Source organism: Nocardia sp. NPDC050175 (genome assembly GCF_044459885.1).
Lineage (GTDB): Bacteria > Actinomycetota > Actinomycetes > Mycobacteriales > Mycobacteriaceae > Nocardia.
Genome location: NZ_JBITJI010000004.1, coordinates 1 through 57671 on the forward strand (window position 1 = coordinate 1; position 57671 = coordinate 57671).

Below are 57671 nucleotides of genomic sequence, written 5' to 3' on the forward strand. Positions count from 1 at the left end.
GCCGAGATCGTCCGATTATGCGGACACCTACCGCTAGCGATCGTGCTACTCGCCGGCCGGCTCGCCCACCACCCCGCCTGGACCCTCACCGGCCTCGCCGAGGAATTCCGCACCGCCCAAGACCGACTCGGCGAACTCGACGCCGGACAACGCGCGGTACGAGCCGCATTCACCGCCTCCTACGACAATCTGCCACCCAGCAGACAACAAGTATTCCGCACACTGGGACTGCACCCCGGCACCGACTTCGACGTCTATGCCGTCGCCGCACTGAACGACATCCCGCTCACCGAAGCCCGCACCGAACTCGACGCCCTCTACACCGACAACCTCATCCAGGAGACCACGCTCGGTCGATATTGCATGCACGACCTGGTACGCGAATACATCCGCGCCCTCACCTCGGCAGCGTCATCCGGCAACGCCGAAGCGGTAGAGCGGTTACTGGACTACTACAGGCGCACCGCGGCGGCGGCGGACCGATGGCTGACGCGCAGGCCACGCCCCGACGACGACTGCTTCGTCGTGGCAGGTGCCGTCGTCCAGGAATTCAGCGACGAGAGGCACGCACTGGCGTGGATGCGTACCGAACGAGCCAACCTGCTCGCCTGCGTCGAGTACACAGCCGACCACGATCCTGCGCGGATGATCGAGCTGACCAAGGTGCTGGCGGCATTGCTCGAGCGCGACGGGCCGTGGTCATCGGCCGTGCGGCTGCATCAGCGCGCCGCCGCGGCCGCGGACCGCCTCGGCAACCGCCTCGGCCAGGCCAACGCCCTCATCAATCTCGGCATCGTGCAATGCCATACCGGGAAACGACCCATCGACCTGTTCCGACAAGCCCTCGCCCGGTACCGGGCGATCGGCCACCCCATGGGCGAAGCCGACACCCTGGCCAACCTCGGCGGCTTATACCGATACATCGGTGACTATGGGCAGGCCGTCGAGCTGCTCCAGCAGGCCTTGACCTTGTATCGGGCGACCGGCCATCCCCTAGGCGAAGCCGACGCCCAGGCCAAACTCGGCCGCGTACTCCGCGACACCGGCGACTACGGGCAGGCCGCAGCCATACTCCAGCAAGCCTTGATCCTGTACCGCGAGAACGGCTTCCGCCTCGGCGAAGCCGGCACACTCGGCATCCTGGGCGCCGTACACCGCGAGACCGGAAACTATGACCAGGCCACCGACTTGCTGCTGCGCGGTGCGGCGCTGTCCCGAGAACTCGGCAATCGCGACGGCGAAGCCCTGGCCCTCGGCAACCTCGGCCTCGTGCGCCGCCACATCGGAGATCACGAGCAGGCCGCCGCCCACATCCAGCACGCATTGACCATTTTCCGGGAAATCGGCCACCGCCGCGGCGAAGCCACCAACCTCAACAACCTCGCGACGGTTTACCACGAAACCGGCAACCACGAGCAGGCCGCAAGCCTGTCCCGACAGGCCCTGACCTTGTTCCAAGAGACCGGCTTCCGCCTCGGCGAGGCCGAGGCACTCGCCAACACCGCGAAGGCACTGTTGGCATCCGGCAAACCCGGCGAGGCGTTGCCGATGTTCACCGCCGCGTCGACCGTAGCCAACAGCATCGACAGCCGAATTACGCAAGCCCGTGCCTCAGAAGGCCTCGCCCGCTGCCAAGCCGCCCTCGGCGACACCAACACCGCCGTCACCCACCTGCGGCACGCCATCGACCTCTACCGCCACCTGGGCGCCTCCGAAACCGATACCGCGACAACCTATCTCGCAGCACTCGAAGCCCTACCGCCCGAGATCGACTCCCCACACTGAATCAGCAGGTCGAACCCCCACAGATCGAAATTCCGGTCCGGAGAACACCGGACGGAAGCAGCCCGTCGAACATGGGGTCCGAGGCCATTATCGTGTGTTGCTGTGGGTGGCGAGCGAACGGAGACCGGCCGGGGCGGAGGTGCTGGCGAAGACTCCTCGCCGCGAGCGCTCTTTGTGACCAGGTTCGCGGAACTCTGGGCCGCGGCAGGCAATCCCACACTGCAGCGAGTCGCGGCCGCCACCGAGGAACGGCTGAAGGCCGCCCGCACACCGGCGCAGAACCAGCGCTCATCGATGCAGCGCATCAGCGATTGGCGCAGCGGGCGCAACGTGCCCTCCCGGTTCGAATCGCTGGATCCAGTACTGGTGACACTGATTTCGCTGGCCCGGCAAGAATCTGGTCCTGTCCCCTCCATCTTGTCGAACCGGTCGGCTTGGAAGCGTTTGTGGAAGGCGGCGAGCACGCAGCCGGTACGTCCCACGGTGCTGACCTCACTGCGACGCGATATCCCAACCTTGGTCGGCCGCGACCTCGAGTTGAAACGGATCCTGGATGGATACCAGCCGGGTCGGCTGGTATCCATCCACACCGTCGATGGCATGCCCGGTGTCGGGAAAACCGCACTTGTCACCCGCGCAGCACATCTGTTGGCAGACCGGTTTCCCGACGGGAGATTCTTCGTCGAACTGAACTCGCACACCCCCGGACAGGTGCCCGCGGATCCTGCCGATGTGCTGGCCACCCTGCTCACCGGACTCGGCATCGCACCGAGCCACATCCCCGACGCACTCGAAGCACGACGCGACCTGTGGCGCGACCGCATCTCCAGCAAACGGGTGCTATTGATCCTCGACGACGCCCGCGACCACAACCAGATCGAACCGTTGCTGCCCACCGGTCCGGAATGCCTGACCTTGATCACCAGCCGCCGCAGGCTCATCGCCCTCGACAGCGCCCTCCCGCTGGCACTGGACACCCTCGATCCCGACAGCGCCGTCGACCTGTTCTGCCAACTGGCACAACGCAACCCGCACGGCGACGACATCGCCGCCGTCGCCGAGATCGTCCGATTGTGCGGGTACCTACCGCTGGCGATCGTGCTGCTGGCCGGTCGGCTCGCCCATCATCCGGTGTGGACTCTCCCCGGGTTGGCCGAGGAGTTCCGCGTCGCCCGAGATCGGCTCGGTGAACTCGATGCCGGACAGCGCGCGGTTCGTGCTGCGTTCACCGCCACCTATGACAATCTGCCATCCGGCAGACAACAACTGTTCTGCACACTGGGACTGCACCCGGGCCCCGACTTCGACGTCTATGCCGTTGCCGCGCTGAATGACGTACCGCTCACCGAAGCCCGAACCGAACTCGACGCTCTATATACCGACAACCTCGTCGAGGAGACCACACCCGGCCGGTACCGCTTGCACGACCTCGTACGCGAATACGCGCGCGCCCTCGCCGCCGCGCCCGGCAACGAGGCGCTACCGCGGCTGCTGGACTATTACCAGCGCACCGCCACAGCGGCGGACCGACGGCTGACGCGCAGGCCACGCCCCGCCGACGGCAGCAACACCGCCACCATGACCGGAGCTCTGGTGCGGGAATTCGACGACGAGGTGCACGCGCTCGCATGGATGCGTACCGAGCGAGCCAATCTGCTCGTCTTCGTCGAATACACCGCCGAACACGATCCGGCGCGGATGGTCGAGCTGACCGAGACGCTGGCGGCAATGCTGGAGCGCGACGGGCCGTGGTCATCGGCGGAGGGACTGCACCAGCGCGCCGCCGAGGCCGCGCGCTATCTCGGCAACCGCCTCGGCCATGCCAACGCCCTCACCAATCTCGGCATCGTGCAGTGCCATACCGGGAAACAACCCGCCGATCTGTTCCGGCAAGCCCTCGCCATCTACCGGGAGACCGGCTACCCCGTAGGCGAAGCCGACACCCTGGCCAACCTCGGCGGCTTACACCGAGACGCCGGTGACTATGCGCAGGCAGTCGACCTGTACCGGCAGGCTCTCACCCTGTACCAGGAAACCGGCAACCCGATAGGCGAGGCCAACACCCTGTTCAGACTCGGCAGCGCACTCCGAGACACCGGCAACTATGGGCAGGCCGCTGCCCCGATCCAGCAAGCCTTGATCCTGTACCGCGAGAACGGCTTCCGGCTCGGCGAAGCCGGCGCGCTCAGCATGCTCGGCATCGTGCACCGCGAGAACGGGGACTATGGACAGGCCACCGACTTGCTGCTGCGTGGTGTGGCGCTGTTCCGGGAAATCGGCAATCGCGACGGCGAAGCCCTCGCCCTCGGCAACCTCGGCCTCGTGAGCCGCCACATCGGGGACCACGAGCAGGCCGCCAACCACATCCGGCACGCATTGGCCCTGTTCCGGCAAATCGGCCACCGCCTCGGCGAAGCCACCAATCTCAACAGCCTCGCGACGGTACACCGGGAAACGGGCAACCACGAGCAGGCCGCAAGCCTGTCCCGACAGGCCCTGACCTTGTTCCGGGAGACCGGCTACCGCCTCGGCGAAGCCGAGGCACTCGCGAACCTCGGCGCGGTCTGTCTGGAAACCGGCGATCCCGAGCGCGCCGCCGACCTCTCCCAACAGGCGCTGGACCTGTTTCGGGAGATCGGCCACCGTGCGAAGGAAGCCGAGACATTCACCAACACTGCGAAGGCCCTGTTGGCGTCCGGCAACCGAGCGAAGCGTTGATGCTTGGTGGCGTGCATCGTTCGAACGAGCACGCCACCAAGCGGGGCACCAAGCGTCGCTCATAGCCAGCGTTGATCGTCGATCTTGATGGCGAGTTCCAGCAATGCCCATCCGGTGGTGAGATACCCGCCGCAAGAGCATCAGGACCGGCGTACGAAGGAGGGGGTCCGGGGGCGAAGCCCGCCGGGCGGGGCGTGGGGGCCGCGCCCCCACAAAACAGACGGAGCGACCAGGTGAGCGCGCTCCGCGAACAGGGCTCACCATAAGTGGAGTGGGGCGGGTGGGGCTCGAACCCACGACCAATGGATTATGAGTCCACGGCTCTGACCGACTGAGCTACCGCCCCTCTTCTGCGGGTGAACCGCAGGCGTGGGGGATGCTACCGGCTGGGGTGGGGCTTGCACCAGTTGGACCCGGGGTGGCGGTTAGGGTTGGGCGTCCGGCAACCGATCTGGAGGGTCGACCATGTCGAGTGTGTTCGCGAATGTGCTGAAGGTGCATCAGTGGGTGTACGAGAACAGCGGCGGGTTGGTGGGGCATCGGGTGTTGTTCGGCAATCCGACGTTGCTGCTGCGGACGGTGGGGCGCAAGACGGGGCAGGCGCGCACGTCGGCGCTGACGTATGGGGAGGATGGGGCGGACTACTTGGTGACGGCGTCCAATGGTGGGTCGCCGCGGCCGCCGGGGTGGCTGGCGAATGTGAAAGCCAAGCCGGAGTGTGAGATTCAGATCGGGCGGCGCACGATTGCGGTGGTCGCGCGGCCGACTTATCCGGAGGATGCGGACTATGCCCGCCGGTTCGCGATCGTCGATAAGATCAACAAGGGGCGTTACAGCGCCTATCAGAAGATGACCGAGCGGCCCATCCCCGTGGTGGTGCTGACGCCGGTCGGCTGAGCCGGGTCAGTCCCGCTCGTCGTAGTCGTCGCGGTCATCCCAGTGGCCGTCGTAGTCGTCAGGATCGTCCCTGTCCCAACGTCTCTCGTCGGCCGGGGGTCTGCTGGCGATTTGCACGACAAGGATGACGAGGGCGAGCACTACGAGAACCACACCAACAACGATCAGAGTCTCCACCCAGGGCACCCTAGCGCCGAGCCAGGGTGCCCGCTAGGTGCTCGACCGAACGGTCTCAGACGGTAGAACCCACGGTCAGCAGGGTGCGGCCGACCGCGGTCCTGGATTCGATGGCGGCGTGCGCACTTTCGGCGTCGTCGAGCGGAAAGGTTTGGCCGATCACCACTTCCAGCCGCCCGGCTGCGGCCTCGGCGAGGGAGCGCTCGGCCAGCGCGGGCCAATCCGTGCTGGCGTCGGTGATATCGAACAGCGCGTAGACGGTGATACCGCGCGCCGACGCCGCTGCGGTGTCCAACGCGGCGAATTCTCCTGCGGAGGCGCCATATCCGAAGAACCGGCTGCTATCCGCCGCAGCGTCGAGCGCGGCCACACCCAACGCGCCGCCCGCACCGTCCAGCACTACGTTGACGCCCGCGCCACCGGTCGCCGCTCGGGCCTTGTCCGACCAGCCGGGTTCGGAGTAGTCCACCACGGCGTCGGCACCCAGCCGCTGGGCGAGTTCCAGCTTCGTACGTCCCCGGGCCGCAGCGACGACGTGCGCGCCGGCCGCACGGGCGAGCTGAATCAGCAAGGTGCCCAAGCCACCACCGGCCGCGGTGATCAGCACCCACTCCCCCGCTTGAATCGCGGCCCGATCGAACACCGCAAAAGCCATCCGGCCATCGTGCGCCAGCGCCACGGCCTGCGACAGGCTCAACTCCTCGGGCACGGCAGTGAGCGATTCGACCTTGGCCAAGGCCTTTTCGGCGTAACCACCGATCGGCTGACCACCACCGACCTTGCTTGCCGCCGTCGATGTGGTGACGCGCCTACCGACCCAGGACGAATCGACACCGGCACCCACCGCGCTGATCACTCCGGCGACGGCACCACCCGGCACGTACGGCGTCGCCAACTTGAAATACTCACCGCCCCAGCCGCTGCGCAGGCGAGTGTCCAGGAACATCACATCCGCGGCGGCCACCTCCACCACGACCTCGCCCGCCCCGGCGACCGGCTCCGGCACCTCACGCACCGAAAGCACCTCGGGTCCACCGAATTCCATTGCCTGCACAGCCCGCATGACCATCCTCCATCGCTGCCCTGTTTCGTCTGACAGAGACCAGCATGGAACCTGAACTGTTATTGAGGTCAAGTCGATTATGCTGTGCGCGTAAGGCAACCGTCAGGAACTGCCGCCGCCACAGCTGCTGCTACTACTCCCACCGCCACAGCTGGAACTGCTGCCGCCCCCGCAACTACTACTGCTACTGCCGCCGCTGCAACTGCTGCTGCTGCTCCCACCACCGCAGCTACTGCCACCGCTGTCATGGTGACCACCACCGTGATGATGGTGGTGCCCGCCGCCCCTCCCCGAATCCCCACTGCTCGACGAACCGGAGTCCGTACCGGCGTACCCGGCGGCACCGGCCGCCCAATACGGCTCCGAGCTGTCGTAACCGCCGCCGTATAGACGTCGCGGATCGCCGCCGCGCCGACCCCCGTTGGGTGGAATCCGCCCGTTGCGCCGAAACAGCCTGACGAGCACGCCGATGATGATGAACGGCGTAGAGATGATCAGCAGCAACCCCACCATGCCGATCAGAAAATAGAACACGTCACCCATCCAGGAACCGTAACGGCCCGCCACGCCTGCGTACAGTGAACTGTGCCGTCTTTCAGCTTCCGCAGATCCCGGCCGCGCGCCATCGACCTCGCGACGGTCAACTTCACCGTCGCCGCCTTGGAGCTGCCCGAGGCCGTTTACAAGACCTCCCCGTGGCAACCGCGCGAGCTCGTGGAAATCGGCCTGCGCCAATGGTTGCGCTGCTGCGGCGCGGCCATGCGTGACGGACAGGTCATCGGCATGCCCTCACACGCCGTAGACGAGGCCTGGCACGGGTTCATTCTCTGCACCGAGCGCTACGCCGAGTTTTGCGCCACCGCCTACGGCCGCTTCCTCCACCATTTCCCGGAAGGTGCTGGGCCGCCGAAGGATTCGCACGGTTCGATGGGCGAGCAGCTAGGCCGCACCGTAGTGGCCTGGGCACTGGTCGCCGAGCCAGACGAGTCCTGCCTGCTGTGGGACCTGGACCGCCGGGTCGGCGTCGAACACCCGTGGGGCGTCGACGCCGAGCGCGTCGCGGCCATCGAGGCCGACCTGCGCACCCGGTCGGACTAGGTGAGCTTCACCCGCGCCGCGACGAACCGCCCGACCGCAGGTGCGAGCCTGCTGAAGTGGTACTGCAACCGCGCCTCCGGTGTCACCGGCACGATGCTGCGGTCCTTCTCCACGGCCCGCACGATCTGCTCGGCCACCTTCTCCGGCCCGTAGCTGCGCTTGCGGTAGAGGTTGTCGTAGCGCTGCTGCTTGGCCTTCTCCTCCTCGGCACTGACACCCGAGAACCGGGTGGTGGCAACGATATTGGTGTGCACGATGCCGGGGCAGATGGTGTGCACCGAGATCCCGCGACCGGCCAGTTCCGCGCGCAGGCAGTCGGAGAACATGAACACCGCCGACTTGCTGGTGGAGTACGCGCTGAACCCCTGCTGCGGACTGTAGGCCGCCATGCTGGACAGGTTGACGATGTGCCCGCCCAGACCGCGCTCGGCCATCGCGGATCCGAAGGCCCGGCAGCCGTTCAGCACGCCGCCCAGGTTGATCCGCATGACCCGGTCGAATTCCGCCGCCGAGGTGTCGAAGAACCCACCGGCCTGGCCGATTCCGGCGTTGTTGATCAGAATGTCCGGCACGCCATGGGTTTCCAGCACGATCTCGGCGTGCGCCGTGACCGCGTCCGCGTCGGATACATCGAGCTGATACGGATGCGCCACCCCGTGTTCGGCGGCGATCAGCTCGGCGGTCTCCTTGGCCGAGTCGAGATCGATGTCGGAGAGCACGATTTCGGCGCCACGCCGCGCGAGGGCCAGCGCCGTCTCGCGACCGATGCCGCTGCCGCCGCCGGTGATCACCACCAGCTGGTCCTCGAACCGCCTTGCGCTGCGGCCGACTTCGGCCCGTCGCAGCCCACGCGGCGCGGTCCCGCCGTTGATCGTGTCGATCAGTTCGGTGGTCGCGGTGGCCAGTAATTCGGGATGGGAGAACGGCATCCAGTGCCCTGCGGGCACATCGCGACGCCACAGCCGCTGCACCCACTTGCGCTCGTCGTCGTATCCGGCGGGCCGGACCGCGACGTCGCGACCCGCGACGATCAACTGCACCGGCACCTCGGTGTGCCGATCCCGCGGTGAAAGCAAGCGCTGCACGATGTTCGCCCGGTAGATCAGCAGGCCGTCGACCATGTCCTGCTGGAAGGTCGGGCCGAGCGTGACATTCGCGGGCGGTGTCTCGTTCATGATCGAGACGACCCGTTGCCACCGCCGCTCGGTGCCGAGCAGGCCGAACACCGCGCGCGGCAGCCCCGGCGTCATGAAGAAGAACGTGTAGGCCGAGGACAGCGTCTGCGTCAACGGCTGCCAGATGTTGCGCGGCGTCGGCCGGGACAGCCTGTCGCGCATCCAGTTCGCGATGTGGTCCAGGTTCGGCCCCGATACCGAGGTGAACGACGCGACCTGCGCGGCCGCCCTCGGCTCGCACACCGCCTCCCACACCTGCACCGAACCCCAGTCGTGCGCGAGCACATGCACCGGCCGGTCCGGGCTGACCGCGTCGACGACGGCGAAGAAGTCGCCGGCCAGCGCGTCGAGCCGGAAGTCCTCGGTGCGCCGGGTCCTGGTCGAGCGCCCGTGCCCGCGGGTGTCGTAGCTGACGACGTGGAAGCGCTGCGCGAGCAGCGGCACCACCGCGTCCCAGAGGTGATGGGTGTCGGGCCAGCCATGTACCAGCACCACGGTTTCCGCGGTCGGATCGCCGTATTCGTAGACGGCGAGCTCGAATTCGCCGTTGCGCACCGTCCGCTCGGCGGCCACCAACTCGGTTGGTTCGATGGTCGTCATCGGTTTCTCCTTGCTGACCAGAGGTCGTGGTTACAGATCGAGCACCAGTCGCCCACCGGGCGAACGGGATACGCAGACGAGCATCTCGCCCGCCTCGTGTTCGGCTGCGGTGAGCACGGTTTCGCGATGCTCGGGTTCGCCGGAGAGCACTCGCACCTTGCAGGTGCGGCAGAAGCCCTGACGGCACGAGTAGGGACGGTCCGGTCGCGCCGCCAGGATAGTGTCGAGCGCGGAACGATCCGCCGCCACCTCGACCACCTCACCGGTAGACGCGAATTGGATCTCGAACGGCACGCCGTTCACGATCGGCGGCGGCGAGAACCGCTCGGAATGCAGTTCCACCCCGGGCATTTCGCGCACCGCGGCGGCGACGGCGGTGGTCATCGGCACCGGACCGCAGCAGTAGACGGCGGTGTCAGCCGTAACCCCTGGCAACAGTGCGGCCGCGTCGGGCAGGCCGTGCTCGTCGTCGGTGCGCACGGTGACCCGGTCGCCGAATCCGGCGATCTCGTCGAGGAATGGAATGGTGTCGCGGTTACGCCCGGTGTACACCATCGACCACTCGATACCGAGCCGCCGCGCCAACCTGGCCATCGGCAGGATCGGCGTGATCCCGATGCCACCCGCGATGAAATGCAAACGGGCAGCGGGTGATCCGTGGCCCGGCACGGCGAACGGGAAGGCATTGCGCGGCCCGCGCACGGTGATCGGCGCGCCGATCGGCAGCGCGTCATGCACCTCCACCGAACCACCGAGCCCGTCCGGAATGCGCCGCACCGCAACCCGATAGGCGCGGGTGTCGGCCGGATCACCGCACAGCGAGTACTGCCGCAGCCGTCCCGACGGCAGCTCGAGATCGAGATGCGCGCCCGGCCGCCACGGCGGCAGTTCCCGCCGATCCGGTGCCTCGAGTCGCAGGCTCACCACGTCCTGATCGTGCGCCTCGATCCGCCGCTCGGTCACCACCAGTGCCAGCCGATGGTCGTCCACCCGCGGCGCGAGATCGCGCCGGTTGATCATGGTGGTCCATTTCAACCGCGCCGAGGCGACCGCGTCGAGCACGCGCACCGCGCGGTCCTGATCACGCTTGCCGAACAGATCCGCGGGCAGTTGCTCCGGGACAGGGCGTAGGTTCACGACGCAATCGCTTGCGCGGCAGGCGACTTCGCGAGGTATGCCACCGCCTGCGCGGTCGACCCGACCGACTCGGGGTCGTAGCCGGGCTTGAGGGTCGACAGCGCACTCCACAGCAGCGATGGCACGCCGGGCAGCGCACCGCGCCACATGGCCCCGAACACGCGCTTGATCAGCCGCGGGTAGCCGAGGTCGGGCAGCGCGGGGTCCTGGTGCACCATGAATTTGGTGCCGCGCACCACCAGGGTGATGAAGATCGGGAAGGTCAGCGTCATGATCGCCACGCGCCGCACATAACCGACACCGAAGTAGACGGACACGTCGTGGGCAACATGCCGATGCTCGACTTCCTCGGCCCCGTGCCAACGGAACAGATCCGCGATCCGCGGGTCGGCGTCGAACTTCTCCAAGTCCGCGTTGAGCACCCAGTCGCCGAGGTAGGCGAAGAAATGCTCGAGGCAGGCGATGAAGGCCAGCCGCTCGACCAGCGTCTGACGCTGCGCGACACCCTCGTTGTCCCTGGGGCCCAGCGTCTTCCGGAACAGATATTCGGCCTGCCGCAGATAGGGGTCCGGGTCGATCCCGTGCGCGGCGAGCACCTCGGTGAGTACCTTGTCGTGCGTCTCGGCGTGCATGGACTCCTGGCCGATGAAGCCGAGCATCGCCTCACGCAGCTTGTCGTCCTTCACGAACGGCAGCGCCTCGGTGTAGGTGGCACAGAACATGCGCTCGCCCTCGGGCAGCAGCAGGTTCAGCGAGTTGATCAGGTGCGAGGCGATCGGCTCCGACGCCATCCAGTGCAGCGGAGTATCAGCCCACTGGAACTGCACGTTGCGTGCGTGCAACGCCACCTCGCCCGGATCTATGTCCGGTCGTCGCTCACCTCTACGAAGTAGCTTCATCGGTACTCCTCTCACGACTGCGTCGTCGCGCGCCTTCCTGCATGGCCGTAGCAATCATCATACACATACATGCAACTCTGAGTTACATAAAGATCCACAACGGCTCAACCAGGCATTTCGGCCCACATTCGGACACAGACCGCCGTCTCCACAGCCACCCTCAATGCCGTTAGCCCACTTGACAATAGGACGCTCCACTGTGACCCACTCCGCTCCCGTTCACCCAATAACTAGAACTCGTTCTAGTAGGCTTTCGCTATGGAGCGACTAACCGGATTGGATGCCAGCTTTCTCTACTTGGAAACCGGGACCCAGCACCTGCACGTGTGTGCGCTGCTGATCCTCGACCCCAGTTCAGCGGACTATTCTTTCGAGAAATTCAAGGCCGAACTAGGCAGGCGGCTACCCCTGATTCCCCAAATGCGCCGCCGCGTCTACGAGGTGCCGTTCAATCTCGATCACCCGGTCTGGGTGGAGGATCAGAACTTCGACCTGGACTATCACATTCGGCGCATCGGCATCGCGGCCCCGGCGGGCCGCCGCGAGCTGGCCGAACTGGTCGGCGATATCGCCAGCCGTCCGATGGACCGCGACCGCCCGCTCTGGGAGATGTCGGTGGTGGAGGGCCTCGACGACGGCAAGGTCGCGGTGATCTGCAAATACCACCACGCCGCGGTGGACGGCATCACCGGCACGAACATGATGATGCACCTGTGCGATCTGGAACCGCATGCGGCCAAGACCCCGCCCGCCGCGGACTGGCGGCCGGAAGCGCGCCCGAACGATTGGCAATTGCTGGCCAAGGCGGTGGTCAAGTTCCCGACCAAGGCCGGCATCGTCGGCATGGTGCCGAAAACCCTCGGCCTGGTGGCCGGTTTCGCGAACCGGCGGCGTAATGACAAGGCAGGCATGGCATTGCCGTTCTCCGCACCGCGCACCCTGTTCAACCTGGCCATCACCCCGCATCGCGCGGTCGCGTTCACCGAGACCGAACTCGGCGCCATCAAGGAGATCAAGTCCGCGTTCGGCGTGAAGATCAACGACGTGGTGCTGACCGTCGTCGCCGGGGTGCTGCGGACTTACCTGGAGAAGCACGACGAGCTGCCGGATCGCTCGCTGGTCGCCTCGGTGCCGGTCTCCGTGCACGAATCGTCGCGGCACACCGCGGGCATCAACAAGGTGTCCACGCTGTTCGCCCGGCTCGGCACCGATGTCGAGGATCCGGTGCAACGCCTGCTGCAGGTGGCCGAGGACAACCGCGGCGCCAAGGCGGAACACGATCTCATCGGCGCCGACTTCCTGCAGGATTGGTCGAAGTATGCCCCGCCGAACACCTTTCAGCTCGCAGCCCGGGTGTACTCGTCGCTGAAGCTGGCCGAGCGGCATCCGGTGGTGCACAACCTGGTGGTGTCGAATGTGCCCGGCCCGCCGATGCCGCTGTACTTTCTCGGTGTTCGGGTGGACGGGATGTATCCGTTCGGTCCGGTCTTCCACGGCGCGGGACTCACGGTGACCGTGATTTCGAACAATGACGACCTGGACTTCGGCTTCATCGCCTGCAAGGAACTGGTGCCCGACATCTCCGCGCTCGCCGACGCAGTCCCCGGCGTAGTCGACGAATTACTTTCCGCCGCCAGAAAATTAGGGTGATCCGCAGTTAAGCCCTGTTCGCCACTGCCGCCGAACAGGACTCACAATCTCGCGGCGACCGCCGCACAGGCTTCGAGCAACGCGGGCACGAAGAGATCGGCCTCCAGTACGCAGGCCGCATGCCCGCCCTTGATCAGATGAATGCTCGCCCCGGGGATCATGGTCGCCATCTCCAATTGCCGGTAGACCGGAATGGCCCGATCCTGCGTCGTAATGACCACGGCGGTCGGCATTTTCAGGCTCGACAACCAGTCCGTCGCATCGAACCGGCCGACCTCGCCGATCACCTGGGTGATCGCCCACCCGCTGGTACTGCGCAGTTCGGTGAGCGCCCACCGATCCAATCGTCCCGGCGCCCAGGCGATTTCCGGCAGCTCCGGCAGCCGTCCGGCGAATTCCTCGATGCGCCGGAAGGAATACGGCCCGACCGCCTCGGCGAATGCCCCGAATGCCCGATGGAAGGCACGCTCGCGCCACTTTTCCTGGAACCGATACGGCGTGGAGCACAGCACAAGTCCGCTCACTCGATCCGGATGCCGGTGCGCTGCTGCCAGACTCACCACTCCACCCAACGAGTATCCCGCGCACACGGCCTGTTCCACGCCGAGCGCATCGAGCACGGCGACGACGTCGTCGGCGCAGTCGTCCACGGAGAAGCGCTCGGAGCGGATCCCCCGTCCGTGCCAGCGCTGGTCGAACAGGATCACCCGGTACCGCTCGGCCAGCGGCGCCAGCGCCGGAAACCAGTTCAGGTAGGCGGTACATCCGGTGCCGTGCAACAGGACCAGCGCGGGCGCGCCCGCTGGTCCGGCGATGTCGACCACATAGGTGCGACCCCGCCTGGGCAACTCGACCAGCCGCCCGCCGGGCAACTCGGCGATGTCCGGCACCCGCCTGGCGAAGCGACGTAGCGCCGCCGAGGATGGTGAGTTCGTCATCGTGCGCCTCCCGCGAATCGCGGACAGAATTAGAACGTGTTCTACACGATGATGCCATAGCGCGCCGCATCACGACGGCCGGACGGCCGAGCGAAGGCCTATGCCAGCGCGCGGACGATCGATTCGGCGATGCAGGCAGGCTTGTCGGAACCCTCCCCCTCGATAACCGTCGCGATCACGACCTGCAGCCCCCCGGGCACCTCGTCGACGCTGACGATCGTGGCCCGGCCGCGAATGCGGGAGCCGGCGGGCACCGGCGACGGAAACCGAACCTTGTTGAGGCCGTAATTGATCCGCGCGCTCGCGTCGGCGATGTCGAATACCTCCCGCATGATCGCCGGGAGCAGCGACAGCGTCAGGTATCCGTGCGCGATGGTCGTACCGTAAGGCCCGTCGGCCGCGCGTTGCGGATCGATGTGGATCCACTGCCGATCCTCGGTGGCCTCGGCGAACGCGGTGATGCGGTCCTGACCGATCTCGATCCAGCCGCTCACGCCGAGGTCGGTACCCGCGGCCTTCCGCAGCGATGCCATGGTGAAAATGGTGGGCTCACTCATACAAGAAACCCTAAATCGAGCGGCCTACCGGGGCGAGAGCATTCGGCCGATACCCGATCACCAAAAGCGCGCACCTACTGTCTGAGACAATATATGCTAAGGGCGCTCGCGGCGCGGAATCAGAAACCGCCTCCCGCGCCGCGGGCGTGCCTTCCCGAAGCCACTGGCCTGCAACGACATTCCCCCGGCAGCAGCGCCCATGTGGCACCATCGGACGCGAGGCCAACATCAAATTCGGCACATTTCTGTAACGTGTTCCAGTACGTTGGCGTGGACAAACGAAAGACGGAGGTGCCTCGATGGGGCGGTTGACCGGCAAGGTGGCGTTGATCAGCGGCGGGGCCCGCGGCATGGGCGCGGCACACGCCAAGGCCATGGTGGCCGAGGACGCCCGCGTGGTGCTCGGTGACGTGCTCGACGAGGAAGGCGCCGCGGTCGCCAAGGAATTGGGCGACGCCGCCGCCTACGTGCACCTCGACGTGCGCGAGCCCGCCGAATGGCAGGGCGCGGTCGCCGAGGCGGTGCAGCGGTTCGGCTCGCTCAACGTGCTGGTGAACAATGCGGGCATCGCGAACGGCAACCTGCTCGTCGACTTCGAACTGGCCGAATGGCAGCGGATCATCGACATCAACCTCACCGGCACGTTTCTCGGCATGCAGGCCGCCACCCCGGCGATGATCGAGGCGGGCGGCGGCTCGATCATCAACATCTCCTCCGTCGAAGGCCTGCGCGGCAGCCCCGGCCTGCACGGCTACGTCGCGAGCAAATTCGCGGTCCGCGGCCTGACCAAGTCGACGGCACTCGAGTTGGCGCAGCACAAGATTCGGGTCAACTCGGTCCACCCCGGCCTGATCAGCACGCCGATGACCGAAGGCATTCCGGCGGACTTCCTGCAGATCCCGCTGGGCCGGGCCGCCGAGTCGTCCGAGGTCGCCGCGCTGATCACCTTCCTGGCCAGCGACGAATCCTCGTATTCGACCGGCGCCGAATTCGTCATCGACGGCGGCCTCACGGTCGGCATTCCGCACAAGACCTTCGAATAGCCGCTAGGCGCTGACCTCAGTCGCCGTAGTGATGCGGCAGGTCGCGGGTCAGCACGAGCGCGAGTACCGGCAATGCCATCAACGCGAGACAGGCGATCACGTTGATCCATTTGTAGGCCACGACGACCGCGGCGAACTCACGCAGAATCGCGGAGGGCAGGTAGTAGAAGGCGGTCCGCGCACCGGTCACCTCGGCGTCCAGGTCGAGGCGCCGGGCCAGGATCGCCGTGCGCAGGATATGGAAGTTGCTCGTCACCAACACCATTCGAGTGGATTCACCGCGCTCGCCCAGTAACCGCTTGGTGTAGAGCAGGTTTTCCCGGGTGGTCGTCGAACGGTCCTCCAGCACAACGCTGTCCGCGGGCACACCCTGGTCGACGAGGTAGCCCGCCATCGCCGCGGCCTCCGACACGGCTTCGTCGGAACCCTTACCGCCGCTGGTGATCAGCAGTGGCCTGCGCCCCGCCGCGAGCTCGGCGCGATACACCTCGATGGCCCGGTCCAGGCGGCTGGCCAGCAGCGGCGGCACCCGCGCGCCGACCAGACCCGAGCCGTGCACGACGATCGCGTCCATGCCCGGCCGATAAGGCAGCGATCCGTAGAACAACGAATACAGCAGGAAGCTGGCGAACAAGAATCCGGCGTAGCTCACCGCCATGGTCACCGACGCCAAAATCACGACGGACCAGATATCGCCGGTGAAAATTGCCACCGCGAGCAACACATAGGGCACCAGCAGCGCGACCCCGAGTCCGAGCGGAAGCAGATTCGCGATCCGCAGTCCTTCCCGGCGAATCATCTGCACACCGTTGACCATCAGCAACCCGGCGAGCACCAGCACGAGCAGCGGCGAAAGCAGCACGAGCAGGCCCGCCAGCACCACCGGCAGATCACCCTGCGCGCCCGACCCGATCACCCATACACCGGTGAAAGCCAGTCCGAGCAGCAGAAACACGCCGTTGCTCAGCCGCCGCCGATCCTGACGGAACCTCAGCAGGAACACACCGAGCAGGACAAGGCCGACAACGAGCAGCATCACCGAACCACCGTAACCGGCGCGACGGCAACCACGCGGCGATGCCGCGCCGCCCCGCCGCGGATCGCCGGGCCCGCACGGCGCGGCTCCCTCTGGCCATTCCCTTTTTCCCATATCGTGTCGCTCGTCCGAACACCGGCCGGGCGATTATTCACGGCCAATTTTCGGATTATTCGACTTTCCACATGCCCAACAATCCCCGTGAATGTCGTGATGAATGGGAGTCGCTCATCGCCATGCTTCGACACATCCGCCCCGCGCTCGCCGTTGTCGCCCTGCTGATATCGGTCGCACACGTGGCCGTCGTGCCGGGTACCGCTGCGGCACAACCGATCTATCCCACGCCGGACCCCGACCCCTTCTACGCGCAACCGCCCGACCTCGATCGGGCGAAACCCGGTGACGTGCTCGCCGTTCGGCCGATGCCCGGGCTGATCGGATTTCCCGGAACCACGGTCACCATGATCAAGTTCCGATCCACCAATTCGGCGGGCAATCCGATCGCCGCCACCACCACCGTGCTGACCCCGCACGACCATGCCCCCGGCGGCCCGCTGCTGTCCTATCAGCACATCATCAACGGCCTCGGCACCCAGTGCGCCGTCTCGCGGGTGCTGTACACCGGCGACCCGAATCTCGCTGTCCGCGAGGCACCCGCGCTCAACACGGTGCTGCTGCGCGGCTGGTCGGTGGCGCTGCCCGATCATCTCGGACCGACCAGCGCCTACGGGGCGGCCAAGCTGGGCGGCATGATCACCCTCGATGGCATTCGCGCGGCCCGCCAGGTCGCGCAGCTCGGCGTCGCGAAGAGCCCGGTCGCGATGTTCGGCTACTCCGGCGGCGGCATGGCAACGGGGTGGGCGGCCGCGCTGGCACCCACCTACGCACCGGAACTCGACATCGTCGGCGCGGCCGAGGGTGGTGTCCCGATGAACCTGGTGAAGATGACCGAGGGACTCGGCTACTCCAGGCATCCGGCGTTCGGGCTCGCGCTGGCGGCGGCCATCGGGCTCGAGCGGGAGTATCCGACGCGGCTGCCGATCAGCGACAGCCTCAACGATTTCGGCCGGGCGACCCGCGATCAGATCGCCAACGGCTGCACCAACGAGATCCTGGCGGCCGGTGCCGGGCACAACGTGCTGGACGTGGCCAGCTCCACCTCGCTCGCCGACGATCCGAGCGCACGCTCGGTACTGGAGGAAAACAGCCTGGAGCTCTTCGACGGCGTGCCGAAAATGCCGATCTACCAATGGCGTTCGCAGGAGGACGCGCTGATTCCGGTGGCCTCGATCGACAACACCGTGCGGCGGTACTGCGCGGCCGGGGTGCGCGTGCAATCCGAGTTGTTCCCGAGCCCGGACCACCTGACCACCGCGGTGCTCGGCGCACCTGCCGCGATGTCCTGGATCGACGAACGGTTCCGCGGCGTACCGGCACCGACCGACTGCTGATCGCCACCGGGGCGCCCACCATCGGGTTGCGGGACACCACCGCGCCCCGATGGTGGGACCTAAGGTGGAGGCATGGTCACGATCATCGGCGGTGGAATCGCGGGTACCTTGCTGGCCGGCGCGCTCGCGCGGGACAACCGGCCGGTCACGGTCTATGAGAGTCAACCGGTCGTCGGCGCGGGACACTTTCTGGCACTGGACGATCGGGCGCATGCCGCGTTGTCCCGGCTGGGCGTCGGGATCGATCGGCTGCACGCGGCGTCGCATCCGCTGACCGAGCTGCGCGCTGCCGACCATTCGGGCGTAATACGCAGCGATTCCCGTACGGAGCGCAGGCTGTACCTGCGCGCCGAGCTCATGCGGGCACTGACCGAATTCGCCACCGGCACAACGGCCGAGCTGCACTACGCCACCCCGATCACCGACCTGAACAGCACCGAGGGGACGCTCTTCAGCGGCGACAACCCGGTACCGGCCGACGACGTGATCATCGCCGCCGACGGCATCGACTCCCTCGCCCGGTGTCGCCTCGAACCCGAGCGCACCGCCGAATACTCCGGTCAGATCATCATTTACGGCATCACCGATCGGCCGATCCAGCCGGACACCGACCCGTCCGTGCTGCACTTCCACCGCCAACTCGACGACAACGGCAGACCGGCCAGCACCTACGGCCACTTCTGGAACTCCGAGATCTCGGTGTGGTTCACCCGTCTCACGCGCGGCCCACTTGCCATGCCGGACATCGGATCTCAGCCCCTCGATGGGTGGGCAAAGCCAATTCTCGCCGGTGCCACCGCGATCCCTGAACTCGTCGAGACCATGCTGGCCGCCACCACCACCGTGCACGTCTCCAACGCGCGCACCGTGCCGCTCGCCGACGCGCGCCCGCCGCAGACTCCGGTAATCCTGTGCGGCGACGCCGATCACGCGATCACCCCGGCCGCGGTGTCGGCGCCCGCGACGCCATCGAGGACGCGGCGGCCCTCGCCGCGGCCCTCACCTCCGGCGGCTCACCGGCCGCCGCGATGGCCGAGCGACGACGCCAGATCCTCGCCGAGCGAGAGCAGGCGGCCCAAATGTTCCGCAGCGCAACATAAATCGGCGGCGCGGGGACGAATGATCGTCCCCGCGCCGCCGCAAGCTCTGGCGACTAGGATTCCTTGCCGCTCTCGTAAGCACTCTGGCGAGCCTCGTTCAGGGTGGCCTCGGCGCGTGCCTTCTCCGCCTCGGCCTCCTTCTTGGCTGCCTCACGCTCGGATTCGGCCTTGTCCTGCTGGGCGCGGCCCTCGCTCTTCAGGCCTTCGTTCCCGGTGACAATGCCCGCGGCTTCCTTGGCCTTGCCCTTGACGTCTTCGACGACGCCCTCGACGGCCTCGCGCGGTCCGCTGTGGTCCTTGGTCATGAAGAACTCCTCCAACTCGGGTCTGGTCGGTCATTCGCCGCATACCCGGGTCCCCCGACCCCAATCAGCACCGGACGCAATGCGGGCTGTGTCTCCCGTCACGCCGCCGGTGCAGCCAACCCCGTTCTCGCCGAACAACACTCGATACCGCACCGTGGCAACATTCGAGTTTTCCGCTGACCGAGCTCGGATTTCACTTGTCCACGGGCCTGGAACAGTGAAAACCAACAGGTTTCGACGTCACATCGAGGGACCCGCGAGCAACAAGCCAAGACCCAACAGCGTCATCACCACGGCGATAGCGGAATCCAGCACGCGCCAGGCGACGGGACGGGCGAACAGCGGGCCGAGTCGCCGGGCACCGTAACCGAGCGCGGTAAACCAGACGATGCTGCCGAGCATCGCGCCCGCGCCGAGGAACCAGCGGTCGGGGGTGGCGTAGGTGCTGGCGAGGGAGCCGAGCAGGACCAGGGTGTCCAGGTAGACGTGCGGATTCAGCCAGGTAAGCGCCAGCGTGGTGGCGACGGTGGCCCCGAGCGCGACCGTCGTGCCCGCTGACCCGACGATCAACGCGGTCGATGCGAGAGCCCGGCGGGCCGCGAGCACGGCGTAGCCGAGCAGGAACGCAGCACCCGCGTACCGCACCACCGTGACCACGACGGGCGCCGATTGGACGACAACCCCGAATCCCCCGACGCCCGCGGCGATCAGCACGATGTCCGACAGCGCGCACACCGCCACCACCGCGAAGACGTGCTGTCCGCGCACCCCCTGGCGCAGCACGTACGCGTTCTGCGCGCCGATGGCGACAATCAGCGAGAGCCCGAAACCGAGACCGGACAGGGCCGCCAGGGCGGCCGAAGACACTTCCATGCCCATCGACGCTAAGCACGGCATTATCTCAAGGCAAACTAAAGTTTCTGCACTACCATTACGATTCCTTAACATGGATCTCCAGCTGGATCAGCTTCGCGCATTGAATGCGGCGATCACCGAGGGCACCTTCGATGCCGCCGCGAAGAGCTTGCGGATCACCCCGTCCGCGATCAGCCAACGCATCAAAGCGCTGGAGGACGCGGCCGGTCGCGTCTTGGTGCAGCGCACAAAACCGGTGTGCGCCACCGAATCCGGGCTCGCGGTGCTGCGGCTGGCCCGGCAGATCGAGCTGCTCGCCGGTGACACCGCCACCGAACTCGGCGAGGCGCATCGCCCGGCTCGACTGCCCATCGCGGTCAACGCCGATTCACTGGAAACCTGGGTGCTGCCCGCGCTGGCCGCGGCACCGCCGGGCGTCTGCTTCGATATTCACCGCGAGGACGAGGAACACACCACCCGGCTGCTGCGCGACGGCACGGTGATGGCGGCGATCACCGCCACGTCCACCCCGGTGCAGGGCTGCAAAGTCGAACGACTCGGCGCGATGCGCTACCGCCCGATGGCCGAACCGCGCTTCGCGCGCACCTGGTTCGGCGACGGCGCCACCGCCAAGTCTTATGCCGCGGCACCGGTGGTTCTATTCGACCGCAAAGACGATCTGCAAGACCGTCACCTGCGCCGCCGCAGTAGGCAACCGCTGGATCCGCCACGGCATTATGTCCCTTCTTCCGCCGGTTTCCTCGCGGCGGTTCGGCTCGGATTGGGCTGGGGCATGCTGCCGGACCTGCAAATACGCAATTTCCGAAGTGCCGAGCTGGTGGCCATCGACGGCGCGGCATTCATCGATGTCCCGCTGTACTGGCAGCAATGGCGGCTCGACTCACCGGCATTGAGCGCCGTCGCCTCGGCGATAGCCGCGACGGCGGCAGAATCGCTGCGCTGAGTCCGGAATCGGATGGTTGTGCACTTGATCGTGCGGCACAGTCCTTTTCTCCTCGCCGAGTTCGATAAGATACGGTATTAGTATTTCGAGCAATTACTCGTGACTACACGAAGGACGCATCCCATGGCCAAGAAAGTCACCGTCACCCTGGTCGACGACTACGACGGCAAGTCGAAAGCGAATGAAACAGTTCAATTTTCGATCGATGGCGTGGCCTACGAGATCGATCTGTCCACCAAGAACGCGGGCAAGCTGCGGGTGACGCTCGAGCCGTGGGCGGAAAAGGCGCGCAAGACGGGTCGGGCCAAGCGGAAAGGCACCGGCAAAGCGACTTCCGCGACCGATCGCGAGCAAACAGCCGCGATCCGCGAATGGGCAAGGAAGCACGGGCACAACGTATCGACCCGTGGCCGGATCCCCGCCGACATTGTCGCGGCATATAACAACGCGAACTAGCCGTACCACGGGATTCGTGTCCCGGCCGGACACATCGCCAGTTCACGGCCCTCGCCGCGGACTTCGGGCGGGCGATGTCGCGCGGCGGGTGGTGGCGAGCTCGTCGGTAGAATTTCGGGTTCGACCGCCGGAGTTCGGCAGGCGGTGACTCGGATAGGACGGGGATGTGTGGCGATGCGCGTGCGGAAGCTGACCGCTCGGTCGGCAATTCTGAGTGCGTTGCTCGGCGCGCATCCGGCGGAGGCGCCGGTCAGCTGGATCGTTTCGGTGGCCGAGGAACTCGGCCTGCAGCAATCGGCCGTGCGGGTCGCGCTCACCCGGATGGTGGCCATGGGTGATCTGGAACGCGCGAATGGCGTGTATCGGCTCTCGGATCGGCTGATCGAGCGACAGCGCAGACAGGACGCCGCGGTGAGCCCCGTGGTGAAAACCTGGGACGGCGCATGGTTTTTGGCGGTGGTGACGACCGTCGGCGACGATGCGCCCGCCCGGACCGCTTTCCGCGACACGATGCGCGCCCGCAAACTCGGCGAATTACGTGAGGGTGTGTGGACCCGGCCCGCGAACATCGAGATCGTTCTCGGGCCGGAGGCAAGTCGGCGAGTTTCGGTGTTCACCGCGGTGCCGCAGGATGCGCCGGTCGCGATGGCGGAAACCCTTTTCGCACCACAACTTTGGGCTCGCGACGCGCAACGGCTGCTGCACGAGTTCGCGAGTTCGTCGTCGTTGCGGGCGCGGTTCGAGGTGGCGGCAGCGGCGGTGCGGCATATTCTCGATGACCCGCTGCTACCCGATCCGCTGCTGCCCGCCGACTGGCCAGGGTCAGCGCTGCGCGCCGAATACGCGGCGTTCCGAACCGAATTCATGGCATTCGCGGAGCAGCTGCTCGTCACATCGGATGTGTAAGGCCATCCGAAGAAGTGTGCCGGTCGGTTTCTCCTAGCCCGTCTTGGGCGTGGCGCGTTGAATGATCGCGGCCGTATCGATACCTGTCGGTAGGGTGCCGAAAACGTCGCCGTGTTCACCGCCGAGCCTGCTGACGGTGAACGCATCCGCCACCGCGGGATGACCGTAGCGAACGAGCAGCGACGCCTGAAGTACCTGCGCCATATCGCCGACGATGCGGCGGGCGCGATGCTGGATGGTGTCGAAATCACCGAATTGCTGTTCGAGCCGGACGATCGCGGCGTCGAGGTGGGTGTCGGCACCGGCGGCGCGTTTGACTTCGTCGAAAAAGGCGCCGAGGGTTTCCGGTTGTTTGGCCATCGCGCGCAGCGTATCGAGCGCGGCGACATTGCCCGACCCCTCCCAGACCGACATCAACGGCGCCTCCCGATAGAGCCGCGGCATCCGCGATTCTTCGACATAACCGTTGCCGCCCAAGCATTCCAGCGCCTCGGCGGCGTGGATCGGGCCGCGCTTACACACATAATATTTGCTCACCGCCAACGTGATTCGGCGCAACTGGTCGGCGCCGTCCGCCCCGGCGGTCGCCCGATCGGTAAGGTCCGCGAGCCACATTGCGACCGTCGTAGCCGCCTCCGCCTCGATCGCGAGATCGGCGAGCACATTGCGCATCAACGGCTGATCCGCCAGCGTCGCACCGAAAGCCGTGCGGTGTGCGGCATGATGCGCGGCCGCGGCGACACCGGTGCGCATCGCGGTGGCGGTGCCGATGGTGCAGTCCAGCCGGGTCAGATTCACCATTTCGATAATCGTCGGCACGCCGCGGCCTTCGTCACCGACCAGCCAGCCGACGGTGTTGTCGTATTCGACCTCGCTGCTGGCATTGGAGTGATTACCCAGTTTGTCCTTGAGCCGTTGCAGCGCAAAGGTATTGCGGGTGCCGTCGGGCAGCACGCGCGGGACGAAGAAGCAGGAAAGCCCGCCGGGCGCCTGCGCGAGCACCAGGAACACATCCGACATCGGCGCGGAGGTGAACCACTTGTGCCCGGTGATCCGGTAGGTTCCGTCGGACATCGGGGTGGCGGCGGTGGTATTGGCCCGAACATCGGAGCCGCCTTGCTTTTCGGTCATCGACATTCCGGCGATCAACCCGCGCTTGGTCAGCGGCGCACGCAGAACAGGATCGTATTCCTTTGCGCACAACAGGGGTTCGTACTGTGCGGCGAGTTCGGGTGCCGCGCGCAGGGCCGGGACAACGGCGTAGGTCATCGAGATCGGGCAGCCGTGGCCGGCGTCGACCGGGCCCCACACGCTCAATTTCGCGGCCCGCGTCAGATGCGGATTCGGCCGGGTGTCCGCCCACACCGCGCCGTGCAGACCGAAGCCGACCGCGTGGGTCATCAACCGGTGATAACTGGGGTCGTACACGACCTCGTCGATCCGGTTGCCATAACGGTCGTGCGTCTTCAGCGTGGGCGGATGTGCCTCGGCGAGATCACCGAGCTCGATGGCGTCGGCACTGCCCGCCAGCCGTCCGATCTCGTGCAGCTCGTCGAGGGCGTGTTCCGCGCCCGCGCGGTGCAGCGCCTCGAGCAGCACCGGCTGCTCGGCGGCGTCGTAGTCGACGAGCGGGGGAACCTGGTTTGTTACCGCGTGGGTGGCCATGAATCAGTATTACAGCGCTTCGTCAATTGACACAAGTATGTAATATCAGTGGGAAGTTCGCTGTCCCCCGACGTAGTCAGGAAACCCTCTTGTCAGACTTCGAGAATCATTCCGGCACTCGCCCGGCCGCTTGGTACGAGGGACTTACCGAAGCGCCCGATTCGCCGTGGGCCGACCGCGCGCTGCCGCCGACGGAAATCAGCTATCGGACGCTGACCTACGAGGTCACCGGCCGGATCGCCCGGATAACCTTCAACCGTCCCGAGCGCGGCAACGCCATCACCGCCGACACCCCAATCGAGCTCGCGCACGCGGTCGAGCGGGCCGACCTCGATCCGCGCGTGCACGTTATGGTGGTTTCCGGGCGCGGTAAGGGCTTCTGCGGCGGTTATGACCTGTCGATCTTCGCCGAGAACGGCCAGGAACCGGTCGACGGCGCGGAGTCGCCCACCGGGACCGTGCTGGATCCGGTGGTCCAGGCCCGCAATCACAATCCCTGGGGTACCTGGGATCCGATGGTCGACTACGCGATGATGAGCCGGTTCAATCGCGGCTTCTCCAGCCTGTTGCACGCGAACAAGCCGACGGTCGCCAAACTGCACGGGTTCGCCGTTGCGGGCGGCACCGATATCGCGCTCTACGCCGACCAGATCATCTGCGCCGACGACACCAAGATCGGCTACCCGCCCACCCGGGTCTGGGGCATTCCGGCTGCGGGCATGTGGGCGCACCGCCTCGGTGATCAGCGCGCCAAGCGGCTGCTCTTCACCGGCGACTGCCTGTCCGGCAAGCAGGCCGAGGAATGGGGGCTCGCGGTCGAATCCGCGCCCGCCGACGAACTCGACGAGCGCACCGAGGCGTTGCTCGAACGCATTGCCAGGATGCCGATCAATCAGTTGGTCATGGCGAAACTGGCGCTCAACAGTGCGTTGCTCGCGCAGGGCGTAGCGAACTCCGGCATGATCAGCACTGTTTTCGACGGTATCTCGCGGCATACGCGCGAGGGCTATGCCTTCCAATTACGTTCGGCCACTACCGGTTTCCGTGAGGCAGTTCGGGAACGTGATGAGCCGTACGGGGATTGGAAGCGGACACAGTTCGAGAAGTAGTTCAGGCGGCGATCTTTTCGATCATCGGGGTGAGCACGCGGCGGGTGCCGGTTTCGATGAAACGGGTCTCGCCGCGGTGCAACAGCAGTCGGATGCTGTCGGCCCAGCGGACGGGCGCGGAGATCTGCGCGGCGAGTGCGGCCCGCAGCCCCGCGTCGGTGTGGAGTTCGCCGGTCAGGTTGGCGACCACGGGGATCCGGAGGTCGCGGAGCGGCGCGGCGGCCAGGACCTCCTCGAAACGGGTCTGGGCGGACGCCATCAGTGGTGAGTGGAAGGCGCCGCTGACCGGTAGCACCACGTAGCGGGTTGCGCCTGCGGCGAGGAAATCGTCACGCGCCGAACGTATTCGCTCGGTATCGCCGGAGATCACCACCTGACGCGGTGTGTTCAGGTTCGCGACCCAGATTCCGTCGCCGGGCGTGACTGCCTGGACCTGTTCGGCGGTGAGACCGACCACTGCGGCCATCGTGCCGCTGTCAGCCTCGGCCATCAGTTCGCCACGTCGGGCGACGAGCTCTAGCCCCGTGGCGAAGTCGAATGCGCCTGCCGCGTACAGCGCGCAGTACTCCCCCAGGCTGTGGCCGAGCAGATACGACGGCCGTAGGGGCGACTTGCGTTGAAAACGTAAGTACGTCAAGACATTCACGGCGTAAATGGCGGGCTGAGCGTACAGGGTCTGTGCGATGCGCGCGCCGCCCGGTTCCATGCAAACATCGCGCACCGAGTAGCCGAGGACCGCGTCCGCCTCGCGCACGACGTCGGGGAACTCGTCGAACAGTTCCTTGCCCATGCCGGGGAACTGCGAACCCTGGCCCGGGAAAACGAATACCGGCATCGTTCAGTACTCCGTGTTCGTGAAGACGAACTTGTCGTTCGCTCCCGCCGCCAGCTCACGATAGGTCTCCACCGCCTGGTCCAACGGCCGGGCGACGATGCCGGTCGGCACCGGCAGGGCACCCGAGTCGAACAGCTCGCCGAGGCTGTTGAGTGAGGCGGCGCTGGTGATGGTGTCGTGCCTGGCCGAGTTGACGCCGACGAGCGTGCCGCCGCGGCGGTAGAGGTCGAGCACCGGGACGCGCTCGTGACCGTCCGCTGGGGCGGCGATCACCGCGATATGGCCGCCCGTGCCGAGCGCGGTGATCGCCGCGGGCAGCCAGAAGCCGGTGGTGTCGAACACGGCCTGGGCGCCGTCGGCGAAACGATCGCGCACCTGTGCGGCGAACTTCTCGGTGTCGTCCAGCACGATCGCCTCGATGCCGCGGGCGCGCAGTTCGTCGGCGTGCTCCGAACGGCGCACGCCGACAACGACATCGGCGCCACGGGCGCTGGCGAGCAAGTAGGCGGCCGTGCCGACCGCGCCCATGCCGATCAGGACCAGGGCGGTGCCCGCGCCGACGCCGATGCGTTCGACGGCCTCCCATGCGGTCAGGTAGGGCACACCGGAGGCGGCGGCCTCGGCGAAGGACAGAGTCGCGGGTTTGCGGGCGACACCGGCCGCGGGGAGCGCGAGGTACTCGGCGTGCGAGCCGTCACGAACGAAACCGAGTTCGCGGCCGCTGCCCCAGACTTCCTGGCCGAGCAATCCGGCGGGGCCGTCCACGACCACACCGGCGAAGTCGCGGCCGGGCGTACGCGGCACCGTGGTGTACGGGAACTTGCCGAGTACGTTCTTGAAGTCGCTCGGGTTGACGCCGGCGGCGTGGATGCGCACGACGACCTCGCCCGGGACCGCCGGTGGCCGAGGCACTTCCGCCAGGGCGAGGGCGTCGAGGGAGCCGATCTGGTCGAACCGCAGTGCCTTCATTGTCCGTCCTCGGTGTGCGATGTGAGCAGGTCCCAATAGGTTTCGAGTGGTCGATGGTCGCCGTGCCGGAATATCGCCGCCACGTAGCCGTCCGGGCGGATCAGCACGCCGGTGTGCGGCGGCAGCTGCTGCTGGGCGCGCCAGCGGCCGGAAATGTCGAACAGTACGTTGCCGCCCTCCGGTCGCCGGTACTTCTGTCGCGGTGACGGCCGGTCGTAGACGACGTAGCTGACGGTCTCGTGCCCGACCTGCGCCGAGAACGCTTCCGGTGCAACGGTGTCCTCGCCGGCGAAGATGAGCAGCACATGCCGGTAGGCACCCAGTTCGTCGAGTAGACGAAGAGGGTGACCGTGCGCGGTCTCGAAGGCGCAGTGCGGCATGCGTTGTCCGACGCGCACCCGCGGCCCGCCCGGTGTGCTGCCCGGTTCGGGGCGCGCGAAGAGGCCGCCCGCCGGATAGCCGACCCGGAATTGGCTGACCTTAGCCAGCTCTTCGGCATGGAACTTGGACAGACGGAGCAGATAGTTCTGGTAGCGCAGCAACTGTCGCTTGAGGCGATTGCGGCCGAAGATGCGTTCGCTGAGCATGTTGTTGTAGGCGAAGAGGTGCTTGGCAACCGGGTGTCGTTCGTCGTGATAGCTGCCAAGCACCGCGGTGCCACCGTGGCGCAGGCTGCTGCCGAGCTTCCAGGCCAGATTCATCGAATCCTGGATGCCGGTGTTCAATCCCTGTGCACCGATGGGGCTTTGGATATGTCCGGCGTCGCCGACGAGGAAGATGCCGCCCACCTGCAGTCGTTCGGCGAGATACTGCCGTGGATTGAAGCGGGTGAGCCAGAACGGATCTCCGAGTTTCACGTGCGCGAGCCCGACAGTGCGCAATAACGCGTCGAATCGGCGCAGGATGAATTCCTCGTCGACCGCCGCGGACGCGGTGCGGGAGGTGGAGATCAGGCGGAAGTAGCGTCCATCGATCGGCAGGATGGTGAAGAAGGTGCCTTCGTCCAGATAGAACGCGTGCCGATCCTCGGGATAGTAAGGGAAACCGGTCATTTCGATATCGGCCATGATGAACGTCTCCGACTGTTCCTCGCCGTCGAAGGCCGTGCCGATCACGTCCCGCACCCGGCTTCGGCTGCCGTCCGCGCCGACCACATAGCGGGCCTCGATCGTGGTGACGGCACCGTCGGCCGCGGTGACGGTGCAGACGTGCACTGCCCCTGCCTGCTCGATATCCGTCAGTGCGAGGCCGCGTTCGACGAGGATGCCGCGCTCTGCCAGTGCGGCGGTGAGGATTTCGATCGTCCTGCGCTGGCTCAGGTGCAATACACCGGGGAATTCGCCGTCGAGCTCGGCCAGATCGGTGACCGCGATAGGGTTTCGGCGCTCGGTGTAGTGGTGGATGCGACGGGAGAGGATGCCCTCCTCCAGGAAGCGGTCGGCCACGCCGAGCATCCGGAAGCATTCCAGGGTCCTCGGGGTCAGCGTCATCGCCTTGCTCAGCTCCGACCAGCGGTCGAGCTTGTCGACGATGCGGAATCGCACGTCATTGTTGGTCAGGGCCAAGGCCATGGTGAGCCCGACCGGGCCCGCGCCGACGATGAGTACGTCGACCTGCCCTGTGCCGTTGCGACTTTCGATCATCGGACACCTCCACCGGACAGTTGCCACTCCGACAGGCACTCGGCGATCCGAGGAGCCATCGCGTCGCGGTACGCGGCGAAGACGAATCGGTCCGGCCGCAGGACAACGAAATCGGCGTCGCCGATGGCGCGCACCAGGTCGCCGGTGGCGTCGTCGAGCACGAGCACCCCGGGTTTGCTCGGCTCCCCGTGTGCGCGCACCTGGGCGACCACCGTGTCGGCACCGAGCAGGGCGCGCCAGCCGATGGCGGAGATGCGGCTGTGGGTTCGCGCCAGTACCGCGAAGCCATGACCGAGGAGGTCGTCCAAGGGGCGAGTGAGGCCTTCGTGCAGCACCACCGGTTGCGGGAACATCTTTCCGCCACCGGCGTTTTCGTCGAAGAAGCCGACATCGTATTCGGGTGCCGGTTTGGCGCGGCGCTGGTCTTCCACCGACAGTTCGACGGCGTCCGGGGCCTCGCCGCTGTCGCCCTCGATCCGCCGGGCCAGGTGCCGCACGAAGGCCACGGTGCGCGTGAGGTGCCCGCCGCGCTCGGTGTCGTAGCTGTCCAGGATGTCGGCGGGTAGACGGCCATGGAGCACGAAGGTGATCTTCCAGGCCAGGTTGATCGCGTCGCGGACGCCGGAGCACAGCCCTTGGCCGCCGTAGGGCGGAACCAGGTGGGCGGCGTCGCCGAGCAGGAAGACGTTTCCGTCGCGCAGCTGTTCGGCATGCCGGAAGTAGCGCTCGTACACCGCGGCTCGCACGACGTCGACCGGGTGATCGGCGACCAAAGGGCGCAGTGTGTCCTGAATGAGTTTCGGGCCAACGGTTTCGGCTCGTGCGGTCGACGTCGACAGTCGGCATTCGATGCGGCGCAGGCCCTCCGGCAGCGAGATCGACACCATGGGTTGATCGGCGGTGTCCTGGTGGCGGTCACGCATGGCCGCGGCGAGCACGTCGTCGTCGCGTACGTCGACCACCAGCCACTTCTCCTCCTGGGTGGCGCCGAGGAGTTCCACGCCGAGTTGCTGGCGCACCCGGCTGCGGCCGCCGTCGCAGGCCAGCAGGTATCGGGCGGAAGCGCGCAGTTCCTGGCCGTCAGCGTCGCGCATCAGAGTGACGATGCCGCCGGCCTCGTCGAAGTCGATGTATTCGGTGCCTTCGCGCAGCTCGACGGAGGGCAGCTCGGTCAATCGGGCGCGCAGGCCTGCTTCCAGGCGTGGCTGGAGGAAGGTGGCGAGGAACGGGTGGCCGAAGGGGCCCGGTGTGGCGGGCGGTTGGAAGCGCGAATAGCCGACCGGGGACAGGTATTCGATGGTCGGCGAATACCTGAGTTGTGGAAGTTGGGTGGCGGCAATGCCGGTCGCCTGCATGGCGCGCATGGTTTCGTCGTCGATGCCGATGGCGCGTGGGTAGGTGTACATCTGTTGTCTGCGTTCTACCACCAGCGTGCGCACGCCGTACTGGCCGAGCAGCACTGCCGTGAACAGGCCGACGGGGCCTGCGCCGATGATGATCGCGTCGTATTGCGTTGGTGTGGTGGCGAATCCAGTCATCGAGCACCCCTTGCGAGAATGTCCAGCACGTCTTTGCGGCGTTGTTCGGGGTGCAGGAAGAAGTGGTCGCCGTCCAGGACGTGCAGGTCGAACTCGGCGGAGGTCCAGGCGGACCAGCCGCGCATGTTCGCTTCCGTGACGCGGTCGTCGTTGCGGCCGTGCAAGGCGGTGATCGGCACGTCCAGAACCTTCGCTTCGGTCTGACGGAAGCTGCCGACCATGCGGATGTCGTTGGCCAGGATGGGCAGTGCCATCCGCAGGAAGGCCGCGTCGGCGTCGGCGGCGGGGAAACGTAGTAGTGCGGCGAGGTTTTCGAGCTGCGGGTCGGTGAGGTCGCGGATTTCCTTGTCGCTCGGCAGATCTGGGTAGCCCGCCTGGTGAAGCTCTTCTCGGCAAGCCAGATAGAAGGGGTTGCCGGTGTGGTCGGGGCTGCTGAATGCGCCGATGTACAGGTGGCGTGGTCCGGGGTGGCCGCGCTCGCGCAGGTTGAGAGTCAGTAGGTAGCTGATCAATCCGCCAGCGCTGTGGCCGTAGAGGGCGAATGGTTCGTCGCCGGAACGCAGTACTTCCTCGGTCAGTTCGGCCACGATGCGGTAGACGTCGGGTACCAAGGGTTCGGCGAGTCTGGTGCCGCGCCCGGGTAATGCGACCGGGCAGACCTCGATGCCGGTGGGTAGTAGGGATTGCCAGCCGTGGAACAGGAGTGTGCTGCCGCCGCCGTAGGGGACGCAGAGGAGCCGTAGTGGCGCGATGGAATTGCGCGGTGGGAGATACGGTTTCCGGAGTTGCTCGGCTGTCGAGGAGCTCGCGTCGGCGCGTAGCCGGGTGGCCAGCTCGGCGATGGCGATGCCTTGCACTAGATCGCTCAGCTCGATGCGCTCGCGCGGGTTGACCGGTTCCAATGCTCGGTACAGCCGGGTCGCCTGGATCGAGTCGATGCCCAGCGCGGCGGTCGTGTCGGCGGGGCTGAGGTCGGTGGTCGCGATGCCGGTCAGTTCGGCGATCAATCGACCTATCGCGGCCTCGAGGAGATGCTGCGCCGAGGATCCTTGTGCCGCATTGATTTCGGCGATCTCGTCCGGAGACAGGCGCAGCGTGTCCGCCGAAGCGTCCGAGGCCGCGATCACCGAGTCGATGCCGCTGTCGATCCACCGGACGGTGCAGGCGCGGCATTCGACGATCGTGGCCGCGTCGGCGTCCAGTAGGGCGAATCGGCCGATCACGCTCTTGCCGTCGGGGGCGAGTTGGACGCCGTCGACCCGGATCGTTTGTGGAGCAACCGGTTCGCCGGGTCGCACGATCACACCGGCCATTCGTTCGACCATGAACGCTGCGCCAGCGGGAACGACGTCCGGCATGAGGACGTGGAACACCTGGGCGCACGCGTCGAGGATGCCGGGCGCGACGCGAGTCGCCGCGCGTTCCGTGCGGATGACATGCGCGGGGTCGATATCCGCGATCGCGACGGTCCCGGAGCGACGCACCGCCCCGACGGCACGGACGCTCGGCCCCAGCCGCAGACCACGATCGTGCATGGCGGCGTAGAACTCGGGGCCGGTGTATGCGGTGTCGAATCCGACGGAGGCGCCGGTGATCTCGGCGAAGACCGGCGGTGGGTCGGCGCGCTTGGCAAGCACGCCGGAGACATGAGTCCGCCAGCGGTTCGTATCCGCATCGACCAATGAGTGGAAACCGAACCGTGGTGCGGCGGAGTCGAGGTCGTCGAAGGTCAGCCGCACCGGTACCGGCTTGTCCGCGACGACGAGCGCGGTGCTGAAGGTTATCTCGGCGATGTCGAAGCGGGCGTCCGGGAGGAGCCTGGCGGTCGCGCGGAGCAGCATCTCGACGAAATAGCCGATGTGCACGATGTTGTGGGTGTCGGCCAGTGGGAGCACGGTGCTCGCGAGCACGAAGTCGAGCTCGGAGCTGCCGCGCGGTGAGGGATGAGTGCGGGGTTCCAGTGGGTCACCGAGGGGTACGGCGGTCGGCTCCTCCTGAAGCGATTCCAGGACGTAGGTCGACTCTTCGTAGGCCGAGGTTGGCACCTGGACGCGATGAGCGCCGGTGCCCTCGTACCAGGCCGCCCAATTCACCTCCGCGCCCAGTTCGTACAGGCGGACCAGGGCGGCCAGCAGTGCGTCCGGGTCCGACGCGAGCTCGACCACGGTCAGTGCGTCGGCCAGCGTCCTCGTCGGCGCCGCTTCGAGGCCGAGCACGACGGCCACCCGCGCCTCGTGGCCGGCGCAGAGCCGCGCGGCGCGGCCGAGGTCGGGCGCTGCCTGCGCGGCTTGCCGCCAGTAGTCCGGCTCCAGTGCTTTGCGTGGGCTGAGGAACTCGCCGGTGGCCGGGCAGATCACGGCGGCTTCGAAACGGAAGGCCTGCGCGGGCTCTCGTGTTGCCGGGCCGGTGCCCGCCGGGATTCGCAGCGCGGCAACGCCGGTCGACGTCAGGAAGCTCGGCTCCGCTGGCGCTCCGGCGAATAGGTCGATCAACTCGCCGACAGCGCAATCGGCACTGCGCGCACCGGTTTCGATGGCCGTCGCGTACATGCCAAGGCCGTCGGGGCACCAGATCTCCGGTTCGATGCCGAAGCTGTGCCACATTCGGATCAGGCCGGACAGTACGGCGAGTTGGTGGCACGCCGCTGCCACCGGACTGTCCGTGCGGGTTCCCGTCGGCAGTGGCGTGCCGCGATGTGCCGTCCATGCGGTGGCGACGGCGTCGAAGCCGCTGCGGAATCCACTGAACGAGCGATACCAGGCGTCTGCTCGCGGATCCGGTTGCTGCGGAATCAGTCCCGACAGGATGAAGACCGGCTTCAAGGGGCCGGTTCGGGTCAGCTGGGAGCGGGTGGTGAAATATGGTGTAGTGGAATGGGTTTCGAGTGCGTCGAGCAGTTCGTCGCGATTCGTGCCCGTCACGTAGGTGCGGAAAGGGCCGTGCGCGCGGCCTGTTGCGTAGGTGAAGCACACGTCCTCGGCGTTGGCGTTCGGAGTGGCTTGGAGGTATCGCACCGCGTCATCGATGGTGGTTGCCAAGGTGTTCGCGGAGCGGGCACCTAGCAGCAGTGAGTGCGTGCGGTGCTCGATGCCCGCTGCACGTGTCCGTCGCGAGGGGCTTTCGATCACCGCGTGCGCGTTGGTTCCGCTGAATCCGAATGAGCTGACCGCGGCGACCAATTCGCGGCCTGGGACGTCCAGGTGAGCGGCGGGGACTCGTAGTCCCAGTTTCTCGAAGTCGATCGTCTGACTGAGCGCATCGTATCCAGGCTGGGCCGGAATGCGGCGATGTTGCAGCACTAGAACAACTTTGAGCAGCGATGCCAGTCCGGACGCGGCCTCCAGATGACCGATCTGGGCTTTGTTGGAGCCGACGATCAATGGCCGGTCGGCCGGACGATCCTGGCAGTAAGCCGCGTTGGCTGCCGTCAGCTCGATCGGGTCACCCAATGGTGTTCCGGTTCCGTGGGTTTCGAGGTAGTCCACGTCAGATCCACGCAGGCCCGCCTTGCTGAGGGCCTCGGTCAGCAAGTGCCGCTGTGCTCTTCCGTTCGGCACCGTCAGGCCGCTGCACCGGCCGTCGTGGTTGACCGCGGTGGCACGCACGAGCGCGAGTACGTCGTCGCGGTCGTTCTCGGCGTCGGCCAACCGCTTCAGCACGACGACAGCACCACCTTCGCCGCGCCCATAGCCCTGCCCGTCGCCGGTGAACGGGTGGCAGCGGCCGTCCAGCGACAGCGCGCCGAATCCGGCCAGCGCACCCACCACCGACGGGTCGAGTAGCAGATTCACCCCGCCGACCACCGCGATGTCGCAGTCACCATTGCGAATGCCCTCGCAGGCCAGATGCAGGGCAACCAGCGACGACGAGCACGCGGTGTCGATGGAGAGCGCGGGACCGGCGAAGTCGAAGGTGTGGCTGATGCGCCCGGACACCACACTGTCGAGGGTGCCGGTCGCCACGTAATGACCCGGCTCCGTGGACTTCCGGGCCAGCGCACCGTATTCGCCGCCGATCACGCCGAAGTAGACGCCGACCTTGCCCGTCATCCGCCACGGGTTGTACCCAGCCCGCTCCAGCGCCTGCGCGGTGAGTTTCAACGCCAGCCGCTGAGTCGGGTCCATATCGCGCGCTTCGTTCGGCGAGATGTTGAAAGCCCGTGGATCGAACCGCATTACGTCACGATCGAGATAGTTCGCCGACGCGTAGGCCGCCGCGGCAGGATGCTGCGCGAAGTACTGACTGTGCACGTTCCGCAGCCACTCGCCAGCAGGAGCATCACGCTCACAAGACTTTCCGGAATTCAGCAACTCCCAGAAGGCTTCCGGTGAATCGGCACCGCCGGGAAGCTCGCATGCCGTGCCGATGATGGCGACGGGCGACGCAGCACCGCCGCTGGTCTCGGTCGCTCGGTTCAGTTCCCGAATCGTCGCGAGCGACTTCCGCAGCAGTGCCCTGAGCTGCCCGTTCTCTTCTTCGAGTGTCATCAGCGTTCCTCGATCGAATAGCCGGGCATCAGAGGATCGCCGTCAACACGCGCTCGAGCTCCACCGGCGACAACTCATCGATCGCAGCGGAATCCAATGCGGTCAGCACGTTCTCGCCATCGGACCAATCCGCAACGCGGGCCGCTGGTACCTCGGGAACCGAAACCGGCTGAGCCACCGCACTATCGAGCGATCGCTCCAGATACTCGGCAAACTCAGCGATCGTCGGATAGTCGAACGCCGTCGTCTCATCGGGCTGAAACCCCAGCGCGGCAGAAATCCGAACACGAACCTCCTCCAGATGGATCGACGTCATACCGATGTCGAAGAACCCCATATCCACAGCGGGCAACTCACCATCCGGATAGGCAAGAGCATCGCCGATCCACCTCTGCAGCCGCCCGCGAAGGAGTTGACGCCGCAACGTCGACGGCAGCACGGCCAGCTCCGAGCGCAGGTCCCCGCCGCCACTCTCTGGCGCGACGACAGGCTCGGCGGTCGGCGCCGTCGCAGTGGCGGCGGCCGCACCGCTCGCTGCCGGCTTGGCGACGGCGGGCTCGGAGACATGCGTGGCGGGTGTCGGCCAGAACCGTTGGCGCGACAAGCGGGTGGGCGGTAGGTACGCGGGGAGCTCGGCTGCCAATTCTGGGTGGACGATGCTCCAGTCGATCGGAAAGCCCACAGACCATAGGGCGGCCAGCCGGTCGTAGGACTCGTTGGCGGCTAGTTGGCGTACGTATTCTTGGTCTGCGGCCAGCCTGTCGCCGAATGAGTCCATTTCGACTCGGTTCGCGTAGATTCCCTTGCCCCGCAGCTGGTTTCCGCTGTCCTGATGTTCGGCGAAGAAGCGCAGGGACTCGACCGCGTCGGACAGCTTGGACGCTACGAAGGCGAAGCGATGCGGCAATCCTGCTCGGTGTCGCAGCAGGGTCTTGGCTACGGCCGCGAGGGTCACGGTGTCGGCGAAGGCTGCTCGGCGGGGATCCTGTTCGGTGGCGGCCAAGTAGGTGGCGAGCGTGTCGGCCTGGGCGGCAAGGGTTTCGGCGGTATGGCCGGATACTCCGATGATGTATCGGGGCACGGGTGCATTCATCGCTGGTACTCCTCGATCAGGACATGAACATTGGTGCCGCCCGCGCCGATCGATGACAGGCCCGCGCGTCGCGACGTGGCCCCCGCGCCCATCCGGGCAGGGTCCCAGTCCTCGAGGGTCTGTTGGACGTAGACCGGTGAGTTGGTGAAATCGATGGCCGGATTGGTGCGCTCGGCGTGCAGCAGCGAGGGGACCAGGGTGCGGTTCCGCAGTTGCAGTAGCACTTTGGCCAACTGGGCGACGCCGGCGGCTGCCTCGGCGTGACCGATATTCGATTTGACCGAACCGATCGCGCACTGCTGCCGTCGTGGCGTTGCCGTCTCGAAAGCGGAACGAATGGCTGCGATTTCGACTGGATCGCCCAGTCGGGTGCCGGTGCCGTGCGCCTCGAAGTAGGTGATCGTGTCGGGCGTCCAGCGGGCCTGCCGGAGCGCGCGTTCGATGGCCGTCGTATGTGCTGCCGGGCTCGGCACGGTGAAACCGTTGGTCCGGCCGCCGTGCGTGAGGGCACTCCCCCGGATCACCCCGTAGACCCGGTCACCGTCACATACCGCGTCCGCCAACGGCTTCAGCAGAAACGCCCCGACCGCCTCGGCAGGCACATAGCCGTCGCCCCCTTCACCGAAGGCGCGGCAGCGGCCGTCTGAGGACAGGAACTGATACTGCGCCAGCATCTGGTACTTCGACGGATGCAGCGTGAGGTTCACGCCACCGGCGACCGCGAGGGAGCATTCGCCGCGCCGCAGACTCTCGCACGCCAGGTGCAGCGCATACAGCGACGAGGAGCACGCAGTGTCCAAAGTCAGACTGGGGCCACGGAAGTCGTTGAGATACGAGACACGGTTGGCCACCGCGTAGGTCTGCGAGTTGATCGGCACATAGGAATCCACACCGGCGGCTTCATGCTGCACGAGCTGGTAGTTGTTGAAACTCGCGCCGACATAGACGCCGACCTCGTTGTCATGCTCCTCGGCGATCCGCTCCCGCGAGTAGCCCGCGACCTCTAAGCAGCCACGCGTGGCCTCGAGGAACAGCCGCTCCTGCGGATCCATGAACGCCGCCTCGACCGGCGCGATACCAAACGCCGCAGCATCGAAAAGGTCTACATCGGAGAGGAATCCACCCCACTTCGAATAGACCTTGCCCGGCACATTGCGTTGCGGATCGAAGTACTCGGCATGGTCCCAACGCTCGAGCGGAATCTCGCCAACGGAATCCACTCCGTCACAAAGGTTCCGCCAGAACTCCGGCACCGAGTCGGCACCAGGAAACCTGCCATCGAACCCGATCACAGCAATGCCGTCCTCGGCCGACTCCCGCCGAACCCGTTGCCGCGCAACGAGCTGCTCGGCCGGAGGTGCGGCAACCCTGGACGCTGCAGATACATGGGCCGGTGCCAGTGTGGGCGCGCGCAAGGATGCGGGCGCCGCTGCAGCCGTGGGTGGCTGCGCCCCTCCGGGCGTTGGCACCGATGTCGCTGTGGGCGCGGGCGCCGAGTCGAAGTATTTGTGGACGCCATCGGCGTAGTCGCGCTGGATCCGGGCGGCGACCTCACCGATATTGCGGCATTCGAAGAACAAGGTCGCGGCGATGTCGCCGAACCGTTCGGAGAGTTGCAGGTTGAGGGTGTGGATGATCAGGGAATCGATGCCGATGTCTGCGAATTCCGTTGCTGTACGCAGGCTCTCGCGGGGTGAACGGGTCGCCTCGGCGATCAGCGCGATCAGGAGCTGTTCCAGCTGCGGCCCAACCGCGGCCGCTCCGGCAACTGCGGCGACCGACGTCACCGCAGTCTTCCCGGCGAACACCGGGACCGAGTCGGGACTTTCAGCCGAAACATCGCCACTCGATTCCGGCGTTCGCCGGAATGACGGGGAGATGGTTTGCCGGGCCGAAGGGGCAGTTGCTTGTCGCGCCGACGGGCCGACTGCTTGCCCGGCCGACGGGCCAATCGCTTGCCCGGCCGACGGCGTTGTGTCCCGGATCGGCGAAGTGGTCGTCTTCCCGGCTGACGACATAATCCCCGACGAGCCGTTGACCGCTGCGACGCCGATAGCTTCGACTTGCTGCTCGATAGCCTCAGTCGGCGGAATCACCGTCGGCACCTGGCCGTCGATGCGAAGATCGGTGTCCTCATGCCAGAACGAGTGCTGATCGAAGACGTAGCCGGGCAATCCTGGGAGTCGTGGTGTCTCATCGAGCTGCGGCCCGGCCCAATCGACATCGCAACCGCGCAACCACAATTCGAGCAGGGCGGCGGTCATGGTGCGTGGGTCGCCGTCCGCGATCTGCACGACGTCGAACGCCGACTCGCCGTCCAGCGGTCCGAGTACGACTACGGCCGAGGAACGTTCGGTGAGCGCGGCAATGGCGGCCGCAAGGTCGGCATCGGGACCAGGGAGCTCCAGTCGACGACCGGTGTAAGCCTGCTCGGTCCGCTTCGTCAGCGCATCGAACCGGGTGAGCCGCGCCGATCGCACCACCGCCCGGCCGCGCGCACTGTCCGCGAGAGCCGTCAGTTCGGCCTCGCCGAAAAGTGCTGCCACGGCTTCACTTCGGTCGACGATGCCGTCGCAGATCAGCACAGCCAGCTCCGCGGTTGCGGGCGGCAGCCACCCCGGCGGCGTCAGTCCCCACGCGCGGTCGATCTCGCCCGCCGCCACATTCACCGCGAGGGCGAGCACCGCAAGCTGTTCCGGCGTGAGTTCCGGCGCCACCTCGGCGAACCGGCGGATCGCGTCGACCACCGAAAAGCTTCGGGCGGAAAGCAACTGCTCCCAACGGCCGAGCGCTCTGGCGAAGGTGTGCTGGTGGTCCAGCAGCAGAGCCGCCTGCGTGATGTATGGCGTGACCTCGGTCAGGGTGCTGGCGCAGCCGGTCACCAGGTCGCGCAGGTAGTCCGCATCGATCTCGTTGGGCAGCAGGCATTCCCCGCCGACCAGCACGGTGTATTGCGGCGGTGCCTGCAACACCAGCGGATCGTCGACCAGCAGCGCGCCGACGGCTTCCTCCATCGGGATCGCCTGCGCGTGCACCAGTGCCGCGGCCGCGCCGACCGCGTCGAGGGCGACCACTTCGGTGATCGTCACCCGACGCCGGGTCAGCTCGGCAAGCCCGTCGAGGTGTGCCACGAATCGCGTGAGGCGCCCGTCCGCGGCGAACTCACCGTCCCGGTCGGCGATCAGCGCGCGCAGCTCCCGACCGGCTGCGGAGTCGGACACGGTCGCGAGACGCGCTGTGGCACTTGCCGAGTCGTGCGGGGCAAGCAACACCATCGGCTCGGGCTGCGCAGCGACATGCCGGACCGAACTCAGCTCGCCCCGCCGCACTGCGGCAAGCAGGTCCGGGATGTCGGCAGCCGGGACTCCGAGCCGATACGGCTGGCTCAGCAGCCGCTGATTGGCCGCGTGACACAGCTGCGGGACGAATTCCGGTTCGGCCCAACGCGGTTCGACCGCCCACTCGGCGAGCGTATTGCGCAGTGCCTCAGGTGTTTTCGCCGCCAGCGTGAAGACGGCGGGTGTACGCGGCGATGCGACGGCGCGACGACCGACCGGCGCCTCGTATTCCTGAACCACCGCATGGCAATTCACACCACCGAAGCCGAACGAGCTGATCCCCGCGGTCCGCGGCCCCTGCTCGGCGGGCCAGTCGACGAGGGCATTCGGGAAGCGAATGGTGGCACCGACGGCGTGCAGCAGCGGGTTGTGGATCTCCATGTTCAACGTCGGCGCGATGCGACCGTGCCGCAGCATCAGCAGCACCTTGATCAGCCCGGCCATCCCCGCGCCCGCCTCGACATGACCGATGTTCGTCTTCACCGAGCCAACGGCAAGCGGCGTCCCGCGATCCCGGCCGTACACGCTGTTCAGCGCCTCGATCTCGATGGGATCGCCGAGGCTGGTACCGGTGCCGTGCGCTTCCACATAGCTCACCGCCGACGGTTCGACCCCCGCGGCGGCCAGCGCCCGGTTGATGACGTCAGCCTGCGCCGCCACACTCGGTGCGGTGAGGCTCCGGTTGTGCCCGTTGTGATTCGTGGCGATGCCGCTCAGCACACCGTAGATATGGCAGCCGAGGCGTTCGGCCTTGGCACGGGTAGTCAGCAGCACGACACCGACGCCCTCGCCGGGGACGTACCCGTTGGCCCGCCGATCGAAGGTGAAGCATCGTCCATCAGGGCTGAGCATCCGCGACTGCGAAAACGCCAGATACCGCCACGGCGAGCAGACCACGTTCACCCCGCCGACCAGCGCGAAATCGCAGTCCTCGGTGAGCAGATCGGCGCGCCCTTGCGCCAGCGCGACCAACGAGGCGGAGCAGGCGGTGTCGACGGTCCTACTCGGCCCGTTCAGGTTGAGCAGGAACGAGATTCGGTTGGCCGCGATGCACGCGTAGTTGCCGGTGGGATCGAAGGCGTCGACCTGTTTGTTGTTGGATACGCCCTTGATCAGGTAGTCCTGCGCCATCAGCCCGACGTTCACCGACGTGCGGCCCGACTGCAGCAGGTCGATCGGCAGCCCGGAGTCTTCGATGCAGTGCCACGTCTCCTCCAGCAGCAGCCGATGCTGCGGATCGATGGCGATGGCTTCGCGCGGCGACAGGTTGAAAAACGCGTTGTCGAAGTAGCGCGCCCCCGCCAGCTTGCCCATCCACTTCGTGTTGATCTTCCCGGGGTTGCGGTCGCCCGGCGCGAAGAAGCGGTCCCGATCCCATTGGTCGGGGCCGACTTCCGCGATGTCGGAGTGTCCGGTCGCTAACGTTCGCCAGAACTCTCCGGAATCGCGCGCGTTCGCGTATCGGCAGGCGAGGCCCACCACGACGATATCTTGTTCCATCGCCTTCGACTCCCTGGAATTCTCGAAGCACCGTCGACCTGAATCTCCGGACGGCACAACACCGTTCGGACTACGACGGCGAGCGTGCACAAAGTGATGGCGACAACGCCCATGGGGACCGCACTGACCCCACCGAGCCCGACCAGCGGCGCCACCAGGGCGCCGAACAGGAACTGCGTGCACCCGAGCACGGCGGAGGCGCTGCCTGCCGTGGCGCCGTGCGGTTCGAGCGCGAGTGCGGTGGCGTTCGGCATGATGAATCCGATCGAGGCCACCATGACGAACAGCGCGGGCACCAGAAACCACAGGCCGAGGCCGCCCACCGCGACCACGACAAGTACCGCCAGGCCGCCGAGCGCTAAACCGGCCAAACCGATATCCAGTAGCGAGCGGGGCGTTCTCCGATTCAACAGCCGGGCGTTGGCCGCATTGGCGACCAGGATTCCCGCTCCGTTGATCGCGAAAAAGACGCTGAACAACTGCGGCGAGGCCCGGTACACCTCTTGGAATACGAACGACGACGCGGAGATATAGGCGACCATCGCACCGAACGACAAACCGACAACAAGGGCATAACCGACAAAGGACCGGTCCCGCACCACCTGTCGCATATCGTGGCCCATCATCACGATTCCGCCGCCGCGGCGGTGATCGACCGGCAAGGTCTCGGGCACCCAGCGATAGGCGAGGGCCAGAAACACCACGCCCAGTCCGGCCAGCACCAGAAACACGCCACGCCAGTCCACGAATCGCAGCAGCTGACCGCCGATGACGGGCGCGATGATGGGCGCGACGCCGTTCACGGCGAGCAGAATCGAGAAGGCTTTTCCGGCCGCGGCACCCTGGTACACGTCCCGGACAACGGCGAACGAGATGACGATGCCCGCTGCCCCCGCGAGGCCCTGTAACAGCCGAAACAGATCGAATACCAGCACATTCGGCGCGACCGCGCACAGCAGCGAGGTGGCGCAGAACAGCACCATGCCCGCGATCAGCGGCCCGCGCCGACCCCGTGCGTCACTGATCGGACCGACGACAAGCTGACCGAACGCGAGTCCGATGAGGCATGCGGTGAGCGAAGACTGCATCCCCGACTGGGACGTGTGCAGTGCCGCAGCGGTTTGCGGCAGGCTCGGCAGGTAGAGGTCGGTGGTGACCGGACCGAACGCGGACAGCGCGCCGAGCACGGCGATCAGCCGAATACTGCGCACCCCGCTGCCCGCACCCTGCTCGAGAGTGCCGGTGCCCGCGTCACCCACATCGATATCCACGACGAACCTCCACCGGCCCTCCAGTGAGGCTCGATCCAACGTATGAATTCCCCCGTAACTCCCTTGGTGCGAAAGTTTACTGAGATCGGCTTTAACTCTCGGTGAACTGTCCGTGGATAAGGCGACCGAGCTCTATGACGGGCGTCACGAAAGGTAAGCGACCTGCATTCTTTGCAATTCGCGCGAATAGGTCATAGCTGACAAATCAGCTATTTCAGGTCGCGGTTCGCGCGGAACGTGCCGGGAGTATGGCCGAGCGCGCGGTGATAGACCTCGATGAACGCACTCGCCGACGACCAACCGCACCGATGCGCGACGACGGTGACCGGTACTTGTTCGGCGAGGAGGTGCATGGCGTTGTGCAGGCGCAACTGGGTGCGCCACTGCGGGTAGGTCATGCCGAGTTCGGTGCGGAACAGGCGGGTCAACGTTCGTTCGCCGGCACCGACCTTGCGACCGAGTCCCGCCAGCGTCCACACCTCGGTGAGATCGAATTCGACCAGCGCGCAAGCCTTTCGGAGTCGCTCGTCGCGGGCGGCGGGCAACCGGAGCGGCTGTTCGGGGCTGCGACGCAATTGATCGAGCAGCACCCGGCGCAGCAGCACCAGCTCGGTATCGGGCAGCTCCTGCGCCGTCGAGCAAGTGATGATGAGCTCGCGGACCAGCGGCAGCGCGGCGAGCACCGACGGCGTGGTCCAGTCGGGTGCCAGCTCGGGCGGGAAGCCCACCGTGTGGAACCGGGTCGGACCGTAGAAGTGATGTTCGTGCCAGCTTCCGGCGGGGATCCAGATCGCCCGGTCCGCCGGGGCGATCCAACTGCCCGCATCGGTCCTGACCTCGGCCACCCCGGAGCTCGGATAGACGATCTGGTGGTCGGTGTGCCGATGCCGGTGAATGCGCGCTCCCCCGGCGAGCGTCTTCACCACTGTCGAGTCCTGGCTGAATATCGACATAATCAGGCAGTTTATCGGAAGTCTGCCACCACCTGCCGTTCATAAGCTGCCAGATGGGCTTAGGAGGAGTGATGGTGAATACAGGTGTCGCACCCTCGGTGGTGGCAGGTGCAGCGTGGAAACGCATGCGGTACTGGGTGATTGCGCACGCGGTCGATGACTTCTATCAAGGTTTGGTGCCCGCGAGTATTCCGTTCTTCGTGCTGGAACGGCACTACAGCTATACCGCCGCCTCAGGTCTCGCCCTCGCGGCGGCGCTGGGAAGTTCGCTCCCCCAACCGGTGCTCGGCCTGCTCGCCGATCGGTGGCGGCTGCTGTGGCTCGCGCCCGCCGGAGTGGCGGTGGCCGGACTCGGTGCGGGACTGGCCGGGCTGGCACCGACGTATCCCGTGGTGTGGGTTCTGTTGCTGCTGTCCGGGATCGGTGTCGCCGCATTCCACCCGTCAGCGGGGCGGGACGCGCGCCGGGACGCGGGGAACAGCGCGTCGGCGATGAGCCTGTTCGCGGCGGGCGGCAGCGTCGGGTTCTTCCTCGCCCCCGCGCTCGCGACGCCGGCGCTGGTTTCCTACGGCGTCGGAGCCACCGCGTTCTTCATTCCACCGGCGGTGTTGATGGGTTTCGTGCTGTGGCGCTACCAGTTGCGGCAAAGCGCCGCCGCACACGCCACGACTTCGACTGTCGGCCAAGACAGGTGGGTGCCCTTCCTCGTACTCACTGCCATTGCCGTTGTGCGCGCGATCATCTCATTCGGTCTGAGCACCTTCATCGCGCTGTATTGGATCAACTCACTCGGTGGTTCACGCACGCTAGGCGGGGCCGCGTTGACCGCCTTCATGGCCGGTGGCGTGGCAGGCACCTTGCTCGGTGGCCGCATCGCCGACCGCATCGGGATGCTCCGCACCGTCCAAATCGGCAGTGTCGCAGCTATTCCCGCATTGGCCGCGCTGCGCATCGTGCCCAGTCCGCAGCTCGGCCTCGCGCTGGCCGTACTCACCGGCGTGACCGTGAACATCCCGTTCGCGGTACTGGTCAAGCTGGGTCAGGACTATCTGCCGAATCGGCCTGGCACCGCAGCGGGCGTCACCCTCGGCCTCGCGGTGAGTGCTGGCGGATTGTTCGTGCCTGTGCTCGGCATGATCGCCGATCATCAAGGGCCGCAGGCCGTTCTGACGACGCTGTGCTTCGTCCCCATAGCCGCAGTTGGACTCACACTGATCCTCCCCCAGCCCGCCGACCGCGACTGAGGCTTCAGAATTCGACCACGCTGCCTTCGACCCACCGGGGCAGGCGTTCGGCGACGAACGTCGCCAGGTCTTGGCCGCTGGTTTCGACCTCGCGGATCTCCTCGAGATACCGGGTCATCGCACGCTGGGCGGTCGCGGTCGAACTGGTCTCCAGGAAGCCGGTCCGTTCGATATGCAGTCCCTTCTCCAGGGATTCGGAACCGCCCTCGTAGATGGCGCGTTTGAGGGCTGCGACCGCCACCGGTGACCTGCGGGCGAGGCGAGCCGCGGTGCTGCGGGCCTCGTCCATCAGGTCGGCCGACGCGACCAATCGATGGACGAGGCCGATGTCGCGGGCACGAGCGGGCGTGATCGGGGCGCCTTCGAGACACAGTTCCATCGCCCGAGCGGCGCCGAGTACACGCGTGAGCAGCTGCGTGCCACCGCCGCCTGGGATGATCCCGACCAGGATCTCGGGTTGACCGATCTCATAGGGGCCGTCGGCCATCAACCGGATGTCGCAGGACAGCGCGAGTTCGCAGCCACCGCCGAGGGTGCGGCCGTTGAGTGCGGCAACGAATACCTTGTCGGAGTTGCGCATTCGGCGACAGACCTCGTGATAGCGGCGCAGATCGGCGACACCGCCCGCACCGGCGCGAGCCAATGCCGCTTGCCCGCCGGGGATGCGGTCGGCGGCACGGCTTGTATGCAGGGCTGCGGCGGCGGACCGTCGAGTGAGGGTGACCGGCGAAGCCTCAGCGCCGGAAAGGATTTCGGCGACGTCGTAGTGACTGACGAATACCTCCTCGACCGCGCTGGTGAGTATCACGGCGCGGGTCGAGTCGTCGCGTTCGAGCGAGGTGAGCAAGTCCGTGAGCGCGGTCATGATCTCGCTGGTGAGAAAGTTGTAGGGCGGGTTGTCCAGCCAGACGGTCAGGATGGTGCCGTCACGTTCGGTACGGATCATGATTCCTCTTCTGCCGATGCTCTTTTCAACGCCGGGAGTCCGCGCTTGATCACGGCCAGCATGATGCGTTGGTAACCGACGGGGAACAGCCGCTGGACCACATCCAGCACCACCGCGTCGGCGCCGATCCGGATCTTCGCCTTACCGCGCCGGATCCCGTCGACAATCGCCACTGCCGCCTGCTCCGGCGACGTCCGCGCCATCCGGTCGAACATCTCGACATTGGCCGCAGCGGAGTCAGCACGCGCGACACCGGTGCCCTCGATCCGGGTGGACCGCGCGATATTGGTCCGGATCCCACCCGGATGCACCGCCATGACGCGCACGGGTGAACCCGCGAGCAGCAGCTCCATCCGCACCGATTCGGTGAAGCCACGAACCGCGAACTTTGTTGCACTATAGGCGGATTGACTCGGCATGCCGAGCAGACCGAATACGCTCGACACGTTGACGATGGTGCCGCCACCGGATTGTTCGAGAATCGGATGGAACGCCCGGGTGCCGTGCACTACGCCCCAGAAGTTGATATCCACGATCCATCGCAGACTCTCGTCGCTGATCGTCACCGCGTCGCCGAGCACCGCGACGCCAGCGTTGTTCAGCACGATATCGGCTCTGCCCCAACGCCTTTCGACACTGTCGGCAAAGGAGTAGATCGCATCTTCGTTCCCGACATCGACGAGACGGGTGCTGACCTCGGCGCCGAGCGCAGCCACCCGGCTCGCCGTCTCCTTCATCCCCGCGTCGTCGATATCGGCCAGGGCCAATGTCGCACCGCGGCGGGCGAATTCGACGGCCGTCGCCGCACCGATCCCCGATGCCGCCCCGGTCACCGCCGCCACCTTGCCGTCCAGACGCCACTCAGACATGCCGCAGCCCTCCGCTCGGTTTCACTCCCGCCATCCTAGAGAACAATCACTCTCTAACTTGGACTTAGACCGATTCCCGAGCAAGACTGTCTGCGTGCACAATCCGAGGCCAGCGGTCTGGTGCACTTGCCGACACCGCCAGATCAGCCCTGGTCGTCAGCAGGGGCGGATATAAGGGATGGCAGGGAACTGGTCTCGCCAAGTTTGCTCGTCGATCTGCGAGGCCGAGGTGGCACAGAGTTTTGTCGCGACCGCGTCCGGGTCGGTGTACCAGAGGGCCGACAGTTGGTCGCCGATGGTGAGCAGGCGGGACTCGTCTTTCGGGTCGAAACGCACGAACCAGTTCCAGCCGACCTTCGCATGGATCGGATCACCGAGCGGCTGCATGTCGGACGGGTCGGCGACGTTCCACAGGCGGGCCGTCTGATCATCCCCACCCGAGGCCAGGCGGCGGCCGGATCGATCGATCGCCAGCGTCCGAGCCGCGGCGGTATGCGCACGCACCGCACCCAGTTCGCGAACCCGCGCCAGATCGGTGACGTCCCACGAACGGATCATGCCCTTGTCGTCCGCGCTGAACAGGGTCTTGCCGTCCGGGCCGAAGACCAGTGCCCGCGCCTGGCCACCCTGTGTATCCAGCGATGCCTCGACCGGCTTGCCCGGATCGGTGATGTCCCACAGGTGGATTCGCGAATCATCGTCGGCGGCGGCGACCAGCGCCCCGCCCGGAGCGAACGCCGCCAGTTCGATCTCTCGGTCCCGTCCGGTGCGCAATTCCGCCAGCGCACGCGGGGCGGACGGCTCGGACACGTCCCACAGCTGGAGCGACCGTCGGCCGACGCCGGAGAGCAGGCGCTTCCCGTTCGGTTCGAAGGCGATCGGCCCACTGAGGCCGGTGCCGGGCAGCGCGCCGAGCGGGTCAGGTCGCGCGGGATCGGCCAGATTCCACAGTCGCACTTCGGTATCGCCTGCCGCGACGAGCAGCCCACCGTCGGGACGCAGCGCGACCTGCGGGCCCCGGCGATCGGGCGGACCTACCGCTACCTCGCTGATCAACCGGCTGTAGAACGGGATGCTGATGTTCCACACGCCGACCTGTCCGTCCCGAACTCCGCTGGCCAGCAGCTTGTCCTCGGTGTCGAAGCTTGCCGAATCGAGTGCGCCCTGGAAGACGATCGGGAGCTGCACCCTGGCATGAGTCCAGGTCCTGATCCGTCCGTCCGAGCCCGCGCTCACCACCTGACTTTCCGAGACGATTGCGAACTGCTGGTTGGATCGGCTGTTGCCGTGGACTTCCAGGGCGACCGGGGAGATTCGATCGAAGCTGCGAGCGTCCCACCCGCGGGCATAGCCGCCCGCGTCCGAGGTGAGCAGGACCTGACCACCCAGCCAGAACTGCAGGTGGGTAATCGGCACCAGCCGTTGTTGTTTCCGGTCGATGAGGCGCGGGCGGACCGGGTCGCGCACATCCCACACCTGCAGCACGCCGTCGGCGGTACCCGCCGCGATCCGCCCTCCGTCGCCGAAAGCGATTGCCGGCACTGCAGCTTCGCTGACGAGCGGTGCCCCGATCGGGGCCGGATTTTCGGAGTCACCCACGGCCCACAGTCGCACCGTGCGATCGTTTCCCGCGGTGGCCAGCACTGGAGCGTCCGGCGCGAGCGCCAGCGCTCTGACCGCACCCGTGTGTGCGGCGACAGGCGCACTGATCCGCCGAATCGATTGTGGGGTATCGACATTCAGAAAATTCAGCGTTCCGTCGACGCCGCCCGCAACGAGCGAACGGCCGTCGGGCAGGTACGCGACAGAGGTGGCGGCCGTGCCGATGTCGAACTCACCGAGCTGGCGCGCCGCATGCAGATCGTAGATGTCCCAGACCCGCACCGTGCCGTCGCTGCCCGCGCTGACCAGCTTGCTGTTGTCCGGGCTGAACAGCACGGATTCGACGTTGCCGCGGTGACCACCGAGTTGCCCGGCGGCCGCTACCGCATGCGGATCCGACAGATCCCACAACCGGATGAAGCCGTCACTACCCGCGCTGGCCAGCAGCCGCCGAGCGGAACTCAGTGCGATGCCACGCACCGAACCGTCGTGCCCCGCTGTCGAGGTGATCTCGATCGGCAAGCCTTGCGTCGCCAGTAGGCGAGCGCGAGCACCCGGGTCGTCGGGGCTCATCCGGTATGCCGCCAGCGCGAGTTGCGCCGAGAGCCCGGGGTCGACGTCTTCGATCCGCTGCGATTCCTCGACAAGCTGCCCGAGTATCACGTCCTTGTGTTCCTGCGCCACGGCCGCGCGCTGCGCGATCACAATCACCGAAAGCACAAGTGCCACCACGGTCAATACCGCGATGGCGGACAGGATCATCCGTCGGCGTACCGCCCGTGCGCGCTGCCGCGTCAGCGAGGCGGCCACGAACTCCCTGGCGACCTGGTTCGACGACTCGGTGCGCCGCATCCAGCCTGCCGCGTCCTCGAGCCGAGTCCTGGAGTACAACAACGACGCCGGCCGATCCTGCCGGACCCACTCCCGTGCGTCGGATTCGATGCGCTGGCGGTCGGGCGCGAATTCCTTTTCCGCGGCCAACCATTCGACCATGCGCGGCCATCCGGTCAGCAGCAGATCATGCACCAGCTCGATTTCGCCGTTGCGCTGCACGATCATTCGCACTTCCGTCATCCGGGCGATGACCGATCGGGTCAAGTCCGGCTCCGCCGACTCCTCGACCAGCAGCTCGATCGGCACCCGGTTGCGCACCACCGTGGTCGGCCCGATGACGGTGAGCGCGACCAGCACATGACGGGCGGCCTCGCGTTCGCTCTCGGTGAGGCCGGACCAGAACATTTCGCTGCCCACCGCGCAGGCGCGAGCCAAGCCGCCCGCTTCGCGATACGCCTCCAGCGTCAGAGTCCGACTGCGGCGGTTCGACCAGGTCACGGCCAGTACGAAGGACAACAGCGGGAGACGAACCGAACTGTGCGCCTCGATGGTGTCCAGGTCTTGGAGCAGGACCTCGACCAGGCTGTCCTCGACCCGCAGTCCGGTGACCGCGGCAGGACGGACGATCGCCTCGCGCAGTTCCTCCGGTGTCATCGGATTGAGCAGCATGGTGTGGTCGCGCAGCACCGTCATCAATACCGGGTAGCGCAACAACTTCGGCAGGTGCGCGGTGTCGAACGCGACGACAACGGTGGTGCGTTGCTCGGCGCCGGGCGCGGCGAGCGACGTCAACGCGGACAGGAACTGTTGCCGCTGTGCGTCATTCGTGCAGCGAGTGAACAGTTCCTCGCCTTGGTCGACCACCAGCAGACAGTGACCCGGCGGCCGCGTTCGAACTGCCGACGCGAGAGCGGTCATCGGATCATTGCCCGGGGACATGGTGATCGGCGTCGGCAATCCCGGTGTGGCGAGCAGGCCTGCGGCGAGCAACGACGATTTGCCGACGCCAGAGGCCCCGAGCAGCAGCACCATCGACGGCGCCTCGTCTGCCTCAGCTGTCGAAATGAGTTCGAGCAGTTGCAGTTTCGCTTGGTCGCGGCCGAAGAACAGATCACTGTCCTCGGTGCGGTAAGCCCAGAGGCCGCGATAGGGCTCGCGGTCGACATCGGCGACCGGCGGCTCGACCCTGGCCGCCTTCCAGTCCTCGTGCCAGCGCACGATATCGAGCAGGGTTGGGTCGATATCGGGGTTGGCCGCGACTCGGCGTCGGGCCTCCGTGATCAAGACGTCCAGTACGGGGCGCACCGCGAGGAAGGTGGCCGGCGTGCGGTTGCCGCGGCGCCAGTCGCTGATCCGCTGGGCGGTGATGCGTGGCGCGCTCTCCGGGATCCGCGCGTTGGCAGCGCGGACCACCGATTTCACCGGCGGCGCGCCTGCTGCGGCGAACAGCTCACCGAGCCGGGCGACGAAAATGCGACGACCTTCGAGTCGGCTCGGTCCGGTCGGGCGCGGGTCTACCGCGTTGCCGCTGCCGGTATCCGGGCTTGGCGCTGTGCGTCCCTCCACGGCTGCCTAGCGCCGCGGGGGTGTTGTCGTGCCGATCACCGAACAGGACGATCGCATTTTCTCCACCGAGGTGTCGGGTGTCCAGGGAATTGCGGTGTCTAGCTGAAACGAGGTAACGCGTTCGTGTAATCACTCGCTCGACCTACTCTCCAGCGTCCTGAAACTGCACACCTCCATCGAAAAAGACGAGGCAGACGGGACTATCGAGCGATAGGCCGATCTTATCAGCCACCCGTCCCGTCACAATTTGCAGCATGGTAGCCACAACGCCCACCGTGAAAGTCACGGTGGGCGTCGCGGCCTCATCGGGCAGGGGTGTTACCACCCCAAGATCACTGCGTTCTGCACAGCCGGCAGGAATCCCAGTGTCGTCACCAGCGTCATTCCGACGCCGATACCGAGCTGCCGGTGCCGATTCCACCAGCCGATGGGCCCGGAGCGGGACCGGTCGTGACAGCGGGTGATGGTCTCGGCGTCGGTCGCGTTCTCTTCGTAGTAGCCGAAGGCGACCGGTGCGGAACTGATGTCGAGCAGGCCCCCGAGCGGGGCGGTGCTGCTTGGCGCGGACCTGGGATCGAACATGATCGAATCTCCTTTGCTAGTCGTCGGCAGCTGGTCAGAGCGTGGCGTCGAGCCAGGGGTCCATCAGGGAGTCGTAGACGTCCCTGGTGAATTCGCCGCGGCCGACCAGGTCCGCGAGGACCGCCGCGGTGACCGCTCGATTGATCGCATTCATCGCGCCGAGCGAACCGAGCGACTGCAGCAACCCGTTGAAACCCTCGGCGCTGCCACCAATGACCGGCGAAATCGCTTGTCCGGCAATCAGTCCCGCCAGTTGAACGGCCCTGGTGCGACCGAACTCCTGTGCCGTCTCGGCGGCGATCTGCGCGGTCTTCGTTTCCGTCGACGACTTGCGGAAGCTGGACAGCAGGCCGGCGAGACCGTCGGGGTTGGACAGCCCGGTCGTCCCGTTCTTATCCGCCTGGATGTTGAGCTGCTCGATTTCGTCCGTGGTGAGCTGAGCGGCTCGTTCGATGATCTGCACGACGTCACGCCACTGTGGGCCGTAGAGGTATTCGAGGTGCAGGCTCGGGTCGGTGGGATCGAAATCGGTGTCGGTGTCGTTCATCTCAGGGTTCATTGTTTGCTCCTCAGGTTCGTATTCCGTTGCTGGAGAGTGGGTTCGGTCGACTTCTGGTTCAGAGCGAAACTTCGACAAGGCGACGGCCCTCCTGATTCGAGATGCGTCCGTCCGCAACGTCGTTCCCGACCAACGGGATCTCGGCGTGGGCGGGGGCAACTTCAGCGCGCGCCCGCGGCGCGAGCGACTTCTGCAGCGAGGCGATGAGCTCCTCGAGGCTCGCGGTGTCCTGGATGTCGTCGAGGAACTGGGTTCCGGTCGGCGTCATCCCGCTGTCGGAGTGACCACGCGAGGTGTTCTGATCGCGCCAGGCGCGGATCGCGGAAATGATGTAGGACTTCACATCCGGGCTCGACAGAGCGGCCGCCGGGACCACCACGATGACCGCGACCAACACCGCGATCAGCAGCAGTGGCAGCACGACCACCAGCACACTCGGCACCAGCACACTGGCCAGCAGGGCGGCCAGCAGCAGCGGAACCGTACTGGCGGCCAGCGCCGTCAGGCCGAGCGCGATACCGATACCCACCGGCACCGCGACCGCGAGCAGCAGGCCGAGCAGTGCGACGGTCAGCAGCGCCGCCAGCGCTGCGGGAACTCCGGCCAGCAGCGGGAGGGTAGCCAGTGCCACCAGCCCACCGAGCAGGATCGGCAGCGCCAGCAAGGCAAGCGGAGCCAACGGAGCCAGCGGACCGAGCAGCAAGGCGCCCAGCACGATCGGCGCCAGGGCGACCAGCACCGGCAGCACCACGGGCAGCAGCGCCACCGCGATGGCACCGAGCACCAGCGCGGGCAGCGCCAGTGCGGCCAGCGGAGCCAGCGCACCGAGGACCAAGGCCCCCAGCACAACCGGAGCCAGGACGGCCAGCAGTGCGGGCACCGCCAGTGCCAGCGGAACCAGCGCCGCGAGCGGAGCCAGGATCGCAGGCACCGCAGCGAGCGCGAGCAGCGCCAGCGGAGCCAAAGCACCAAGCACCAACGCGCCGAGCACGATCGGTGCCAGCGCCGCCAGCAATGCGGGAACCGCCGCCAGGGCCAGCGCCCCGGACACGATCAGCGGCAGCAGCGCCAGCGCGGTGATCACGGCAACAGCCGCGAGCGCACCGAGCACGAGCAGCACCGGAGGAACCAGCGCGGCCAGCGGAGCCAGTGCCGCAAGAGCCAAGGCACCCAGCACAATCGGTGCCAGCGCGGCGAGCACCGCAGGAACCGCGGCCAGGGCAAGCGCCCCGAGAGCGACCAGCGGAAGCACCGCCAGCGCCGTGATCGCGGCCAGAGCCGCGAGAGCCGCCAGCGGAGCCAGGGCCGCAAGAGCCAAGGCACCCAACACGATCGGTGCCACAGCCGCGAGCACCGCAGCCAGGGCAAGCGGAGCCAGTGCACCGAGAGCCAAGGCGCCCAGCACAATCGGCGTCACCAGAGCGAGCACCGCCAGCAGCGCGGGCACTGCCGCCAGGGCCAGAGCCCCGGCCACGAGCAGCGGAAGCACCACCAGCGCCGTGATCGCGGCCAGTGTCGCGAGAGCGGCCAGCGGAGCCAGTGCGACAAGGGCCAACGTCCCCAGCACGATCGGTGCCAGAGCGGCGAGTACTGCGGCCGGAGCCAGTGCACCGAGCGCAAGCAGCGGAAGCAGCGCCAGCGCCGTGATCGTCGCCAGCGCAAGCGCGCCGAGGGCGATCAAAGCGGGCAGTGCCAACGCGACCAGCGGAGCCAGCGCCGCAAGGGCCAAGGCGCCCAACACAATCGGCACCGTCAGAGCCAGCGCGGCCAGCAGTGCGGGCACTGTGGCCAGAGCGATAGCTCCCGCCACGAGCAGCGGAAGCACCACCAGCGCCGTGATCGCGGCCAAAGTCGCGAGAGCGGCCAGCGGAGCCAGTGCGGCAAGAGCCAAAGCGCCCAACACAATCGGCACCGTCAGAGCCAGCACCGCCAGCAATGCGGGCACCGCAGCCAGGGCCAGAGCCCCCGCCACGAGCAGCGGAAGCACCACCAGCGCCGTGATCGCGGCCAAAGTCGCGAGAGCGGCCAGCGGAGCCAATGCGGCAAGAGCCAAGGCGCCCAGCACGATCGGTGCCAGGATGGCCAGTACCGCGCCCGCGGTCAGCAGCGCGCCGATGGTGGCGGCCGTAGCGAGAGCGATGGCTCCGAGAGCGATCAGTACCGGCAGTGCCAGTGTGGCCAGCGCAACCGCTCCGGCGATCAGCAGCGCACCGAGCACGATCGGTGCGGTCGCCAGGGCCAGGGCGGTCAGGATGGCTGCGCCGATTGCCAACGCGCCGAGCCCGATCAGGATGGGCAAGGTGAGTGCGGCGAGCGCGGTCAGCGCGAGGGCGCCGAGCACGATCGGTGCGAGGACGATCGCCGCGATGACCGTCGCCACAACCAGTGCGGTGATGGCCAGGGCGGGGATGGCGAGGGCGATCGCACCCAGGGTGAGCAGCACCGGCAGCAGCGCGGCCAGGGCCAGGGCCCCGAGCACGATCGGTGCGGTGAGCGCGGCGATCACCGCGCCGGTGACCAGTGCGGCCAGCGCGGCCAGCCCGGGCGCGCCGAACACCACGCCGACGACGAACGCGGCGAAGGCCAGCGCGGCCAGGGTGACCACCGTGCCCGCGGCGAGCGCGGCCAGGATGATCGCGGTGGCGACGCCCGCGCTGAGGGCGACGATGGCCGCGACCACCGCGATGGCGGCGATCGTGATCATGGCGGGCAAGCCCGTCCAGCCCGCGAAGACGAACACGATCAGGGCGGCGAGGGCCAGCGCACCGAGGGTGACTGCCGCGCCGAGGCCGATCGCGCCGACCGTGACCAGTGCGGCCAAGGTCGCCGTTGCGAGCACGGCCAGCGCGGCTAGGCCAAGTGCCGTCGTCGCGATCGCTCCCGCGATGGCGTAGGCGGTCAGCGCGATCACCGCGGCAAGTGCCAGCGCACCGAGGACGATCGCTTCGACGAGGCCGAGGGCCGCGAGGATGATGCCTGCGATCGGTCCGGTCCAGCCGAGGACCAGCACGACCACCAGTGCGGCGAAGCCGATCACCAGGGTCGCCACCAAAGCGGCGAGGCCGAGCGCGCCGAGAGTGATCGTTCCCGCCAGACCCAATGCGATCGAGGCGATCACGATCAGCGAGGCCACCGCCAGCGCCGTCAGTGCGGCAGCACCGGCGGTCAGCAGCGCGCCCAGTGTGACAGCACCGAGGGCGAGCAGTGCGGGCGCGACCACGAGGGCAAGGGCGGTCAGCAGGGCGATGCCGATTGCCAAGGCGCCGAGCACAATCGGCGCGGGCAACGTCAGTGCCAGGAGCGCGAGCGCACCGAGCACGATCGGTGCCGCCAGCGCGGCAAGTACCGCTACCGCGATCAGTCCGGCGATGACCACCGCGGGGATCACGGCAGCGAGCGTGAGCAGCACCGGCAGAGCGATCGCAGCCAGTGCGGCGAGACCGGCCAACACCGGTGCGCCGAGGACCACGGTGACGACGAACGCGGCGAAGGCCAGCGCGGCCAGGATGACGGCCTCACCGACCGCGAGGCTGGCGAGCACCACCACAGTCGAGAAGACGGCTGCGGCAATAACGATGGCCGCGACGACCGCGATGGCGGCGATCACGATCATGGCGGGCAAACCGGTCCAGCCCGCGAAGACGAACACGACCAGAGCGGCGAAGGCCAGCACACCGAGAGTGACTGCGGCACCGAGGCCGATCGCGCCGACCGTGATCAGCGCGGCCAAGATCACCGTGGCCAGCGTGGCGAATGCGGCAAAGCCGATCGCGGCCAGGCTGATCGCTTCCGCAACCGCGAACACCGCGAGCGCAACGGCAGTCGAGAAGGCCAGTGCACCGATGATGATCGCTTCGGCGAGACCGAGAGCCGCGAGGATGATCCCCGCGATCGGTCCGGTCCAGCCGAGCACAAGCACGACCACCAGGGCGGCGAAGCCGATCACCAGTGTCGAGACCACAGCGGCGAGACCGAGCACGCCGACGACGATCGTTCCGGCCAGGCCGAGGGCGACCGCGACCGTCACGACCACCGCAGCGACTGCGACCGCCACAACGGCGACGAGTGCGGCCACCGCGACCGCGCCGAGCACGACGCCACCGATCAACAGCGCGCCACCGATCAACAGCGCGCCGATGATCAAAGGCGCGGCGATCAGTGCGACCACCGCGAGGGCGCCGATGGCCACGGCACCGACGACGATGCCCACGACTACCAACGCGGCGAGCACAGGCAGTTCCATGAACGGCAGCGCCGCGTTGTGGCGGGTGTCGATCAACCCGCTCTCCTGCACCATGCTGCGGATCTCGGTCAGTATCGGAGCCCACGCCTCGCTGAGCGTGCTGGCCGGGTCGGCGAGGAACTGGCGAATCCCTTCGGCCAAGCCCTGCAACGGATCTCCGTCACCGACGGTCTGCCCGAGCATCGGGGTGAGGATGTCGCGCAGTGCCTGAGTCGGGTCCGGCCCGTCCTTCGGGAAGTCGAAGAGGGTGCGGGCCTGGTCGATCAGGTTCTCGAGGGGGGCGCCCACCGGATCGCGGCGGGTGCCTGCCTGCTCGATCGCCTGGTTGACGAAGGCGAGCAGGTCCTCGACGGGCTGACGCAGCGGCCCACTCGGGAAGGTCTTGTCGGCCCATCCGGCCAGCTGCTCCAGGTCGACACCGGTGCTGACGACCTGTTCTGCGACGGCGGCGAGCTCGGTGACCTGCGACGGCACGAAGCCGAGCGGGGCTGCCGTGGTGGTGGTGCCGGGTACCGTGCCGACCGCTCCGGGGTGCACCGCGGTCGGCGGGGCCGGAGAGGTGACGTTGCGGATCATGTCGCCGGCGTTCTCGGCCGGGGTGCCCGCGGTGAGGTCGTCCAGCACGTTCAGTGCCTGGTCGACCATGTTCTGCCCCTCCGGGCCGAGGTTCGAGGTGATGTTGCCGAGCTCCGGCACGGCCGCGCTGATATCCGGCACCGATGCGCCGAATTCTGTGACCGCTCCGCTGACCGTGTCACCGAGACCGGGTACCGCCGAGTTCAAGCCGGGGATGAGCTCGCCCGGGTTGGTCGGCAGGGCCGGAAACGCGGGTGCTTGGGCCGACGCCTCGGGGGTCGACACCATGACGGTGGCCAGCGATGCGAACGCGGCCGCCGCGTAGAGGCCACGGCGATTGCGCTTTGTTTCCTTGCGGTGCTTCGCGGCGCGCTTGGTGGTGCGGTGACGTTCGTTGGCTGCAGACATGGGATGAACCTTTCGATCGGTCGCTGAGGCAGCGAATACAGCCGGATCTCGACTGGGTGGACTGAGCTCGCACGGAGCTCGTGGGAGGAGCTCGCGGGTCAGACCGGTCCGCTTTCGCCGGTCGCGCACACTGCCCGTGACCACCCGCCGTTCTCGCCTACGGTGGTCCCGATTCGGGTGTGCAGGATGCCGCCGATATCGCGGCACCGGATGTACGCGTGCTGGCCGACGCCGGCTCCCGGTTCACAGGTGATGGTGAGTTGGTTGGGCACCGCGTAGTCGGAGGTGCACCCGGCGGGCGGCGGGTCCGCGATGGCCGGACTTGCGACCAGTCCCGAACCGACAACGACTGAAATCCATACGGCAGCTAATGCTGCGCAGCTGATGTATTTGCTCATGCACTCAGGTTTGGCAAGCGGCGCAAGGGGGTCAATCAACAAACCCGGCAAATCCGCCATCCTCGCAGGTAGAGGCGTCGCCCATAGTAATCCGCGGCGGATAATTCTTACGAGATACTTACGCTCTACCCTATTGACTTTTAGGCTCAATGCGCTGAATCGCCCACATTGAATCTTCGGCAGCGATCTTTCAGCTATCATTTTTTCGGACTCATTCGGATCACTTCCGAGCCCAACCAAGCGACCGCTACGAGTCCGGGATACGACCGCCGATCACCCACCGGCGCATCGAGTGGAGTCACGACATATCGGACACCGCGACCCGCAGTCGCGCGACCGGTTCGACCGCCTGCTCGCGCGTCCGCGGCAGCACCCGCGCTCCGCCATCAGTGAGTGGAACTGTTGCTCGCGATACGGGACGCCCGGCGGCAGGGTCGCGACTGCACTCGGCGCGCGTAGTCGTCGACGTCGAAGGGGACCCGCGCCATCTCGGACCTCGCGGCCTGTCGTCAGAGAACTAGCCGATGTGTCCGTTGGTCAGGCCGAGTCGTTCGCCGATGTCGGCGATGCTCATGCCGTGGTCGTGGGCGTCTTCGATCGCGGTCTGGCGGATGCCGGAGAGTTCGGCGATAC

40 protein-coding genes, 1 tRNA gene and 1 pseudogene (1 of these 42 running past the window's edge) are annotated in these 57671 nt (G+C 66.9%); 13 read left to right on the plus strand and 29 right to left on the minus strand.

The features are described 5' to 3' along the window. Together ACIBK2_RS14450 and ACIBK2_RS14455 are read left to right on the plus strand one after the other, a co-directional pair. On the plus strand, positions 1–1785 hold a 1785-nt coding region (locus ACIBK2_RS14450), incomplete at its 5' end, for a tetratricopeptide repeat protein (protein WP_396967269.1). Positions 1786–1959: 174 nt separating this feature from the next. Next, positions 1960–4503: an ATP-binding protein gene (locus ACIBK2_RS14455; protein ID WP_396967271.1), complete on the plus strand. Its 2544-nt coding sequence runs from the start codon at positions 1960–1962 to the stop codon at positions 4501–4503. A 272-nt stretch (positions 4504–4775) separates the two neighbouring features. Here the strand turns inward: ACIBK2_RS14455 and ACIBK2_RS14460 are convergent. Beyond that, positions 4776–4849 (minus strand) — tRNA-Ile (locus ACIBK2_RS14460). A 119-nt stretch (positions 4850–4968) separates the two neighbouring features. Between ACIBK2_RS14460 and ACIBK2_RS14465 the strand changes: the two genes are divergently transcribed. Next, positions 4969–5400 carry a nitroreductase family deazaflavin-dependent oxidoreductase gene (locus ACIBK2_RS14465; RefSeq protein ID WP_379282680.1) on the plus strand — a complete coding sequence of 144 codons (432 nt, stop codon included), beginning with the start codon at positions 4969–4971 and terminating at the stop codon, positions 5398–5400. Between the two features lie 6 nt (positions 5401–5406). On the opposite strand, the gene ACIBK2_RS14470 is transcribed toward ACIBK2_RS14465, so the two are convergent. Together ACIBK2_RS14470 and ACIBK2_RS14475 are read right to left on the minus strand one after the other, a co-directional pair. Further along, positions 5407–5577: a hypothetical protein gene (locus ACIBK2_RS14470; protein WP_396967274.1), complete on the minus strand. Its 171-nt coding sequence runs from the start codon at positions 5575–5577 to the stop codon at positions 5407–5409. A 55-nt stretch (positions 5578–5632) separates the two neighbouring features. Beyond that, the gene (locus ACIBK2_RS14475) at positions 5633–6640 is read right to left on the minus strand and encodes a zinc-binding dehydrogenase (RefSeq protein ID WP_396967276.1); all 1008 of its coding nucleotides are present in this window, start codon (positions 6638–6640) and stop codon (positions 5633–5635) included. A gap of 585 nt (positions 6641–7225) precedes the next feature. On the opposite strand from ACIBK2_RS14475, the gene ACIBK2_RS14480 reads away from it, so the two are divergent. Continuing rightward, complete coding sequence (locus ACIBK2_RS14480; protein WP_396967278.1) at positions 7226–7738, plus strand: hypothetical protein; 513 nt, start codon at positions 7226–7228, stop codon at positions 7736–7738. Here the strand turns inward: ACIBK2_RS14480 and ACIBK2_RS14485 are convergent. From ACIBK2_RS14485 to ACIBK2_RS14495, 3 genes are read right to left on the minus strand one after another with little or no spacing between them, the layout of a single operon-like run. After that, positions 7735–9513, minus strand: a complete 1779-nt coding sequence (locus ACIBK2_RS14485; protein ID WP_396967280.1) for an SDR family oxidoreductase — start codon at positions 9511–9513, stop codon at positions 7735–7737. The two genes, ACIBK2_RS14480 and ACIBK2_RS14485, sit on opposite strands and share 4 nt — an antisense overlap. 30 nt (positions 9514–9543) lie before the next feature. Further along, positions 9544–10650, minus strand: a complete 1107-nt coding sequence (locus tag ACIBK2_RS14490) for a PDR/VanB family oxidoreductase (RefSeq protein ID WP_396967282.1) — start codon at positions 10648–10650, stop codon at positions 9544–9546. Next, the gene (locus tag ACIBK2_RS14495; protein WP_396967284.1) at positions 10647–11549 is read right to left on the minus strand and encodes a metal-dependent hydrolase; all 903 of its coding nucleotides are present in this window, start codon (positions 11547–11549) and stop codon (positions 10647–10649) included. The genes ACIBK2_RS14490 and ACIBK2_RS14495 overlap by 4 nt, the downstream gene beginning before the upstream one ends. Before the next feature lie 258 nt (positions 11550–11807). Between ACIBK2_RS14495 and ACIBK2_RS14500 the strand changes: the two genes are divergently transcribed. Next, positions 11808–13199 carry a wax ester/triacylglycerol synthase family O-acyltransferase gene (locus ACIBK2_RS14500; RefSeq protein WP_396967286.1) on the plus strand — a complete coding sequence of 464 codons (1392 nt, stop codon included), beginning with the start codon at positions 11808–11810 and terminating at the stop codon, positions 13197–13199. A gap of 41 nt (positions 13200–13240) precedes the next feature. Here the strand turns inward: ACIBK2_RS14500 and ACIBK2_RS14505 are convergent, their stop codons facing one another. Together ACIBK2_RS14505 and ACIBK2_RS14510 are read right to left on the minus strand one after the other, a co-directional pair. Then, positions 13241–14137: an alpha/beta fold hydrolase gene (locus ACIBK2_RS14505; protein WP_396967288.1), complete on the minus strand. Its 897-nt coding sequence runs from the start codon at positions 14135–14137 to the stop codon at positions 13241–13243. 98 nt (positions 14138–14235) lie between these two features. Continuing rightward, positions 14236–14694, minus strand: a complete 459-nt coding sequence (locus tag ACIBK2_RS14510; RefSeq protein WP_396967290.1) for a MaoC family dehydratase — start codon at positions 14692–14694, stop codon at positions 14236–14238. 299 nt (positions 14695–14993) lie between these two features. On the opposite strand from ACIBK2_RS14510, the gene ACIBK2_RS14515 reads away from it, so the two are divergent. Next, entirely contained in the window at positions 14994–15737 is a 744-nt protein-coding gene (locus ACIBK2_RS14515; RefSeq protein ID WP_379282670.1) for a glucose 1-dehydrogenase, read from the plus strand. A 16-nt stretch (positions 15738–15753) separates the two neighbouring features. Here the strand turns inward: ACIBK2_RS14515 and ACIBK2_RS14520 are convergent, their stop codons facing one another. After that, positions 15754–16773, minus strand: a complete 1020-nt coding sequence (locus ACIBK2_RS14520; protein ID WP_396968450.1) for a YdcF family protein — start codon at positions 16771–16773, stop codon at positions 15754–15756. A gap of 236 nt (positions 16774–17009) precedes the next feature. Between ACIBK2_RS14520 and ACIBK2_RS14525 the strand changes: the two genes are divergently transcribed. Together ACIBK2_RS14525 and ACIBK2_RS14530 are read left to right on the plus strand one after the other, a co-directional pair. Then, positions 17010–18224: a lipase family protein gene (locus ACIBK2_RS14525; RefSeq protein ID WP_396968452.1), complete on the plus strand. Its 1215-nt coding sequence runs from the start codon at positions 17010–17012 to the stop codon at positions 18222–18224. Positions 18225–18296: 72 nt separating this feature from the next. Next, positions 18297–18389: pseudogene (locus ACIBK2_RS14530) on the plus strand (NAD(P)-binding protein); the annotation flags it as partial. A 988-nt stretch (positions 18390–19377) separates the two neighbouring features. On the opposite strand, the gene ACIBK2_RS14535 reads toward ACIBK2_RS14530, so the two are convergent. After that, entirely contained in the window at positions 19378–19629 is a 252-nt protein-coding gene (locus ACIBK2_RS14535) for a CsbD family protein (protein WP_396967293.1), read from the minus strand. 240 nt (positions 19630–19869) lie between these two features. Beyond that, entirely contained in the window at positions 19870–20502 is a 633-nt protein-coding gene (locus ACIBK2_RS14540; RefSeq protein WP_396967295.1) for a LysE/ArgO family amino acid transporter, read from the minus strand. 73 nt (positions 20503–20575) lie between these two features. Here ACIBK2_RS14540 and ACIBK2_RS14545 point away from each other — a divergent pair, with 73 nt between their 5' ends. From ACIBK2_RS14545 to ACIBK2_RS14555, 3 genes are all read left to right on the plus strand, one after another. Beyond that, positions 20576–21448, plus strand: coding sequence for a LysR family transcriptional regulator ArgP (locus ACIBK2_RS14545; protein WP_396967297.1), 873 nt, complete (start codon positions 20576–20578; stop codon positions 21446–21448). A 123-nt stretch (positions 21449–21571) separates the two neighbouring features. Then, on the plus strand, positions 21572–21904 hold the full coding sequence (locus tag ACIBK2_RS14550) for an Lsr2 family protein (RefSeq protein WP_357382689.1): 333 nt from the start codon (positions 21572–21574) through the stop codon (positions 21902–21904). A gap of 174 nt (positions 21905–22078) precedes the next feature. Continuing rightward, positions 22079–22810, plus strand: coding sequence for a PaaX family transcriptional regulator C-terminal domain-containing protein (locus tag ACIBK2_RS14555; protein ID WP_396967299.1), 732 nt, complete (start codon positions 22079–22081; stop codon positions 22808–22810). 33 nt (positions 22811–22843) lie between these two features. Here the strand turns inward: ACIBK2_RS14555 and ACIBK2_RS14560 are convergent, their stop codons facing one another. Then, the gene (locus tag ACIBK2_RS14560; RefSeq protein WP_396967301.1) at positions 22844–24475 is read right to left on the minus strand and encodes an acyl-CoA dehydrogenase family protein; all 1632 of its coding nucleotides are present in this window, start codon (positions 24473–24475) and stop codon (positions 22844–22846) included. A gap of 89 nt (positions 24476–24564) precedes the next feature. Here ACIBK2_RS14560 and ACIBK2_RS14565 point away from each other — a divergent pair, with 89 nt between their 5' ends. Then, positions 24565–25584, plus strand: coding sequence for a crotonase/enoyl-CoA hydratase family protein (locus ACIBK2_RS14565; RefSeq protein ID WP_396967303.1), 1020 nt, complete (start codon positions 24565–24567; stop codon positions 25582–25584). Position 25585: 1 nt separating this feature from the next. On the opposite strand, the gene fabD is transcribed toward ACIBK2_RS14565, so the two are convergent. The 9 genes from fabD to ACIBK2_RS14610 all read right to left on the minus strand — a co-directional run bounded on the left by fabD (position 25586) and on the right by ACIBK2_RS14610 (position 43211). Beyond that, on the minus strand, positions 25586–26419 hold the full coding sequence (gene fabD / locus ACIBK2_RS14570; protein ID WP_396967305.1) for an ACP S-malonyltransferase: 834 nt from the start codon (positions 26417–26419) through the stop codon (positions 25586–25588). Between the two features lie 3 nt (positions 26420–26422). Beyond that, positions 26423–27388 (minus strand): zinc-binding alcohol dehydrogenase family protein, encoded by a 966-nt coding sequence (locus ACIBK2_RS14575; RefSeq protein ID WP_396967307.1) that lies wholly within the window; start codon positions 27386–27388, stop codon positions 26423–26425. Continuing rightward, entirely contained in the window at positions 27385–29031 is a 1647-nt protein-coding gene (locus ACIBK2_RS14580) for an FAD-dependent monooxygenase (protein ID WP_396967309.1), read from the minus strand. Before ACIBK2_RS14580 ends, ACIBK2_RS14575 begins: the two co-directional genes overlap by 4 nt. Next, positions 29028–30569, minus strand: a complete 1542-nt coding sequence (locus ACIBK2_RS14585) for an FAD-dependent monooxygenase (protein WP_396967311.1) — start codon at positions 30567–30569, stop codon at positions 29028–29030. Before ACIBK2_RS14585 ends, ACIBK2_RS14580 begins: the two co-directional genes overlap by 4 nt. Then, entirely contained in the window at positions 30566–35056 is a 4491-nt protein-coding gene (locus ACIBK2_RS14590; RefSeq protein ID WP_396967313.1) for a beta-ketoacyl synthase N-terminal-like domain-containing protein, read from the minus strand. Before ACIBK2_RS14590 ends, ACIBK2_RS14585 begins: the two co-directional genes overlap by 4 nt. A gap of 28 nt (positions 35057–35084) precedes the next feature. Then, a complete protein-coding gene (locus tag ACIBK2_RS14595; protein ID WP_396967315.1) occupies positions 35085–36149 on the minus strand; it encodes a phosphopantetheine-binding protein in 1065 nt (354 codons plus the stop codon). After that, on the minus strand, positions 36146–40987 hold the full coding sequence (locus tag ACIBK2_RS14600; RefSeq protein WP_396967317.1) for a beta-ketoacyl synthase N-terminal-like domain-containing protein: 4842 nt from the start codon (positions 40985–40987) through the stop codon (positions 36146–36148). The genes ACIBK2_RS14595 and ACIBK2_RS14600 overlap by 4 nt, the downstream gene beginning before the upstream one ends. Continuing rightward, the gene (locus ACIBK2_RS14605) at positions 40906–42258 is read right to left on the minus strand and encodes a multidrug effflux MFS transporter (RefSeq protein WP_396967319.1); all 1353 of its coding nucleotides are present in this window, start codon (positions 42256–42258) and stop codon (positions 40906–40908) included. The genes ACIBK2_RS14600 and ACIBK2_RS14605 overlap by 82 nt, the downstream gene beginning before the upstream one ends. Before the next feature lie 209 nt (positions 42259–42467). Beyond that, positions 42468–43211, minus strand: coding sequence for an AraC family transcriptional regulator (locus tag ACIBK2_RS14610; protein WP_396967321.1), 744 nt, complete (start codon positions 43209–43211; stop codon positions 42468–42470). Between the two features lie 71 nt (positions 43212–43282). On the opposite strand from ACIBK2_RS14610, the gene ACIBK2_RS14615 reads away from it, so the two are divergent. Beyond that, on the plus strand, positions 43283–44455 hold the full coding sequence (locus ACIBK2_RS14615; protein WP_396967323.1) for an MFS transporter: 1173 nt from the start codon (positions 43283–43285) through the stop codon (positions 44453–44455). A gap of 4 nt (positions 44456–44459) precedes the next feature. Here the strand turns inward: ACIBK2_RS14615 and ACIBK2_RS14620 are convergent, their stop codons facing one another. From ACIBK2_RS14620 to ACIBK2_RS14655, 8 genes are all read right to left on the minus strand, one after another. Then, positions 44460–45401 carry an enoyl-CoA hydratase/isomerase family protein gene (locus tag ACIBK2_RS14620; RefSeq protein WP_396967325.1) on the minus strand — a complete coding sequence of 314 codons (942 nt, stop codon included), beginning with the start codon at positions 45399–45401 and terminating at the stop codon, positions 44460–44462. Beyond that, complete coding sequence (locus tag ACIBK2_RS14625; protein ID WP_396967327.1) at positions 45398–46270, minus strand: SDR family NAD(P)-dependent oxidoreductase; 873 nt, start codon at positions 46268–46270, stop codon at positions 45398–45400. The genes ACIBK2_RS14620 and ACIBK2_RS14625 overlap by 4 nt, the downstream gene beginning before the upstream one ends. Positions 46271–46426: 156 nt before the next feature. Then, the gene (locus tag ACIBK2_RS14630; RefSeq protein WP_396967329.1) at positions 46427–50272 is read right to left on the minus strand and encodes a hypothetical protein; all 3846 of its coding nucleotides are present in this window, start codon (positions 50270–50272) and stop codon (positions 46427–46429) included. Between the two features lie 318 nt (positions 50273–50590). Further along, positions 50591–50854, minus strand: coding sequence for a hypothetical protein (locus tag ACIBK2_RS14635; RefSeq protein ID WP_396967331.1), 264 nt, complete (start codon positions 50852–50854; stop codon positions 50591–50593). A 34-nt stretch (positions 50855–50888) separates the two neighbouring features. Then, positions 50889–51413, minus strand: coding sequence for a hypothetical protein (locus ACIBK2_RS14640; protein WP_396967333.1), 525 nt, complete (start codon positions 51411–51413; stop codon positions 50889–50891). Positions 51414–51471: 58 nt separating this feature from the next. Continuing rightward, entirely contained in the window at positions 51472–56640 is a 5169-nt protein-coding gene (locus tag ACIBK2_RS14645) for a hypothetical protein (RefSeq protein WP_396967335.1), read from the minus strand. A gap of 98 nt (positions 56641–56738) precedes the next feature. Then, positions 56739–57038: a hypothetical protein gene (locus ACIBK2_RS14650; RefSeq protein WP_396967337.1), complete on the minus strand. Its 300-nt coding sequence runs from the start codon at positions 57036–57038 to the stop codon at positions 56739–56741. A 517-nt stretch (positions 57039–57555) separates the two neighbouring features. Beyond that, on the minus strand, positions 57556–57671 hold the final stretch of the coding sequence (locus ACIBK2_RS14655; RefSeq protein WP_396967339.1) for a winged helix-turn-helix domain-containing protein. Its footprint extends 334 nt past the window's final position; only the last 116 of its 450 coding nucleotides appear in the window; its start codon lies beyond the right edge, outside the window; it ends in the stop codon at positions 57556–57558.

What these genes read in the sequence shown, in the direction of transcription:
- ACIBK2_RS14465 (WP_379282680.1), top strand. Translation starts at nt 4,969, where the DNA reads ATGTCGAGTGTGTTCGCGAATGTGCTGAAGGTGCATCAGTGGGTGTAC.
- ACIBK2_RS14475 (WP_396967276.1), bottom strand. Translation starts at nt 6,640, where the DNA reads ATGCGGGCTGTGCAGGCAATGGAATTCGGTGGACCCGAGGTGCTTTCG.
- ACIBK2_RS14485 (WP_396967280.1), bottom strand. Translation starts at nt 9,513, where the DNA reads ATGACGACCATCGAACCAACCGAGTTGGTGGCCGCCGAGCGGACGGTG.
- ACIBK2_RS14495 (WP_396967284.1), bottom strand. Translation starts at nt 11,549, where the DNA reads ATGAAGCTACTTCGTAGAGGTGAGCGACGACCGGACATAGATCCGGGC.
- ACIBK2_RS14500 (WP_396967286.1), top strand. Translation starts at nt 11,808, where the DNA reads ATGGAGCGACTAACCGGATTGGATGCCAGCTTTCTCTACTTGGAAACC.
- ACIBK2_RS14505 (WP_396967288.1), bottom strand. Translation starts at nt 14,137, where the DNA reads ATGACGAACTCACCATCCTCGGCGGCGCTACGTCGCTTCGCCAGGCGG.
- ACIBK2_RS14510 (WP_396967290.1), bottom strand. Translation starts at nt 14,694, where the DNA reads ATGAGTGAGCCCACCATTTTCACCATGGCATCGCTGCGGAAGGCCGCG.
- ACIBK2_RS14515 (WP_379282670.1), top strand. Translation starts at nt 14,994, where the DNA reads ATGGGGCGGTTGACCGGCAAGGTGGCGTTGATCAGCGGCGGGGCCCGC.
- ACIBK2_RS14520 (WP_396968450.1), bottom strand. Translation starts at nt 16,773, where the DNA reads ATGCTGCTCGTTGTCGGCCTTGTCCTGCTCGGTGTGTTCCTGCTGAGG.
- ACIBK2_RS14525 (WP_396968452.1), top strand. Translation starts at nt 17,010, where the DNA reads ATGCTTCGACACATCCGCCCCGCGCTCGCCGTTGTCGCCCTGCTGATA.
- ACIBK2_RS14535 (WP_396967293.1), bottom strand. Translation starts at nt 19,629, where the DNA reads ATGACCAAGGACCACAGCGGACCGCGCGAGGCCGTCGAGGGCGTCGTC.
- ACIBK2_RS14540 (WP_396967295.1), bottom strand. Translation starts at nt 20,502, where the DNA reads ATGGAAGTGTCTTCGGCCGCCCTGGCGGCCCTGTCCGGTCTCGGTTTC.
- ACIBK2_RS14545 (WP_396967297.1), top strand. Translation starts at nt 20,576, where the DNA reads ATGGATCTCCAGCTGGATCAGCTTCGCGCATTGAATGCGGCGATCACC.
- ACIBK2_RS14550 (WP_357382689.1), top strand. Translation starts at nt 21,572, where the DNA reads ATGGCCAAGAAAGTCACCGTCACCCTGGTCGACGACTACGACGGCAAG.
- ACIBK2_RS14555 (WP_396967299.1), top strand. Translation starts at nt 22,079, where the DNA reads ATGCGCGTGCGGAAGCTGACCGCTCGGTCGGCAATTCTGAGTGCGTTG.
- ACIBK2_RS14560 (WP_396967301.1), bottom strand. Translation starts at nt 24,475, where the DNA reads ATGGCCACCCACGCGGTAACAAACCAGGTTCCCCCGCTCGTCGACTAC.
- fabD (WP_396967305.1), bottom strand. Translation starts at nt 26,419, where the DNA reads ATGCCGGTATTCGTTTTCCCGGGCCAGGGTTCGCAGTTCCCCGGCATG.
- ACIBK2_RS14575 (WP_396967307.1), bottom strand. Translation starts at nt 27,388, where the DNA reads ATGAAGGCACTGCGGTTCGACCAGATCGGCTCCCTCGACGCCCTCGCC.
- ACIBK2_RS14580 (WP_396967309.1), bottom strand. Translation starts at nt 29,031, where the DNA reads ATGATCGAAAGTCGCAACGGCACAGGGCAGGTCGACGTACTCATCGTC.
- ACIBK2_RS14585 (WP_396967311.1), bottom strand. Translation starts at nt 30,569, where the DNA reads ATGACTGGATTCGCCACCACACCAACGCAATACGACGCGATCATCATC.
- ACIBK2_RS14590 (WP_396967313.1), bottom strand. Translation starts at nt 35,056, where the DNA reads ATGACACTCGAAGAAGAGAACGGGCAGCTCAGGGCACTGCTGCGGAAG.
- ACIBK2_RS14595 (WP_396967315.1), bottom strand. Translation starts at nt 36,149, where the DNA reads ATGAATGCACCCGTGCCCCGATACATCATCGGAGTATCCGGCCATACC.
- ACIBK2_RS14600 (WP_396967317.1), bottom strand. Translation starts at nt 40,987, where the DNA reads ATGGAACAAGATATCGTCGTGGTGGGCCTCGCCTGCCGATACGCGAAC.
- ACIBK2_RS14610 (WP_396967321.1), bottom strand. Translation starts at nt 43,211, where the DNA reads ATGTCGATATTCAGCCAGGACTCGACAGTGGTGAAGACGCTCGCCGGG.
- ACIBK2_RS14615 (WP_396967323.1), top strand. Translation starts at nt 43,283, where the DNA reads ATGGTGAATACAGGTGTCGCACCCTCGGTGGTGGCAGGTGCAGCGTGG.
- ACIBK2_RS14620 (WP_396967325.1), bottom strand. Translation starts at nt 45,401, where the DNA reads ATGATCCGTACCGAACGTGACGGCACCATCCTGACCGTCTGGCTGGAC.
- ACIBK2_RS14625 (WP_396967327.1), bottom strand. Translation starts at nt 46,270, where the DNA reads ATGTCTGAGTGGCGTCTGGACGGCAAGGTGGCGGCGGTGACCGGGGCG.
- ACIBK2_RS14635 (WP_396967331.1), bottom strand. Translation starts at nt 50,854, where the DNA reads ATGTTCGATCCCAGGTCCGCGCCAAGCAGCACCGCCCCGCTCGGGGGC.
- ACIBK2_RS14640 (WP_396967333.1), bottom strand. Translation starts at nt 51,413, where the DNA reads ATGAACCCTGAGATGAACGACACCGACACCGATTTCGATCCCACCGAC.
- ACIBK2_RS14645 (WP_396967335.1), bottom strand. Translation starts at nt 56,640, where the DNA reads ATGTCTGCAGCCAACGAACGTCACCGCACCACCAAGCGCGCCGCGAAG.
- ACIBK2_RS14650 (WP_396967337.1), bottom strand. Translation starts at nt 57,038, where the DNA reads ATGAGCAAATACATCAGCTGCGCAGCATTAGCTGCCGTATGGATTTCA.